Annotated in this window: 47 protein-coding genes and 3 pseudogenes (1 of these 50 running past the window's edge); 21 read left to right on the forward strand and 29 right to left on the reverse strand. The window is 40.5% G+C overall.

The genetic code is table 11. The annotated features are described in order from the left end of the window. From secA2 to ADH90_RS02735, 12 genes and pseudogenes are all read right to left on the reverse strand, one after another. A protein-coding gene (gene secA2 / locus ADH90_RS02675; protein WP_049529847.1) for an accessory Sec system translocase SecA2 crosses the window boundary here: on the reverse strand, positions 1 to 61 show its 5' portion. The gene continues 2,318 nt to the left of window position 1, outside the view; 61 of the gene's 2,379 nt are visible here — the first part of the coding sequence; the start codon lies at positions 59 to 61; the stop codon falls past the left edge of the window. Then, positions 51 to 530 carry an accessory Sec system protein Asp3 gene (gene asp3 / locus ADH90_RS02680; protein ID WP_049529848.1) on the reverse strand — a complete coding sequence of 160 codons (480 nt, stop codon included), beginning with the start codon at positions 528 to 530 and terminating at the stop codon, positions 51 to 53. Before asp3 ends, secA2 begins: the two co-directional genes overlap by 11 nt. Continuing rightward, positions 530 to 2,062, reverse strand: a complete 1,533-nt coding sequence (gene asp2 / locus ADH90_RS02685; RefSeq protein ID WP_049529849.1) for an accessory Sec system protein Asp2 — start codon at positions 2,060 to 2,062, stop codon at positions 530 to 532. The genes asp3 and asp2 overlap by 1 nt, the downstream gene beginning before the upstream one ends. Then, the gene (gene asp1 / locus ADH90_RS02690) at positions 2,052 to 3,626 is read right to left on the reverse strand and encodes an accessory Sec system protein Asp1 (RefSeq protein WP_049529850.1); all 1,575 of its coding nucleotides are present in this window, start codon (positions 3,624 to 3,626) and stop codon (positions 2,052 to 2,054) included. Before asp1 ends, asp2 begins: the two co-directional genes overlap by 11 nt. Before the next feature lie 15 nt (positions 3,627 to 3,641). Continuing rightward, on the reverse strand, positions 3,642 to 4,871 hold the full coding sequence (gene secY2 / locus ADH90_RS02695) for an accessory Sec system protein translocase subunit SecY2 (protein WP_080982609.1): 1,230 nt from the start codon (positions 4,869 to 4,871) through the stop codon (positions 3,642 to 3,644). A gap of 128 nt (positions 4,872 to 4,999) precedes the next feature. Then, entirely contained in the window at positions 5,000 to 6,007 is a 1,008-nt protein-coding gene (locus ADH90_RS02700; protein WP_049529851.1) for a sugar transferase, read from the reverse strand. Between the two features lie 26 nt (positions 6,008 to 6,033). Then, positions 6,034 to 6,510 (reverse strand): annotated as a pseudogene (locus ADH90_RS02705) (GT-D fold domain-containing glycosyltransferase); the annotation flags it as partial. A 40-nt stretch (positions 6,511 to 6,550) separates the two neighbouring features. After that, positions 6,551 to 7,680 (reverse strand): annotated as a pseudogene (locus tag ADH90_RS10745) (IS3 family transposase). A 557-nt stretch (positions 7,681 to 8,237) separates the two neighbouring features. Next, positions 8,238 to 8,810: a nucleotidyltransferase family protein gene (locus ADH90_RS02720; RefSeq protein WP_049529852.1), complete on the reverse strand. Its 573-nt coding sequence runs from the start codon at positions 8,808 to 8,810 to the stop codon at positions 8,238 to 8,240. Beyond that, positions 8,791 to 9,789: a Holliday junction branch migration DNA helicase RuvB gene (gene ruvB / locus ADH90_RS02725; protein ID WP_000086807.1), complete on the reverse strand. Its 999-nt coding sequence runs from the start codon at positions 9,787 to 9,789 to the stop codon at positions 8,791 to 8,793. Before ruvB ends, ADH90_RS02720 begins: the two co-directional genes overlap by 20 nt. A 186-nt stretch (positions 9,790 to 9,975) precedes the next feature. Next, complete coding sequence (locus ADH90_RS02730) at positions 9,976 to 12,387, reverse strand: flavocytochrome c (RefSeq protein WP_049529853.1); 2,412 nt, start codon at positions 12,385 to 12,387, stop codon at positions 9,976 to 9,978. Between the two features lie 25 nt (positions 12,388 to 12,412). Next, the gene (locus tag ADH90_RS02735; RefSeq protein WP_049529854.1) at positions 12,413 to 13,021 is read right to left on the reverse strand and encodes an NADPH-dependent FMN reductase; all 609 of its coding nucleotides are present in this window, start codon (positions 13,019 to 13,021) and stop codon (positions 12,413 to 12,415) included. 219 nt (positions 13,022 to 13,240) lie between these two features. Here ADH90_RS02735 and ADH90_RS02740 point away from each other — a divergent pair, with 219 nt between their 5' ends. Then, entirely contained in the window at positions 13,241 to 14,440 is a 1,200-nt protein-coding gene (locus tag ADH90_RS02740; RefSeq protein ID WP_049529855.1) for an L-lactate MFS transporter, read from the forward strand. 113 nt (positions 14,441 to 14,553) lie between these two features. Further along, a complete protein-coding gene (locus tag ADH90_RS02745; RefSeq protein WP_049529856.1) occupies positions 14,554 to 15,432 on the forward strand; it encodes an AraC family transcriptional regulator in 879 nt (292 codons plus the stop codon). 585 nt (positions 15,433 to 16,017) lie between these two features. Here the strand turns inward: ADH90_RS02745 and ADH90_RS02750 are convergent. The 4 genes from ADH90_RS02750 to leuS all read right to left on the reverse strand — a co-directional run bounded on the left by ADH90_RS02750 (position 16,018) and on the right by leuS (position 20,440). After that, a complete protein-coding gene (locus tag ADH90_RS02750) occupies positions 16,018 to 16,440 on the reverse strand; it encodes a GNAT family N-acetyltransferase (RefSeq protein WP_049529857.1) in 423 nt (140 codons plus the stop codon). A gap of 11 nt (positions 16,441 to 16,451) precedes the next feature. Further along, positions 16,452 to 17,144 (reverse strand): GNAT family N-acetyltransferase, encoded by a 693-nt coding sequence (locus ADH90_RS02755; protein ID WP_049529858.1) that lies wholly within the window; start codon positions 17,142 to 17,144, stop codon positions 16,452 to 16,454. A 121-nt stretch (positions 17,145 to 17,265) separates the two neighbouring features. Then, positions 17,266 to 17,679: a YjdF family protein gene (locus tag ADH90_RS02760; protein WP_049529859.1), complete on the reverse strand. Its 414-nt coding sequence runs from the start codon at positions 17,677 to 17,679 to the stop codon at positions 17,266 to 17,268. Between the two features lie 259 nt (positions 17,680 to 17,938). Beyond that, positions 17,939 to 20,440: a leucine--tRNA ligase gene (gene leuS, locus ADH90_RS02765; RefSeq protein ID WP_049529860.1), complete on the reverse strand. Its 2,502-nt coding sequence runs from the start codon at positions 20,438 to 20,440 to the stop codon at positions 17,939 to 17,941. A gap of 321 nt (positions 20,441 to 20,761) precedes the next feature. Here leuS and ADH90_RS02770 point away from each other — a divergent pair, with 321 nt between their 5' ends. The 11 genes from ADH90_RS02770 to ADH90_RS02820 all read left to right on the forward strand — a co-directional run bounded on the left by ADH90_RS02770 (position 20,762) and on the right by ADH90_RS02820 (position 33,475). Continuing rightward, the gene (locus tag ADH90_RS02770) at positions 20,762 to 21,802 is read left to right on the forward strand and encodes an ABC transporter substrate-binding protein (protein WP_049529861.1); all 1,041 of its coding nucleotides are present in this window, start codon (positions 20,762 to 20,764) and stop codon (positions 21,800 to 21,802) included. Positions 21,803 to 21,814: 12 nt separating this feature from the next. After that, positions 21,815 to 22,906 (forward strand): ABC transporter ATP-binding protein, encoded by a 1,092-nt coding sequence (locus tag ADH90_RS02775; protein WP_049529862.1) that lies wholly within the window; start codon positions 21,815 to 21,817, stop codon positions 22,904 to 22,906. After that, positions 22,896 to 24,554, forward strand: a complete 1,659-nt coding sequence (locus tag ADH90_RS02780) for an ABC transporter permease (protein WP_049529863.1) — start codon at positions 22,896 to 22,898, stop codon at positions 24,552 to 24,554. Before ADH90_RS02775 ends, ADH90_RS02780 begins: the two co-directional genes overlap by 11 nt. Positions 24,555 to 24,702: 148 nt before the next feature. Further along, on the forward strand, positions 24,703 to 25,719 hold the full coding sequence (locus ADH90_RS02785; RefSeq protein ID WP_049529864.1) for an NAD(P)H-dependent glycerol-3-phosphate dehydrogenase: 1,017 nt from the start codon (positions 24,703 to 24,705) through the stop codon (positions 25,717 to 25,719). Positions 25,720 to 25,740: 21 nt separating this feature from the next. Then, positions 25,741 to 26,640: a UTP--glucose-1-phosphate uridylyltransferase GalU gene (gene galU, locus ADH90_RS02790; RefSeq protein WP_049529865.1), complete on the forward strand. Its 900-nt coding sequence runs from the start codon at positions 25,741 to 25,743 to the stop codon at positions 26,638 to 26,640. A 148-nt stretch (positions 26,641 to 26,788) separates the two neighbouring features. Beyond that, positions 26,789 to 29,287: a penicillin-binding protein PBP1B gene (gene pbp1b / locus ADH90_RS02795; RefSeq protein WP_080982610.1), complete on the forward strand. Its 2,499-nt coding sequence runs from the start codon at positions 26,789 to 26,791 to the stop codon at positions 29,285 to 29,287. A 100-nt stretch (positions 29,288 to 29,387) separates the two neighbouring features. Continuing rightward, a complete protein-coding gene (locus tag ADH90_RS02800; protein ID WP_049529902.1) occupies positions 29,388 to 30,320 on the forward strand; it encodes a DMT family transporter in 933 nt (310 codons plus the stop codon). 63 nt (positions 30,321 to 30,383) lie between these two features. After that, entirely contained in the window at positions 30,384 to 31,082 is a 699-nt protein-coding gene (gene dapD, locus ADH90_RS02805) for a 2,3,4,5-tetrahydropyridine-2,6-dicarboxylate N-acetyltransferase (RefSeq protein ID WP_000127452.1), read from the forward strand. A gap of 61 nt (positions 31,083 to 31,143) precedes the next feature. Next, positions 31,144 to 32,274: an N-acetyldiaminopimelate deacetylase gene (locus ADH90_RS02810; protein WP_049529866.1), complete on the forward strand. Its 1,131-nt coding sequence runs from the start codon at positions 31,144 to 31,146 to the stop codon at positions 32,272 to 32,274. Positions 32,275 to 32,277: 3 nt separating this feature from the next. Beyond that, positions 32,278 to 32,817 (forward strand): 5-formyltetrahydrofolate cyclo-ligase, encoded by a 540-nt coding sequence (locus ADH90_RS02815; RefSeq protein ID WP_049529867.1) that lies wholly within the window; start codon positions 32,278 to 32,280, stop codon positions 32,815 to 32,817. Then, on the forward strand, positions 32,801 to 33,475 hold the full coding sequence (locus ADH90_RS02820; protein WP_049529868.1) for a rhomboid family intramembrane serine protease: 675 nt from the start codon (positions 32,801 to 32,803) through the stop codon (positions 33,473 to 33,475). The genes ADH90_RS02815 and ADH90_RS02820 overlap by 17 nt, the downstream gene beginning before the upstream one ends. A gap of 76 nt (positions 33,476 to 33,551) precedes the next feature. On the opposite strand, the gene ADH90_RS02825 is transcribed toward ADH90_RS02820, so the two are convergent. From ADH90_RS02825 to ADH90_RS02845, 5 genes are all read right to left on the reverse strand, one after another. Next, entirely contained in the window at positions 33,552 to 34,931 is a 1,380-nt protein-coding gene (locus ADH90_RS02825; RefSeq protein WP_049529869.1) for a glycoside hydrolase family 1 protein, read from the reverse strand. Between the two features lie 214 nt (positions 34,932 to 35,145). Further along, positions 35,146 to 36,999, reverse strand: a complete 1,854-nt coding sequence (locus tag ADH90_RS02830) for a proline--tRNA ligase (RefSeq protein ID WP_049529870.1) — start codon at positions 36,997 to 36,999, stop codon at positions 35,146 to 35,148. A 17-nt stretch (positions 37,000 to 37,016) separates the two neighbouring features. Next, positions 37,017 to 38,273, reverse strand: a complete 1,257-nt coding sequence (rseP, locus tag ADH90_RS02835) for an RIP metalloprotease RseP (protein WP_049529871.1) — start codon at positions 38,271 to 38,273, stop codon at positions 37,017 to 37,019. Positions 38,274 to 38,294: 21 nt separating this feature from the next. After that, on the reverse strand, positions 38,295 to 39,098 hold the full coding sequence (locus ADH90_RS02840) for a phosphatidate cytidylyltransferase (RefSeq protein WP_049529872.1): 804 nt from the start codon (positions 39,096 to 39,098) through the stop codon (positions 38,295 to 38,297). A gap of 8 nt (positions 39,099 to 39,106) precedes the next feature. Next, entirely contained in the window at positions 39,107 to 39,859 is a 753-nt protein-coding gene (locus ADH90_RS02845) for an isoprenyl transferase (protein WP_049529873.1), read from the reverse strand. 215 nt (positions 39,860 to 40,074) lie between these two features. Between ADH90_RS02845 and ADH90_RS02850 the strand changes: the two genes are divergently transcribed. The 7 genes from ADH90_RS02850 (at position 40,075) to ADH90_RS02880 (ending at position 48,105) form a co-directional block, all read left to right on the forward strand. Further along, a complete protein-coding gene (locus tag ADH90_RS02850) occupies positions 40,075 to 40,470 on the forward strand; it encodes a helix-hairpin-helix domain-containing protein (protein WP_045762766.1) in 396 nt (131 codons plus the stop codon). A gap of 370 nt (positions 40,471 to 40,840) precedes the next feature. Next, entirely contained in the window at positions 40,841 to 41,419 is a 579-nt protein-coding gene (locus tag ADH90_RS02855) for a flavin reductase family protein (RefSeq protein ID WP_049529874.1), read from the forward strand. Beyond that, positions 41,406 to 41,972, forward strand: a complete 567-nt coding sequence (locus ADH90_RS02860) for a GNAT family N-acetyltransferase (RefSeq protein ID WP_049529875.1) — start codon at positions 41,406 to 41,408, stop codon at positions 41,970 to 41,972. The genes ADH90_RS02855 and ADH90_RS02860 overlap by 14 nt, the downstream gene beginning before the upstream one ends. A gap of 60 nt (positions 41,973 to 42,032) precedes the next feature. Next, positions 42,033 to 42,917: a hypothetical protein gene (locus tag ADH90_RS02865; protein ID WP_049529876.1), complete on the forward strand. Its 885-nt coding sequence runs from the start codon at positions 42,033 to 42,035 to the stop codon at positions 42,915 to 42,917. A 138-nt stretch (positions 42,918 to 43,055) separates the two neighbouring features. After that, a complete protein-coding gene (locus ADH90_RS02870; protein ID WP_049529877.1) occupies positions 43,056 to 44,297 on the forward strand; it encodes a hypothetical protein in 1,242 nt (413 codons plus the stop codon). Between the two features lie 31 nt (positions 44,298 to 44,328). After that, entirely contained in the window at positions 44,329 to 45,330 is a 1,002-nt protein-coding gene (locus ADH90_RS02875; RefSeq protein WP_049529903.1) for a virulence RhuM family protein, read from the forward strand. A gap of 123 nt (positions 45,331 to 45,453) precedes the next feature. Continuing rightward, a complete protein-coding gene (locus tag ADH90_RS02880; protein WP_049529878.1) occupies positions 45,454 to 48,105 on the forward strand; it encodes a valine--tRNA ligase in 2,652 nt (883 codons plus the stop codon). Between the two features lie 65 nt (positions 48,106 to 48,170). Here ADH90_RS02880 and ADH90_RS10595 read toward each other — a convergent pair. The 3 genes and pseudogenes from ADH90_RS10595 to ADH90_RS02895 all read right to left on the reverse strand — a co-directional run. Then, positions 48,171 to 49,079: pseudogene (locus ADH90_RS10595) on the reverse strand (reverse transcriptase domain-containing protein); the annotation flags it as partial. A 331-nt stretch (positions 49,080 to 49,410) separates the two neighbouring features. Next, a complete protein-coding gene (locus ADH90_RS02890) occupies positions 49,411 to 50,097 on the reverse strand; it encodes a DUF1275 family protein (RefSeq protein ID WP_049529879.1) in 687 nt (228 codons plus the stop codon). Positions 50,098 to 50,308: 211 nt separating this feature from the next. Then, a complete protein-coding gene (locus ADH90_RS02895; RefSeq protein WP_049529880.1) occupies positions 50,309 to 50,998 on the reverse strand; it encodes a hypothetical protein in 690 nt (229 codons plus the stop codon). Between the two features lie 282 nt (positions 50,999 to 51,280). Here ADH90_RS02895 and ADH90_RS02900 point away from each other — a divergent pair, with 282 nt between their 5' ends. Then, entirely contained in the window at positions 51,281 to 51,511 is a 231-nt protein-coding gene (locus tag ADH90_RS02900) for a hypothetical protein (protein WP_049529881.1), read from the forward strand. Between the two features lie 356 nt (positions 51,512 to 51,867). Here the strand turns inward: ADH90_RS02900 and ADH90_RS02905 are convergent, their stop codons facing one another. The 5 genes from ADH90_RS02905 to ADH90_RS02925 form a co-directional block, all read right to left on the reverse strand. Beyond that, positions 51,868 to 52,641, reverse strand: coding sequence for an NUDIX domain-containing protein (locus tag ADH90_RS02905; protein WP_049529882.1), 774 nt, complete (start codon positions 52,639 to 52,641; stop codon positions 51,868 to 51,870). A gap of 1 nt (position 52,642) precedes the next feature. Further along, a complete protein-coding gene (pnuC, locus tag ADH90_RS02910) occupies positions 52,643 to 53,419 on the reverse strand; it encodes a nicotinamide riboside transporter PnuC (RefSeq protein WP_049529883.1) in 777 nt (258 codons plus the stop codon). Between the two features lie 9 nt (positions 53,420 to 53,428). Next, positions 53,429 to 54,487 carry an AAA family ATPase gene (locus tag ADH90_RS02915; protein WP_049529884.1) on the reverse strand — a complete coding sequence of 353 codons (1,059 nt, stop codon included), beginning with the start codon at positions 54,485 to 54,487 and terminating at the stop codon, positions 53,429 to 53,431. Positions 54,488 to 54,734: 247 nt separating this feature from the next. Beyond that, the gene (locus ADH90_RS02920) at positions 54,735 to 57,167 is read right to left on the reverse strand and encodes an ATP-dependent Clp protease ATP-binding subunit (RefSeq protein WP_049529885.1); all 2,433 of its coding nucleotides are present in this window, start codon (positions 57,165 to 57,167) and stop codon (positions 54,735 to 54,737) included. Positions 57,168 to 57,173: 6 nt separating this feature from the next. Next, a complete protein-coding gene (locus tag ADH90_RS02925; RefSeq protein ID WP_049529886.1) occupies positions 57,174 to 57,632 on the reverse strand; it encodes a CtsR family transcriptional regulator in 459 nt (152 codons plus the stop codon). Positions 57,633 to 57,671: the final 39 nt, after the last annotated feature.

A 57,671-nucleotide genomic window follows, 5' to 3' on the forward strand; every position in this document is an offset into this window, starting at 1 on the left:
TTAGATTGATTTGATGCAAGATTTTTTTCACCTTGCTCAATTGTCTGTTGTTATTCCACATCTTGTTTAGAATAATCCTCTTCTATTGAAAATGAATGAAAATCAACTGATTGAAAACCTGCGCTCAACAGCTGTACTTTGTAATGATAGGCCTCTTCTGGATAGGTAAAGGTGAAATCAAAATCTTTTTCAATCACTTGATCGACCTGCTTATTATAACGATCCATAAAAATGAGTCTAAAATATAAACCATTTTGAGGTTGAACAGTCATCTGACTAACCAAACGGTAACGATGGCCCCTTTTTAAAAGAGGTAAGGTTGGGGTTAAGCGATTTCCCTGAAAATTAAAACTTGAGGTCCACTCATGAATCATAGTACCAGAATTCACCATACTATTTTCAAAATAAACATGATCACGTGAATGGTAGATAACGACTGAGCCATATAAAAAGCTATTCTCTGCTAAAACTCCAAAGCTGGCCCCTCTAAATTCTCCCCAATAAATTTCTTTATTCCGTTTGATAATCATTAAAACTTTCTCCCAAAATTTTGCTCTAATACTATCTTATAAAAATTCATAAACCATGTTGTACTTGTAGCACTATCATCGTTATGGCGACCCGAAGTACCTTTTACCATGATGTGAGCCCCCGAATGATAAAGGGCCTCTACTAATCCCTCAAAAGCGCGTGGATCATAATCTTCCTCTTTCATATATGAGAGTCCAAAAATTGTTTGGCTAAAATCTGCTTTTTTAAAGGCAGTCCAAAAGCGGTCATCCAGTGCTCTCATGGCATCTATGCTAGCATCCCCCTTAGAATGATGACGTAAGATATCAAAAGCAGTCGGGAAAAGTCCAGGTGCTTCGAGTCTACCTCTTTCAGCTATCAAGCCAAGATTGGTTAAGGGTTTAGCAACTATAACTGCTCGGGGTTCAAAAAAAGAGCTATAATACATAGAACCATAGGTCCCCATAGACATCCCTGAAAGGATTAATTCCTTATTTGAAAATCCTAACAAATCTAAATACTCTTGGATCACATTTCGAATCCCATTTTCAAGGTATTCATCGCCTAAATAGAAGGCTCCACCATCTATCCGAGGATCAGAAAATAAGATAAAAGGGGCTCCCAAATATTTCATAATACCGAAACCTTCAAACCCTTCTGCTCGTCGATAACCAGAAAAGTAGATATTTAAAGGTGGCTTAAAGTCTCCTGGATAGAAGAAGTAATTGATTTCCTCACGCTTATCATTATGAATAATGCCACCACCAAGAACATACTTACCAAATTGGTAGCGCGTTAAACGCTGGTGAAGAGCTCCTATTTTCAGACGTCCTGCACCTCTAGCTTCTAAAGAAACGCTGATAAATGAAGAAAAATCATCATCCAGTACTAGGGCAGACTTCATATCTTCAACTGTGAAAACTCGTTCTTTGACAAAATTAGCAGTAGAGGCATCTTGAATATTTCTAACAATGAGGCGAATGTCACAAGTTAAATCTTTCTCATATTCTAGCCAGAGCTCAACTGGATTGAAATCACTAGCTCGGATATTATACTTCCAGCTGATTAAGGGGCGGAAGTCATCACCGTACTTCCCTAATAGTTCTAAATTTTCATAACCATTATAACGAACCTGCCCCGTAAAAGCAGGATTGACAATCATATCAATCGCAACTAGCTTATCCCCGTATTGCCCTCTAAACAGAGCCTTAGATAAGAGTCGTAACAGTTCTGCTGGGTTTGAAAAATCTGTTGATTGAGCACAGGTTTTTTTCAAGAATTCTTGAACATCTTCTGATTGAGGTTCAGCTGTATCGGGATAGAAAATAGTATAAGGAGTCACCATTCTCATCAAAGGAAGCAAATCAGATAGATGCTCAGGATTTTCAACTAAAACAGCTGAAAATGTCTTTAATCCTTCCATTTTCATGACCTTCCTTATGGCAGTCGTTGATCCTGGACAAAAGAAATACCAGTCCATATTCTCAGGAAGTTCATAGTCATGGCTCCAATTTTTAGTTCCTATCTGCAAAATCTGTAATTTATGACTCACTATTTGCCTCCTCTAACCATTTTTCCCACTTATCTATAAATTGATCACCTGTATTTTGTCGAATCTTATCAATTGAGTAAATTAAGGCTTGATTCCAATATTCCAAGGTATCTAAAAAGTAGTGTCCCGCTTTACTAAATTCTGATAAATCCGATAAGATATAACCATTTTGTAAATGGGTAACATATTCTGACTCTGAAAAATTGATTTGAGGAATTCCTGCGCTAATCCCTGCAATCTGAGTATAAATATTAGCGACTGGATTTAAATCAACAATTAAACGAGTGTACTCTAACTCTCGAATCAAGCCCATCTCATCATTTAGATTGATAATCTTAAAGCGATAATCATCTCTAGTATTTTCCTCTAATGTATTTTCTGCATCAGATAGCACAGAATCCTTTAATAGATCCCTCGGGTTAAGATGCTCCATAATCAGCACATCGAATTGATTTTGCAAAGCTTCAATTTGATAACCTTCTGCATTGAATAATGAAAAAACAACCTCCGTCAAAGGATTTTTCGAGACAAAATGTAAGATTTCATACAAAACTTTTGGATCTTGTTGCATCTGTACATCTAATTGGACATAAATTTTTGATTCCTTTAATCGTTGACTAACTCCTAATTTCAAACGCGTATCAAAAGAAGGTAAATGATGCATTTTTGAATCAAATTGGGGATAAGTCTCTTGTAATAGCTCAAGAAAATCTTTCCGATCACTAATCAAAAATCTGGACTTCTCCACTACCTGACGATGATCTTGTAAATTATCTGCTTGATTTCTTTCAATAAAGAAACTTATAATTTTAGGAGCCTCTTCTGGCAATCTTTCTAACAATTGGTTTTGAAACTTGGTATTAGCTGCCAAAACAAATGAATCTCCAACCTCATAGTCTTGATTTAAAAATTTTGTTAAGAACTCCCAAATAACTTCATCTATACTTTCATAAGTTAATTTTCCAAAACGGTAGCCTACTGCTGGATTTACCTTTACAATTGGATCTTCTCCCTGCAAATTTTCCCTTAATTGCCACTGACCTTTTGCATTGTAATAATAACGAGTAACTGGTTTTTGATCCCTATACTCTAGAATACTAGACAAAAAACCACGGTCATCAAAATAGCAAATAAAATCAACTTGGTTATCTTTAAAATACGTGATGTAGCTGATAAATCCTTCTGAACCATATTCAATTTCAGCATAGAGTGCTCCCTTTTGCTTGACTACAATTAAGAAAGGGGTGTAGATAAAGTCACAGTCTTCATCCCATGCTAAATCCTTTAATTGTAAAGGATGCATCTCCTCATGTTCAATATTTTGCATAGCATCAAAAACAGAGAAAACATCAGACTCCAACAGATCTTGTCGATGCAGTAGATATCGTAAATGTGGATGATAGGTCAACCATAGTATCTTAGATTCTATTTTTTGGTTTTTAAAAATACGAATTTGGTGCAACACATCATCAAATTCTAAGCGATAAGGAGTCCTATACCAAGGTACAATACTTGCCTGCCAAGATTGATTGTTATTTTCTAAAAAAGGGATGAAATAATACATATATTCTCCTCACAATTATGAATCGATTTCTAAGAGTGGTCTATAGTTCTCATTTAATGTCAAAGCACCAATTTCTTCCTTGATATTAAACACCATGCCATTAAAAATAAAGAATAATCCTGGAAGCATCGTTAGTTGCATATAGCGCGGATCATATAATACAATCAACATTGGTAATCCTGCCATCAGAACAGTATAGGTAGAACCAATGACTGCAAAACGCAAGATCAACCAATTGATATACCGGCTTGTTTCTTCTCCTGGATATATATTATAGATATACTCCCCAGATTTTTTCATCTTCTCAGCAATTTCTTCTCCATTCATATTAATAAAAGAGAAAGCAAGTCCCAATATAAACAGTACCACAATATATGTATACAGCCAGACCGGTCGTCCAATTGCAAATTGACCTATCCAATCCTGTATCCAGGAAGCATTTGGAAAAATAACTTGGAGTAACATTAGAAAATACTGCGGGATAGATACCAAGGACATGGCGTACATAAAAGGCATCCCTCCTGCAGGATTTAACTGAATATCCAAATAAGAATAGCGTTTAAAACGATTGTGAATCGTAATCTTATTCACTAAAATACGGTAGCGTGCCCTTTGCATGATGACAGAAATATATAAAAAAGCAAGAGAAATTATAAGCAATAGTCCAACAAATAAAAGTCCAACCTGTAATTCTTTAATGCTATTGAGTATATTTTGTGGCATACTAGCTACCATACTAGACATCAAGATAACTAGAGAGCCCCCTACACCAAACAAAGAATTCAGATCCGATAACCAGACTAAGAAAAAAGTTCCTGAAATTAAGAGTAAAACGTTCAAAATCAATACTAACCCATGATTCACCCCTGACTGAATTGGGAGATTTAGGGTAATGGCTAACGATTGAATCAAAGCTATTACAAAAGTTAATATCATTTTTCTTCGATCTTGAACTTCAATTGGCAAACTTCCCAATCCAAGTTTTTTAGACATACTAAACATTTGCCATAAAATCATAGCCGACATCCATGGAGACAGTCCAACTGAAAATAGGGAAAGACTCCGAAGATTACCACCTGTTATAGCAGTTGAAAAGGCTAAGAAAGCTGTAGTTCCACCCAAAAAATTCGTGTCATTTACGTTTACAAAGGGAAGGGTCAATCTACTTCCTAAAACGTAAATAAATAAGAAGGAAATCGTCCACATGACTCTTTTAACGACAACCGATGTCAATTTTTTCTTCAAATTTTTCTCCTACTTTATTTAACCAATGAAATGTTCTAATAAAAATGGCTAAATCTATCAATAAATCTTTTGCCAATAATGGTATTCCCTCATCCTAATGGATGAGGGCAATCCATAACGATCATGCTCTAGATATCCAAAACTTGCATCACTGCATCAATCAATAGTTTTTTTGTAAAGTAGCCTTGTTTCAAGGCATAACTAACTTTATATACATTTTCAACCATGTATTGATAAGCTTCTGCTGTTGTTTCCTCTACTAGACGATTGGCCTCTTCCAAACTATCCACTACATAACCTAAGCCTTTTTCCCTTATGAAACTGGCATTTGAGAGATAGGATGGCACTACTACTGGAATTCCAGCAGCAAGATAGGTGCTAACTTTATGAGAGATATTCAAGCGATAGTAGTCTGCCTCATCCACTGGATTTTCACTGGTTCCCCATACTAAGCCAAAGCCTCCCTCTGACAAAGCAAGAAGCAACTCTGTATCGGTTTTCCAACCTTTAAAGGAAACTGTTGGGTTACGATTCTCTTGATTAGATTCTGAGAAAATATCGAGAGGGGTTGAGTAAGCCCAGTTGGATAAGTGCTCAAAACGCTCCACACTACCCGCAAAAGATAGTTTTTTCTGAAAGGCAGGTTGTCTCAAAGGATAGTCATGAACATGGTCCCACATACCTTGGATAATAATTTTTTGAACTGTCAATCCTTCCTGAATGAGCCGTTCCTTCATTTGTTCTGATGGAACAACTACTAGATCCGATTGGTTGTACATTTCAATGTACTCAGGCATCAAGTAATAATTCGATGGGAACATAAGGGGTGGAACATCATGAATGAAGGTAATAATTTTCGTATTTAAAATCTTACATTTCCTAATGAAATTTTGATCGTACTCCCTACCATTCCATGATGGAGATTGATAAACGACAATATCACCGTAACCCACTCGAGCCATGACACCATCTAAACGACTATTCAACTCACCTTGACTATCACTATAAATATCGTAAAAGTAAAAGCCAAGCTCGTGAAAGTCTAACTTTCTTGCAATTTTAACGGTTTCATTCTGGGCGATCAAAGCTGTACTCTGACCAGACATACCGTAAATATTTGTAATATTTATCTTCATAATCCTATTTAAATCCTTACGACAACTTACTTATTATAAATTTCATCCTCAACTAGCTGAATTTCTTGATCAAAATTATGCTCTGCGGTATGCTTGTGTGAGAATTTTACTTTTGAAGTTGCTCCCATCTTAAACCACTCATATTCGGAATCAATATGACCTAAATCAATCGCTTGTATACCTTTTTTGCTTAAATGATAAGCTAAAACTTTAGCTGTAGGACCAAGCATCAAGAATACTAATTTACCATCGGCCTGTTTCTCTATCGCTTCTTGAATTGACTGAACTTTACTGTGGGCATTTCTAGAAGGGCAGATGATACGCTCAACAGACTGAGCATTGTCAAAAAGATCGTTCCCAACTCCAGAACGTGAGTTTTCACCTTCGACGATCAAGATATCTCGTTTATCCCAAAGTTTCTTTAATTTTTCAAAGTGAGCCACTGAAGCAGACTTATCTTTGAGGTCCATATAAGGACGAGATATAAAAGTCGAACCATAGAAAGGCACTGCACCTCAATAATGGGACAAGAGAAAACCCCTCTTATGCGGCCAGTTTTCTGTACTCTACAGGAGACTGGTCATTTAATTTCTGTTGAATTCTAGTTTCATTATAAAATATGATGTAATTTTTGACAATATCTGTTATACTATCTTTGGTTAAGTTTCTCCACTTATGGAGATAGAAGGTTTCATACTTGAGAACAGAGTGGAACCATTCGATACAGGCATTATCTGCTGGTGTTCCTTTTCGGGACATGGAGCGGGTGATGCCTTTTGCTGTACAAGACTGATAGTAGGCTTTTGAGGTGTAGACAGATCCCTGGTCGCTGTGTAAAAGTGTTCCTTGAGGTAGCTCAAGTTGATGAAGTGTGTCGAGCACAAAGTCCGTATCTTGGCATTCGGAGATGGTATAAGCTACAATTTCACGATTATAGAGATCTATGAATGAAGATAGATAAAGTCTACAGTTCCCAAAGTAGAGGTAGGTGATGTCTGTGACAAGCTTCTCCATAGGCTTGTCTGCCTGGAAATCACGATCCAGCTTATTGTCTGTTACATGGTAAGGCTTCCCTAATTTAGGTCCCTTCTTGGGACGGACACGGCAAAGGCAGCCCTTTTCCTTCATAATACGATAGACATTCTTGTGATTAACGACGAGGTTATAAACTTTCTTGAGCAAGCGAGTGATGGTTCGATAGCCGTAAATAAAGTGATTCTCCCTACAGAGTTGTTCGATTTTATCCGCTATTTCGTCTCTCTTCTTAACCACCTTGCTTTCTGCTTTCCAACGGTAAAAGGTGGAACGTTTGACTCCGAAGCACTCTAAAATAAGAGATACAGGGTAGGTTTTCTGATACTCTTCCACTAGCTTGATAAGACTTACTTTGTCGATTTTCTTATCAAGCTCTGATACTTTTTTAGTAATTCTACCTGCAAACGTAACTGTTCCACTTCAGATAACTGCTTCATCCCTTTACCATAAGTATATTGTTTCCCCACAGGTTGGTGGGAACGGAACAATTCATCATTCTAATACCATTGCCATCAGGTCTTGACCTGACTAACATTTTTAATACCGAGGGTATCCATGATAACCTTATTTGATTGACCTGTCTTTTTCATTTCGAAACAGGCTAGCTTAGTTTCTAGTGAATATGCTTTTTTGGCCATAACAAAACACTCCTGTTTCTAGTTTACCAGATTTCAACAGGAGTGTTTTTCTTGTGTCTCATTTTATGGGGGCAGTGCCTTTTCTCCTTGAGATCTTTTTTATAAAAAATAAAAATATCAAAATGTTTTTCAAGATAAACTAGCCTTATATTGGAAAATCAGATCATCCCCAACATATAAATTAGTGTTAAAGTTTAAACTATTCTGATATAGATTATTCTCTAAAACACTTCATTATATCACATTTTATTTCTTATTGTCCAAATATTTGAGTAGATATCTATATTAATACAAATCTCCATACCTTTTGTAGAGTTCATGTGTATTTAAAGTTTGTTTTTTGTACAATAATCATTTATCTTCCTTTTTAAAAACACAAATCGTACAATTGGGATGCCACACGGAGATATAGAAAATTATCAATCCATCAAAAAAAGCCGCCTGATTGGGCGACTTAATTTTTTTATAGGGAGATTATTATGAAAAAGTTTTAGGAGTTAAAGTTAAGGTCTTCTCAACTTCTGAGATAAGTATACAGCTCCTATCTTAAAGTTTCCTTAAGTATTTTTAACTGTAAGATTTTTCCATTTTTCTCGCCAGTTTTTCTTAGATAAACGCTTTTGATAGAGCTTCATTCGGTCTTCATTTTCTAAAAAATGAGGGGTCGGACAAACCTGAAAGTTCAAAATATCCTCCAAACCATAAGGCGCAAAGAGTTCTAAAGTTGCGTCAGCTTGCAGGCGAAGTCCAACTGCCGTACACCGTTCTGGATACTTACTCATGGCATCGCAGGAATTTCTATACGGAGGTGTATGGGGACTATGCTGATGCATATAGACTTGATTTTTCAGCTCCCATTGATACTGGGGAAAGTCCTCTCTCAGCTTGTTCTCTATAACCAGCGTTTCTTCATAACTCACATCTGGATCAAAGAAAATCACATCCACATCCGTTTCACGGTCAAAGGATGGCTTATCTGACAAGAGATTCCAGATAAAATTTCGAACCGAACCAGCCGCCAACCAGGAATCTTTCAACTCCAAGTCACGGATGATAGTCAAAATAGCCATCATATCAGGATTTTCTCTAAAAGAGTCTAAGATTTCAGACTTATTTTTCAATGTATTCATACCCTAAATGTTCATAAGCCTTAGCTGTCGCCACCCGTCCTGAACGAGTTCGCATGATAAAACCTTTCTGGATCAGGTAAGGTTCATACATATCCTCTACCGTCTCACGCTCTTCGGCGATATTAACCGAAAGAGTGCCTAGACCGACAGGACCACCACCGTACATCTCAATCATGGTGCGAAGGATTTTCTGGTCCACATAGTCCAAGCCTTCATGGTCTACATCCAGCATGGTCAAAGCCTTATCCGTAATTACATCGTCAATCAAGCCATCGCCCATAATCTGGGCAAAGTCGCGCACGCGCTTGAGGAGACGATTGGCGATACGAGGAGTCCCACGACTACGGAGGGCCAACTCAGCAGCAGCTTCATGTGTAATTTCCATCTCAAAGATATCTGCCGTCCGCTCGACAATCTCTGTCAAGTCATCATGGGCATAATACTCCATGTGACCAGTAATTCCAAAACGGGCACGAAGAGGATTTGAAAGCATACCAGCCCGAGTCGTCGCACCAATCAAGGTAAAAGGTGGCAATTCCAAATGAACACTGCGACTGCCTTCACCAGCACCAATCATGATGTCGATGTAGAAATCTTCCATGGCACTGTAAAGCACCTCTTCTACCGACATGGGCAAGCGATGAATCTCGTCAATAAAAAGCACATCTCCTGGCTCCAAGTCATTCAAAATCGCAACTAAATCACCGGCTTTTTCGATAACAGGACCAGACGTTTGTTTGAGATTGACTCCCAGTTCATTGGCAATGACAAAAGCCATGGTTGTTTTCCCGAGACCTGGAGGACCAAACAAAAGAACATGGTCCAGCGCCTCATCACGCATTTTTGCTGCTTCGATAAAGATTTGAAGCTGATCTTTGACCTTGTCCTGACCGATATATTCACGTAAATATTGGGGACGGAGGGTACGCTCTACCAACTCCTCATCACCCATGATTTCATTATCTAAAATTCTACTCATGTTTCTATTATAGCAAAAATCCCGCCCACAAACAAAAAAGCCACCTGATTTGGTGGCCTCTTTAGGGAGATTATTATGAAAAAGAAAAGTTTAGGATTTCTATTAAATAAAGTTAGGAGGTCTTTATTTAATGATTACATAATACACAAGCAAACTTAAAGTTAGCTTAAGATTTTAAATCCATTATTAACAATTTTCTTGAACAGCTGTTTGACCTGCAATACGTCCAAAAGTAAAGATATCCGTAAGCGAATTTCCTCCTAGACGGTTACCTGCATGGAGTCCTCCTGCGACTTCTCCGGCAGCATACAAACCAGGGATTATCTGAGCTTTTTCATTTAAAACATGTGTTGAAGTATCAATCTTGAGTCCACCCATTGTATGGTGAACAGCAGGTTTTCTTGGTGTTGCGTAGAACGGTGCGACCTCACACTTGAGATCGAAACTACCCTTGTTAAATTCAGGGTCAAATCCTGCATCAACATAAGAGTTGTACTTCTTGATTGTATCTGCTAAAACTTGTGGATCAATACCAATCTGAACTGCCAATTCTTCTATCGTATCTGCACGATAGAGAGTACCTGCTTTGACTTGAGCATCGATTTTTTCTTGGCTAGTGTTATAGGCTGTTGCCTTGATACGATCATCTGCAATCAAGTAGAACAAGCCCCCATTGTCAATCGCTGCTTGAGATAGCTTGTCTCGACTACCGTACTCATCCACAAATCGCTTCCCTTCAGTATTTACCATGATGAAGTTAGCTGGAGGAACTTGAAGTCCTGAGAAGAGGGCTCCTGTCACTGGATCGGATACTGGCATCATTTGGCTAAAGCCCATACCCACTAGATCTGCACCTACACTTTGACCCAAGACGATTCCATCCCCTGTTACGGCTGGTGTATTAGATGTGGCAATATCATCCGCGATTTCAGTCCAGTAGGTATTGTATTTTTGTAACATCTTGGTATTGGCGCCAAATCCTCCAGAAGCTAGAACAACGGCATCTGCATGAACGATGATGGTTTGACCGTTTCGACCTTCTGCTCTGACACCCTTGACAGCTCCCTCTTCTACAAGCAATTCTTTGACTGGAGAGTCAGTCAAAATTATGCCTCCATTCTCTAGAACATATTTTTGTAGAACTGAGATAAAGGCATAACCCATTGGTTGAACTGGTTTATGACCCCGACGCCAAAGGGCTCCAACTGGCATTGTGACTTCACTACGAACGAATTCAACACCGATGTCTTCTAACCAGCGAACAGACTCTAGGGCACGTTCGGTTAGTACAGAAACCAAATCATATTGACCATGAATTTCATGTCCTTGTAAATCTTTTCGTTTCCCTCCGATATAAGTTTGGATACGGTAAAGCAAGGTAGAATCAAACAAATAACTAGGGTCCTGCAAATACTGCTCAACCTCAACTTTCAAGGCTTTAAAGTCTTCCAAATATTCTGGATCAATCGTTGATTCATCTGTCGCAATCAATTCTTGAAGCGTATGTGCCTCACCTGGATGAACTGCGAAGGTTCCTTGCCATGCTGGATCTGGTGCATTCATTGGACCACCTGCACGAACAGTATTTCCTCCAATTGCTGGGAATTTCTCTACGACAATTGGCTTCTTACCAGCTTGTAAGACTGCTGCAGCTGCAGCTAAACCAGCTCCTCCACCTCCGACGATGACCACGTCTGCCTGATAAGTTTTATCTTCTTTATCCAAGGCAGATGGAGCTTTGGAACGTTTGCGTAAAACATCTGGATTTGCACCCGCTTGTTTGACCGCACGCGCAACCCCATCCAAGACACCATTTGAAGTCACAGAAGCTCCTGACACTGCATCAACATTTAAAGTTTGCCCCTCAATGATTTCTGCTGGAATACGGGTAAATACGACATCTGCGATCCCTGAAGATTCTCCAGAAGAATCGATTTCAATTTTTTCAATACGGTCTTCAGAAACTGTGACGTCCATCGGTAATTTACCATTATGACCTTCAGTTGTAACATGGTAAGTTCCTGGTTCAAAGCGAATTTCTTCAGGAAGATTTAGTTGATTTGCAACAGATACAAAGCGAAGGAAACGATAGAAACAGCTATCTAAGAAATCGACGGTTCGCTCATCAATCAAATCTCCATTTGCATCAAATGCTCGATGAGCTCGGCCAAGTAAAAATTCACTTCCTGGCATAACTGTTGCGTTTACCCCAGGTGCATCAAGAATCTGACGAAGATGAAGCTGGGCACGCGAAGAACCTTGAACATCATAGGACGCTCCTACAATCATGGTTGGCTTCCCATCTAGTGGATGAATGTTAAAAGACAACCACTCGAGCAAACTATTTAAACTTGATGGAATTGTATGATTGTGCTCAGGTGTCGAAATAATCACACCGTCTGCTTCCGAAATCGCTTGGTTAAACTTCTGAATAACAGGTGTATCTGTTTGATCATCGGTTTCATTGAACATCGGTACATCGGTAATTTCTAAAATCTCAATATCCGCTTTGGTTGCAAAATGTCTTTGCATAAATTGCAACAAACTACGGTTATAAGATTGTTTGGCATTGGTACCAACAATAGCTACTAATTTCATAGATTGTTCTCCTTTCTTGAAATGCTTATGCTTTCAACCATTCTTCCCAAATGAAAGATTTCTTACGGTTCGTATCTTCTGGTTTAACTAAAGCCTTTGTTAGTTCAACAAAATTTTGGAATTCTGCAAAATGTTCTTCCAACTCTGCGACTTTTTCAGGGTTATTCAAATTACAATCATCATCCAACACCTGTTCAGAATGACCTAGGAAAAATTCAGTCCCCGGCATGACTCTTGCTTTCAGTTCAGGCGCATCAAGAATCTGACGCAAGTGTGCTTGGGCTCTAGATGTTCCAAGTAATCCAAGAGAAGCTCCGACAATCATCGTTGGTTTGTTAATCAAAGCACGACTGGTATAGGCAATCCATTCCAAGGCTGAAGCCAAGGGTGCTGGTATCGTATGATCATACTCAGGCGTTGATATAATCACACCATCTGCCTCAAGGATTTTTTCTGAAAAAGCTTGAACTTCGGCTGGTGCCAGCTTGTCCTCAGGTTCGTTAAATGCTGGCAATTGTTTGATTTCCAATACCTCAATGTCGGCTTTATCTGAAAAATGCTTTTGCATAAATTTCAAGAGTTTCCGATTGGTTGAGCGGTCAGAATTTGTTCCAACGATAGCAACTAATTTCATCTTGCTACCCCCTTTTTGTTTTATTCACTTTCATTATACTACTTTAAATTATCTTCGACATTCATGACACTAAAATATTGTGTTATTCTATCAGTTTATCTTACCTTAGTATAACTTAGTGAAAAAATTAACAATATTTTGCGAGAAAGTATTGACCCTCATTTTTAACTATGTTATAGTCTTTGTGAAAAATGTATTAAGTTAAAGGAGGGTCTTCTTATGAAAGAGACATTCAATCGTTGGCAAGTCTTAGCGGCATCAACTGCTATTCTTCTCTGTACAGGTGCTGTCTATTCTTTTTCCGTTTTCGCTGGACCTCTAAGTTCTTCAACAGGTTGGACAATGTCCGAAATCATGCTTGCATTTGCCATCAACTCAGCAATCGGACCTATCCCTATGATTCTCGGAGGATATCTGGTAGACAAGGGATATGTAAAATGGACAATTGCCCTTGGTGCTCTTCTATTTGCTAGTGGCTTTTTCCTAACTGGTTATGCTAGTTCACCAGCCATGCTCTATCTTACCTATGGTTTGATGGCAGGTCTTGGTCAAGGATTTGCTTATTCAGGAGCCCTCTCAAATTCTCTTCGCCTCTTTCCAGATAAACGTGGTTTAGCTTCTGGGATTCTAACAGGAGGTATGGGATTTGCCGCAGTTATCGCGTCACCAGTTGCAAGTAGTCTTATTCAAAAGCAAGATGCCTTCTTTGCTTTTCGAACCATTGGACTTGTCTATATTGTTGTTATTATCTGTGCCATTTTCTTCATCAAGGCAGCCCCAAGCGGCTACCAACCAGCAGGTTGGAAAGCTCCCGTACAAACTAAACAAGGACCTGCTAATAAAAACTGGAAAGAAATGCTACAAAGTCCGCTATTTTACATTATTATCAGCATGTTCTTTGTCGGCGCTTTCTCTGGTTTGATGATTGCCTCTCAAGCATCACCAATTGGTCAATCCATGTTTGGACTCTCTGCGGGAACAGCAGCACTCTATGTCTCTCTTTATTCAATCGCGAACTCAAGTGGGCGCTTTATCTGGGGATCCCTCTCTGATAAAATTGGGCGTTCAAAAACCTTATTGATTATCTATTCAGTCATCGTTTTGGCACTCTTCTCCCTAACAATCGTCCCTGGACAATTTGGTTTTACGCTAGGAATCATCGGTCTTGGCATCTGCTTCGGTGGTGTTATGGGAGTATTCCCATCTATTGTCATGGAGAACTACGGACCTGCAAATCAGGGGGTCAACTACGGTATCGTCTTCACAGGTTATTCTTTAGCTGCATTTTTTGCACCTAAGGTTGCGGTTCAAATGGCAACAGCCAACAATGGAAATTACAGCGCTGCATTCTACGTCGCTATCGCTTTAGCAGTTGTCGGACTTCTCCTCAACTTCCTTTATATGAAGAAGAAAGGTTAGAGAAAGACGTTCTCGTCAAATGCTCATTGCTAGTCTAAAGCAGGGTCGGGATTTTTTGTCCCGGCCTTTTTTGGTATAATTAAACTAGAAATAGCTTATCAGGAGGTTTTATCATGGCTCAGCAATCAAGACTTTTACGAGATAACCCATCTGGTTTCCCCTATGATTTTGAAAAGCAAATTCTATCTAAGCAATCTGCTGATACAATTTATCATTGGCATCCTGAACTCGAGATTATCTATGTCAAAAAAGGAACTGCTACCTTCTATATCAATTCTGAGCGCTTTGAAAGTCATGAAGGCGATATTTTTCTAATTCAGCCAACTTCTCCTCACGCTATCTACCCTATTGAAAATCAAGAACAAATTTCAACAGTTTTTCGTATCCATCTAGATTTTCTAGGTAGGAATCAAATAGACAGCTTTAGCCAACGCTATATTCAACCAATATACTCTGGGCATTTTTATCTCACTCCTAGGATTTCGCCAGATGATCATGCTTATGAACCGATTCGCGATTGTCTTTTATCTCTTTTTTCTATCCTTGAAGAGCAGAGTATTTATTATGATCTTCTCTTAAAGGCAAAACTCTATGAATTTCTCTATCTTCTCTTTAAGTACAGGTATGTCAATCGACACTATACAGATGATACCTATCAAAAATATCAGAAATTAAAAGAAATGATTAGCTATCTTGAGCAACACTATGCAGAGCCCATTCAAATTGACCAGCTTGCTGCTACGTTTGGATATAGCAAAAATCACTTTATGAATATTTTCAAACAACACACTGGGACAAGCTGTATGGAGTATCTCATACGATTGCGTTTGGAAAAAGCTTGCGAAAAACTCATTCAGACCAATCAAAGCGTCCAAGAAATAGCAAGCCAGGTCGGCTTTACTAACCTCTCAAATTTTAATCGACAATTCAAACAACACTTCCAGTTAACTCCCAGACAGTATCGAAATCAACAACTTAAAAAAGAATCCTAACTACATGTCTCCTTAGTGACTCACTAGGGAGACTTTTCTTTATCAAACAAAAAAGCCACCAAATTGGGTGACTTCATTAGGAGATTATGATGAAAAAAGTTTTAGGATTTCTATTAAATAAAGGTTACTCAATGAAAATCGAAATCAAACTAGGCAGAGCGACGCAAGCATAACTAAAGTTAGGTAAGTCGACTCTAACGAAGTATGGTGAGATTTTCGAAGAGTATTAGGAGGTCTTTATTTAATGGTTACATGATACACAAGCAGACTTAAAGTTAGCTTAACTATTTTTAGTTTTTTTCAAATGACTAAAGTTAATGAATATTACCAAGATCCAACCCAAAAAGTCCCCGCCAATTCCCCGACCAAAATCCGAAAATACCGGAAAATATCGGAAAATTATTTTTAGGAAATTCCCAAAAAGCCTGAAATAGAGCCAAAAAACTCCACCTGATTGGGTGGAGTTAAGGGAGATTATTATGAAAAAGAAAAGTTTAGGATTTTTTATTAAATAAAGTTAGGAGGTCTTTACTTAATAACTATATGATACAAGAGAAGACTTAAAATTAACTTAAGATAAAAGAATTATTGTAATTTTTTTCTGTCCACCAAAATCATGCCCGTACACTGGAAACTAGATAAAGCTTCAAACCCCAGAGAACGATAGAATCCAAGAGTCTTTTCAGACTCTTCTGTCGCTAGTTGGATTTGGTAGGCATCCTTATAGTCAGCTAAGGCTTCTTTCATCAAGTCGCTGCCAATTCCTTGGCGCTGATAGCTAGGCAAAACAATCAAATCCTGGACAAAAACGGATGAAAAACCGTCTCCAACCAGACGCACTAAACCAACGATTTCCTCACCATCACGCGCTACATAAATGGCCAATGAATGAGCCAAAGATTGCTCCAGCATCTGTGGTTGATTGGTATAGTTTGTCCAACCAACTGCCTGGTAGAGGGGCAAAACGTCCTCTAGCTTGACAATTTCTTGCTTTTTAATAGTAATCATCTCAACACCTCTTAAATCTCTCTCAAGCTCTTATACTGCCGTCCATTTTTATCAAAGTTTTCAGGAGCCAACCATGTTTCCAAATGGGCTTTGACTTTTGGCCAGTCCTTATCAATCATAGACAGCCAATCTGTATCCCTCGTACGCCCCTTATAAATAACAGCTTGACGGAAGGTTCCCTCATAGACAAAGCCCAAACGTTCTGCTGCTTTTCTAGATGGAAGATTGAGGGCGTCACATTTCCACTCATAGCGACGATAGTTGAGTTCTTCAAAGACATAACGAGCTAGCAAATAGTGGGCCTCTGTTCCCATCCTTGTCTGTTTGAGAGCCGGAGAAAAGGTCACCGCGCCAACTTCAATCACGCGATTAGCTTGGTCAATACGCATAAGAGAAAATGTTCCCAGCGCCTTTCCAGTTGCTTTATCGATAATCGCATAATAGAAACGATCCTTACGCTCAAGCATTTGCTTCAAAGCTACGATTAATTCTTCGAGATTTTCTACTGGTGGTTGAAAGAGATAGGTCCACATCTCACGAGGGGTATCTGGACCATAAACAGCCAGCAAATCCTTCGCGTGCTTTTCTACTGACAGAGCCTCAATAATCGTATACTGCCCCTCTATCCGTAGAAGAGACGGTAAAACTCCAGGTGTATCGTCTACAGGTTCACCAATCATCTGACCATATTCATTTACAGGCATAGTTTTCTCCTTGTCTCACACTTATAAGTTTAAAGATGTGAATAGTATATCACATATCGCAGGTAATCTACAAAAAATCCTCCAGATTATGGAGGATTGATCAAATATGGAAACGAGTGAGTTAATGCCCCTTGTGCTTCTCTCTACGTTTTTGCTGTTTGCGTTCGAATTTCTCTTGTTTGAGCAATTGTTTTTGGACACTAGATTGATGTTTTGAAATCTTTTTCCTTTTCTCATACTGCAACTGCAATAGTTCTTTCGACTTGGAAGAAACTTTCTGCTTTACTTGTTTCTTCACAGCTCGCTGTAATCGTTTAGGATTCTTGATTTTTACATGTTGCTTAACTGTAGCTTCTGGACTAAAAGATAATTGAGTAAACTGAGTCTGTAAAATCTTCAGAATTTCATCATCTTTTGGCTCCTGACCAAATGTCACGCGACAAACTTGATAAGATTCTCGATACGCTTGTTCGAACAAACCATGCCAAAATCCATCTTCAAAATAAACTGTCAATCCAATTGAAATTATTTCCACGACAGCACCTCCTTAAATCTATCCCTAAGAATGGACAACCAAGGAGGAAGGTTACTGATAGGCTTGCCTATGTCTGGACTACCAACCAGAACTGTGTTTTTATCTTAGTTGGAACTATTATAGCATATAGCAATACAAAAAATCCTCCAGAACTTAGCTCTGAAGGATTCATTTTTATTTAACAACGATGTTAACAAGTTTATTAGGCTCAAACAGTTTGGGAAACTTGTTTGAGGTTGCAATTGAGCAAATAAATTGGTTATTTCACAACAATATTAACCAATTTATTTGGTACACTAATCACTTTCACGATTTCTTTGCCATCAATCTCTGCTTTGACTTTTTCGTTAGCAAGAGCTACTTCTTGCAACTCTTCGCGTGAAAGATCTTTAGCAACCATGAGTTTGGCACGGACTTTACCTTTGATTTGGACGACGATTTCGACTTCGTCTTCAACCAATTTGCTTTCATCCCATGTTGGCCAAGATACGTAAGAGATAGATTCTCCTGTTGCTGCGACTGTTTGCCAGAGTTCTTCTGCCAAGTGAGGTGCAAATGGGGCTATCAATTGGATAAAGCCTTTGGCGTAGTCCACATAGAGTTTGTCTTCCTTATTAGCAGCGTTGACAAAGACCATGAGTTGGGCAATGGCTGTGTTGAACTTCATAGACTCGATTTGCTCAGTAACAGATTTAACGGTTTCGTTGTAAACCTTGTCTAGAGCATCATTGTTTTCCGCAACGATTTCTTTACTTGTGATCAAACGGTAAACACGGTCAAGGAACTTACGGCTTCCTTCCAAACCTTCTTCAGACCAAGCAATAGAAGCGTCGAGTGGTCCCATAAACATTTCATAGACACGAAGGGTATCGGCACCGTATTGTTCCACCACGTCGTCTGGGTTGACCACGTTCTTGAGGGATTTAGACATCTTAGCTGGTGCTTGCTCCAATTCTTCCCCTGTTTCCACATGGAAGAAGGAACCGTCACGTTTTTCAACCTTGTCAGTCGCTACAAGAGCACCACGGTGGTCACGGTAGCTTGTTCCCAAAATCATTCCTTGGTTAAAGAGTTTTTGGAATGGTTCCTTAGTTGGAACGACACCGATATCATAGAGGAATTTGTGCCAGAAACGAGCGTAGAGCAAGTGAAGCACCGCGTGCTCTGCACCACCAACATAAATATCTACTGGCAACCATTGTTTGAGGAGGTCCTCATCGGCCAATTTCTCAGTATTATGTGGGTCAATATAGCGCAGGTAGTACCAGCTTGAACCTGCCCATTGTGGCATGGTGTTGGTTTCACGACGACCCTTGACACCATCTTCACGAGTCACTTCAAGCCAGTCTGTCAAGTTAGCCAATGGGCTTTCACCAGTACCTGAAGGGCGGATATCCTTGGTTACCGGCAAGACAAGTGGCAAGTCACTTTCTGGAACGGCTGTTGAAGTCCCATCTTCCCAATGAATAATTGGGATTGGTTCACCCCAGTAACGTTGACGGCTAAAGAGCCAGTCACGGAGACGGTAGGTAACTTTCTCTTGACCACAGCCTTTTTCTTCCAACCAAGCCACAATCTTGGCAATAGCGTCTTCTTTGTTGAGTCCATCTAGGAAGTCTGAATTAACGTGAAGGCCATCCTCTGTGTAGGCAGCTTCTGCTACGTTTCCACCTTCAAGTACTTCGACGATTGGAAGGCCAAATTGTTTGGCAAATTCCCAGTCACGTTGATCGTGGGCAGGCACAGCCATAACGGCACCTGTTCCGTAACTAGCAAGAACATAGTCGGCAATCCAGATTGGAATTTCCTTACCATTGACAGGGTTGATCGCATAAGCACCAGTCCATACACCTGTTTTTTCCTTGGCAAGGTCTGTACGAGCCAGGTCTGATTTCAGACTAGCTTGGTGTTTGTAGTCTGCTACTGCATCTGCTTGCTCTGGACTTGTGATAGCGTCAACCAAGTCATGCTCAGGAGCCAAGACTGTGAAAGTCGCACCGAAAAGGGTATCAGGACGAGTGGTAAAGACGGTGAATTCCTTGTCTGTTCCCTTAACTTTAAAGGTTACATTGGCACCAGTTGATTTCCCAATCCAGTTGCGTTGCATGTCCTTGATAGACTCTGACCAATCTAGTTCATCTAAGTCATTGAGCAAACGCTCCGCATAGGCCGTGATTTTGAGCATCCATTGGCGCATTGGTTTGCGGACAACTGGATAGCCTCCACGCTCAGAAGTTCCATCAGGAAGGACCTCTTCGTTGGCGATGGCTGTTCCCAATTCTTCAACCCAGTTTACTGGCACTTCAGCTTCATAGGCCAAGCCTTTTTCATAAAGCTTGGTGAAAATCCATTGCGTCCATTTGTAGTAGTTTGGATCTGTCGTGTTGACTTCACGGTCCCAGTCGTAAGAGAATCCAAGCGCATTGATTTGGCGTTTGAAGTTAGCAATGTTTTCCGCTGTGAATTCCGCTGGGTCATTCCCTGTATCCATAGCGTATTGCTCTGCAGGCAAACCAAAAGCATCCCAGCCCATTGGGTGAAGGACGTTGTAGCCTTGTGCACGTTTGAAACGGCTGAGGATATCAGTCGCTGTGTATCCTTCTGGGTGTCCTACGTGCAGACCCGCTCCAGATGGGTAAGGGAACATGTCGAGTGCATAAAACTTAGGTTTTGAGGCGTCTGTTCCTGTCTTAAAAGTGTGATTGTCAGCCCAGTATTTTTGCCACTTAGGCTCGATTTCTTTATGATTGTAAAAACTCATGCTGTCTCTCCAATTTTCGTGATGCTCCTATTATACCATTTTTAGGGGGAATTTGAAAGTCGAGAAATGTTCTTTTGGGTTTGGATGGAAAGAAAGACTAAATCGCAAATCCAGCTTATTTAGCAGTATAAAAAATTAGCTAACACTTGAAATTAACTTATATCGATTATTTATCTCTTCCATCTTTTTCCCCTAACGCCTTTGACTCATATTCCTCGTTTTAGATTTCTTTAAGGTTTTTATTATATCCTATAGAACTCTGCAAATTATAAACATTAAGCAAGTCGTAGAGTAAAAACGTTCGTAAAAAAGGAGACTCTTATGAAAAAACTACTATTCTTTCTCTCTTGTGGATGGATATTTCTTACTTTATCAGGATGTTCTTCAACAACAGAAGCGGAAACTAGCTCTGAAAAAGATTCAGATAACACTTTGGTTATCTACTCGCCTAACCCTGAAGACCTTATCGAAGAAACAATCCCAGCCTTCGAAGAAAAATATGGTATTAAGGTTGACTTAGTACAAGCCAGCACTGGTGAATTGTTCAAAAAAGCTGAGGCTGAAAAAGAATCCCCTGTAGCCGATGTCATTTTCGGAGGCTCCTACGCCCTCTTCTCTTCTAACGAAAATCTTTTTGAACCTTATATTTCTCAAGAGAACGACCAGATAATCCCTGAATATCAAAATAAAACTGGATTCTACACGCCTTATACACTTGATGTCAGTGTCATCATTGCCAATTCAGCTCTTACAAAAGATACTAAAATTGAAGGCTACAATGATCTACTCAATCCTAAATTAAAAGGAAAAATCGCAACTGCTGATCCAAGTAATTCTTCTAGCGCCTTTGCTCAATTAACAAACATGCTCGTAGATCAGGGGGGATATGAAAATGAGCAAGCTTGGACCTATGTGAAAAATCTATTTAGCTTAGTAGATGGGAAAATTGCTTCTAGTTCTTCAAATGTCTACAAATCAGTCGCTGACGGAGAAATGGCTGTCGGACTCACCTATGAAGATCCTGCCTTGAAACTCTTAAACGATGGCGTTGATGTAAAAGTCATTTATCCAAAAGAAGGAACCGTCTTTTTGCCTGGTAACGCAGCTATTATCAAAAATGCCAAGCACATGGAAAACGCTAAAAAATTTATCGATTTCCTTCTTTCTCAAGACATTCAGGATAAACTAGGAACTGAAACAACCATTAGACCCATTCGAAAAAATGCTAAAACCAATAAAAATATGAAATCAATGACCGAAATCAATATCGCCACTGAAGATTCTGATTACGTCATCCAAAATAAATCAGCTATTCTTAAAAAGTACAATGATATTTTCACTAATATTCAATCGAAACAGTAAAAGAGGTTCACTATGAGTGAGATCAAAATTATTAACGCAAAAAAAATCTACCATGACATTCCTGTCATTGAGAATTTAAATGTTACGATCCCAAAAGGAAGTCTTTTCACCATTCTTGGACCTTCAGGTTGTGGAAAAACGACTCTTCTTCGAATGATTGCAGGCTTCAACAGTATTGAAGGCGGAGAATTTTACTTCGATGATACTAAAATCAATAACATAGAACCCAGCAAACGCAACATCGGTATGGTTTTCCAAAACTACGCTATTTTTCCACATTTGACTGTTCGAGATAATGTTGCTTTTGGTCTTAAACAAAAAAAGGTTCCAAAAGATGAATTAGTTCAACAAACTAATAAATATCTGGAACTAATGCAAATTGATCAATACGCAGATCGAAAGCCCGATAAACTCAGTGGTGGACAACAACAACGTGTCGCCTTGGCACGTGCCTTAGCTGTTAATCCAAGTGTTCTCCTCATGGACGAGCCTCTTAGTAACCTGGATGCGAAACTTCGCTTAGATATGCGCCAAGTTATTCGAGAAATTCAACACGAAGTGGGAATTACAACTGTATATGTGACCCACGACCAAGAAGAAGCGATGGCCATTTCTGACCAAATTGCTGTTATGAAAGACGGAGTCATCCAACAAGTCGGACGACCAAAGGAACTCTATCATAAACCAGCTAATGAGTTTGTGGCAACCTTTATTGGACGCACAAATCTCATCCCAGCCAAACTAACAAAACAGAGCGACGGTGCTTATATCGTCTTTTCAGATGGCTATGCCCTCCCTATGCCAACTCTTGATCAGGCTAAGGAACAGGCTATTCTTGTAAGTATCCGTCCCGAAGAGTTTATCAAAGATGAATCTGGAGATATTGAAGGAATCATTTCCGATAGTGTTTATCTTGGACTCACCACTGAATATTTTGTAGAGACTGCATTTTCTTCAAAAATACAGGTCAGCGAAGAATCAACTTTTGAAGAAGATCTTCAAAAAGGGGATCGGATTCGTCTACGAATCAATACTCAAAAGTTAAATGTCTTTTCTGCAGATGGTTCCCAAAATCTTATTACAGGAGTTGGCTATGAAAGGTAAAAAACTAAATATTTGGACAGCCTCCTCATTCTTCATCTTTCTTACCTATCTTATTTTTCTTGTTTATCCAATTATTATTGTACTCAAGCAGGCACTGATACATGAAGGTCAATTCTCACTAGCTAATTTTGAGGATTTCTTTAGTAAATCCTATTACTCTGAGACACTAGTAAACAGTTTTAACGTCTCCATTACTTCTACTGTAACTTCCCTAGTTTTAGGGACCTTATTGGCTTACCTCTTTTCTATATATGACTTCAAAGGAAAGAAATTTTTACAGATATTGATTATCATCGCTTCCATGTCAGCTCCTTTCGTAGGGGCATACTCTTGGATTCTCTTGTTGGGACGAAATGGTGTCATCACTAAATTTTTGACAAATGCCCTTCATCTTCCAGCTATTGATATTTATGGCTTCAAAGGAATTGTACTTGTGTTTACACTCCAGCTATTCCCATTAGTTTTTCTATACGTGGCTGGAGCCATGAAAAGAATTGACCATTCTCTTCTTGAAGCCGCTGAAAGCATGGGGGTATTTGGATTCAAACGTATGATAACAGTTATTTTGCCCCTTTTAGTTCCAACTTTACTTGCCGCTGCCCTACTCGTATTTATGAGAGCATTCTCCGACTTCGGAACTCCTATGTTAATTGGTGAAGGATATCGAACTTTCCCTGTTTTAATTTATAATCAATTCATTAGTGAGGTTGGCGGAAATTCTGCTTTTGCATCTGCTTTAGCAATCATGGCGATTATCATTGCTTTAACAATCTTTCTTATTCAAAAATATATTTCCAATCGCTATAGTTTCAGTATGAATTCTCTCCATCCAATTGAGCCGAAAAAAACTACAAAAGGGAAAATGGCAGCAATTTATGCAACAGTTTACGGAATTGTCTTATTTTCTGTTCTACCTCAATTATTTTTGATTTATACCTCTTTCTTAAAAACATCAGGTATGGTATTTGTCAAAGGCTATTCTCTAAACAGTTACAAGATTGCCTTCAATCGCATGGGAGCTACTATTTTTAATACGATTCGCATTCCTTTGATTGCTTTGATTCTAGTTGTTTTATTTGCATCATTTATCTCCTACCTAGCTGTTAGAAAACGAAATTTGTTTACAAACTTAATTGATAGCCTTAGTATGGTACCTTATATCGTACCAGGAACAGTTCTCGGTATTGCCTTTATCTCTTCATTCAATACAGGTATCTTCGGAAGTGGCTTCCTTATGATTACAGGAACAGCCTTCATCTTGATTATCTCCTTATCTTTAAGAAGACTCCCTTATACAATCCGCTCATCTGTTGCTAGCTTACAACAAATAGCACCTAGTATTGAAGAAGCAGCTGAGAGTTTAGGAAGTAGCCGTCTCAATACTTTCAGTAACATCACTGTTCCAATGATGTTACCCGGTATTATTTCTGGATCTATTCTATCATGGGTAACAATGATTTCAGAACTATCTACTTCTATTCTGCTATATAACGCCAAAACAAAAACTATGACCGTAGCAATCTATACAGAGGTTCTCAGAGGAAATTATGGTGTGGCAGCTGCTTTGTCAACTATCCTCACTGTCTTGACAGTTACTTCATTATTACTATTTATGAAAATTTCTAAAAACAATAGCATTACCCTCTAGTTTTTCTCCTAAAGACAGCCAAATTTCTCATTGGCTGTTTTTTTATTTATACTCTATCATTCAATTAATTCTTCATAAATAATATAGATGCAAGATAGGGCTTTTTATGGTAGAATATAGGAAAGTGCTTTCTCAGAAGGAGGAAAATATGGACAAACAAACCATCGCTGTTTTAGGGCCTGGTTCTTGGGGTACTGCCTTGTCACAAGTTCTAAATGACAACGGACACCAAGTGCGTATCTGGGGAAATATTCCTGATCAAATTGATGAAATTAATACACAACATACTAACAAACGCTATTTTAAGGATACTGTATTAGACGAAAAAATTATTGCCTATCATGATTTGGCAGAAACCTTAAAGGGGGTTGATGCTGTCTTGTTTGTGGTGCCAACCAAGGTGACCAGATTGGTAGCTCAACAAGTGGCTGCTGTTTTGGATCATAAAGTGGTTGTCATGCATGCTTCAAAAGGCCTCGAGCCAAATAGTCACAAACGCCTTTCAACCATCCTAGAAGAAGAAATCCCTGAAGAGTTGCGTAGTGAAATTGTGGTTGTATCTGGTCCTAGCCATGCAGAAGAAACGATTGTACGTGACATCACTTTGATTACGGCTGCTTCTAAAGATTTACAGACTGCTCAATATGTTCAAAAACTCTTTAGCAACCACTACTTCCGACTTTATACCAATACAGATGTGATCGGAGTGGAAACAGCTGGTGCTCTTAAAAATATCATCGCTGTTGGTGCAGGTGCCCTCCATGGACTTGGATTTGGTGATAATGCAAAAGCTGCTATTATCACGCGCGGGCTGGCAGAAATTACCCGTCTGGGAGTTAAACTTGGAGCAAATCCATTAACATACAGTGGTCTTTCTGGAGTTGGGGATTTAATCGTTACAGGAACTTCTGTCCACTCACGTAACTGGCGTGCTGGAGATGCTCTTGGGCGTGGCGAAGCCTTGGCAGATATCGAAGCAAATATGGGAATGGTCATTGAAGGTATTTCAACAACCAAAGCTGCTTACGAATTGGCGCAAGAACTCGGAGTTTATATGCCTATCACCCAAGCCATCTACCAAGTTATTTATGAAAATGTTAATATTAAGGATGCCGTTTCTGAACTCATGAGCAATGAGTTCAAGGCAGAGAACGAGTGGTCTTAGTCACCGTTAGAAAGGAAGCTCATGAAGCAAAAAGTTAGAAAAGCTGTTATCCCTGCAGCAGGGCTTGGAACTCGTTTCCTTCCAGCAACAAAAGCCTTGGCTAAAGAAATGTTGCCAATCGTGGATAAACCAACCATCCAGTTCATCGTCGAAGAAGCTCTCAAGTCTGGAATTGAGGACATTCTTGTGGTAACAGGAAAGTCAAAACGTTCTATCGAAGATCACTTTGACTCAAACTTTGAACTAGAATACAACCTCAAGGAAAAAGGAAAAACCGACCTTTTGAAACTAGTTGATGAAACAACTGGTATGCGTCTTCACTTCATCCGTCAAACACACCCTCGTGGACTCGGAGATGCCGTCTTACAAGCCAAAGCTTTCGTCGGAAACGAACCCTTTGTGGTTATGCTTGGAGATGACCTCATGGATATCACTGATGACAAAGCTGTGCCATTGACCAAGCAGCTCATGAATGATTATGAGAAGACTCATGCTTCTACTATTGCCGTAATGCCTGTCCCACACGAAGAAGTTTCTTCATACGGTGTTATCGCTCCTCAGGGAGAAGGAAATGACGGCCTTTACAGTGTTGAAACCTTCGTTGAAAAGCCAGCACCTGAAGACGCACCAAGTGATCTAGCCATCATCGGTCGTTACCTCCTCACACCTGAGATTTTCGGTATTCTTGAAAATCAAACACCAGGAGCAGGAAATGAAATCCAGCTAACAGACGCTATCGATACCCTCAACAAAACCCAACGAGTATTTGCTCGTGAGTTTAAAGGTGCACGTTACGATGTCGGAGACAAGTTTGGGTTTATGAAGACTTCCATCGAATACGCCCTTAAACATCCACAAGTCAAAGACCACTTGAAGGACTACTTGATTGATCTTGGAAAAGAACTTTCAGGAGAAAAATAAACAATTTGTCAAACAGTCAGATTTAACTTAAATCTGGCTTTTTTGATGTCTAAATTTCGAACTCCAATCCCTATCCAAAGCCCTGTTTTAAGCCTAATTTCTTGTAAGAGATGCTTTTATGGTATAATAATAAAGAGTGAGGAATTCTATGAACAAACATGTAACAAGAATCAAACAAAAAGGACTGGCCTTACTTGGGTCTCTACAATTAACGATTTCTAAAATGAATACAAAGAAAAAGAGTGGGAAAAACTCCAAGAAGAAAAAGCAAACGCAAACACCATTCGATATCTGGACTTTATTTGCAAAAATTTTACTTGGAATAAAGGCAACTTTTAACACACTTTTCTTCCTAGCTTTTATTGGCGGTCTCCTTGGAACAGGGGTTGCCTTGGGGTATGCTGTTTCTCTCTTTGATCAGGTTAGTGTCCCTCAAACAGAAGATTTGATCAAGCAGGTCAATAATATTTCATCCATCTCTGAAATCCGCTATGCAGATGGTTCCATGATTAGCGCTATCGAAAGCGATCTACTTCGCACATCTGTATCATCAGATGCCATTTCAGATAACCTCAAGCAAGCTATCGTTGCAACCGAGGATGAACACTTTGCAGAGCACAACGGTGTCGTTCCTAAAGCTGTCATTCGTGCCAGTCTAGGAAAATTCATCGGACTTGGTTCTTCCAGTGGGGGATCTACCCTAACACAACAGCTCATCAAACAACAAGTAGTTGGTGATGCTCCTACGCTTGCCCGTAAAGCCAGTGAAATCGTTGATGCCTTGGCCTTAGAAAGAGCTATGAGCAAGGACGAAATCCTAACCACCTATCTCAACGTTGCACCTTTTGGGCGTAATAACAAGGGACAAAATATCGCAGGGGCTCAACAGGCTGCCAAAGGGATTTTTGGAGTGGATGCAAGCAAACTAACCATCCCTCAAGCGGCTTTCCTAGCAGGTTTACCACAAAGCCCTATTTCCTACTCACCTTACGAGTCTACTGGTGAGATGAAGAGCGATGAAGATATTGAACTCGGTATTAAGCGCTCAAAAGATGTTCTCTACAATATGTATCGAACAGGAGTCCTCAGCCAGGAAGACTATGAAACCTACAAGGCTTATGACATTAAGCAAGACTTCTTGCCAGCAGAAAATGCTAGCGTTACCTCTAAAGGCTTCCTCTACTTCACTGCGCTCGATGAGGCTACCAAGATTATGTATGATTATCTGGTGCAAAAGGACAATGTTTCTGACCAAGAACTACAGAACGAATCGATCCGAAAATCTTATCAAGAATTGGCCGAAAAAGAAATCCAAAACGGTGGTTACCGTATTACAACTACCATCGATAAAACGATTCATACTGCTATGCAAAATGCCGTAACAAACTACGGATACCTTCTAAATGATAGCTCGGGTCAACCTGAAGTTGGGAATGTCTTGATGGACAATCAAACTGGGGCGATTTTAGGGTTTGTAGGTGGACGAGATTATCAGACCAACCAAAACAATCATGCCTTTGATACCAAGCGTTCCCCTGCTTCTACTACCAAACCACTCTTGGCCTATGGTATCGCTATTGACCAAGGGCTCATGGGAAGTGCTAGTATCCTCTCTAACTATCCAACAAACTTCTCTAACGGAACTCCGATCATGCATGTCAACAGTCCTGGAACAGCCATGATAGACCTTAAAGAAGCTCTCAACTATTCTTGGAACATCCCAGCCTACTGGACCTACCGAATGCTCCGTGAAAAAGGGGTTGACGTCCGTTCTTACATGGAAAAAATGGGCTATGAAATCCCAGAATATGGCATTGAAAGTCTTCCAATGGGAGGAGGAATTGAAGTTACTGTAGCCCAACATACCAATGGCTACCAAACGCTAGCTAACAATGGTACCTATCATAAGAAATACATGATCTCAAAAATTGAGAAAACGAGCGGTGAGGTTCTCTATGAACATCAGGCTAAACCCATCCAAGTTTACTCTAAAGCTACTGCAACCATTATGCAGAGTTTGCTAAGAGATGTGCTTTCATCTCGAGTTACTACAAGCTTCCAAACGGATCTGACTTCCATCAATTCCAGTTTAGCAGGTGCTGACTGGATCGGAAAAACTGGTACAAGCAATGAAGAAGGAGATATGTGGCTAATGGTCTCTACTCCAAGATTAACTCTGGGAGGCTGGGTTGGACATGACGATAACAGTTCTCTAGCCCAGGGAGCTTACTACCGCAATGCAAAATATATGGCTCATCTGGTAAATGCCATTCAACAAGCATCCCCTTCTGCTTGGGGTTCAGAACGTTTCAAACTCGATTCAAGTGTCACTTCATCACAAGTCCTCAAATCAACTGGTCAAAAGCCAGGAAAGGTGACTATTAATGGAAAAGAAATTAATCTGAGCGGAGAAACGGTGACTAGCTACTGGGCAAACCAAGCTGGTGCTCCAACTACTAGCTACAAATTTGCTATTGGTGGAAGCGATTCTGACTACCAAAATGCTTGGAACACCATTTTAGGAAGTCTGCCTAAAGCATCTTCTTCCTCATCAAACAATAACAATCGTAATAATACTTCTAATAGTAACGGGAACAATAATAGTAGCTCTAGTTCCAATAACAGAAGTAGCAATCAGAGGCGCTAACTAAACAGCACAATCATTAAGAGTGGGAAAAAAATTTCTGAAAGAAATGATTTTTCTTCACTCTCTTTTTTCTTTCTTCCTTTCATGGTACAATAGCAACATGAATAACTATCAAAAGAATATTTTTAAGGGAACCATTTATTCTCTCCTATCTGGCTTGATCTGGGGGATCTGCGGAATTTTAGGAGAGTACTTTTTTTCACATTATCAAGTATCTTCAGGGTGGATTACTTCTATGCGTCTACTCGTCGCTGGTAGTTTCGTAATCGTCTTATCTAGTATAAAACTCCGGTCCCAGCTCTTCGAAATCTGGAAAAATCGAAACAACTACCTTCCTTTCCTTGCCTATGCTATCTTAGGGATCTTCTCCGTACAATTTTTCTTTTATCTCTGTGTGGAGTACTCCAACGCTACAACTGCAACCATCCTCCAATTTATCAGTCCTGTCTTCATTCTTATCTACAACCGTATTATCTACAAGAAAAAAGCTTCTAAAAAAGCGATCTTCTATGTTCTGACTGCTATGCTTGGAGTCTTTTTGATGGCTACCAAAGGCGATTTGTCTAAGCTATCCATCACTCCTCTTGCTTTACTGACTGGACTTCTCAGTGCCCTAGGCGTCATGTTCAATGTCATCTTACCCCAACGCTTTGCTAAAAAATACGGTTTTGTGCCAACTGTTGGCTGGGGAATGATTATCGCTGGACTTTTTAGTAATTTTCTCTACCCCGTTTATAAGATTAGCTTCCAGGTTGATGCCATCAGTATCTGTATTTGTTTGACCATTGCCTTTTTGGGAACGGCTTTTGCCTTTTTCCTATCGATGAAGGCTGTCTCTCTCGTTTCCCCATTGGTGGTGTCGGTCGTCAGTGCAAGCGAACCTTTATCATCTGCTATTCTAAGCGTTCTCTTTCTAGGTTTAGTCTTGGATGGGTATCTGCTACTGGCTATGATTTTGATTATCATTCCAATGATCTTTCTATCCATTGAAGAATCAAAAAACAAACTGAAAGAATCCTCTTTTAACACTTAAGGCTTCAAAATTGAAGCCTTTTTTGGTAGAATAGTAAGCATTACAAAGAGTGAGGAGACACCTATGACTGCTACAAAAATGAATGCACAAGAAATTATCCAATTTATCGCAAATGCTGAGAAAAAGACAAGTGTAAAAGTGACCTTTGAGGGGCAACTTGCTGGAGCTATCCCTGCTTCTGTTATAAAGCTCGGAAATGTTCTCTTTGGAGACTGGAAAGATATCGCTCCACTTCTTGATGGACTAACAGAAAACAAGGACTATGTTGTTGAACAAGATGCTCGTAACTCAGCTGTACCTCTCCTTGATAAACGTGATATCAATGCTCGTATCGAGCCAGGTGCTATCATCCGTGACCAGGTTGAGATTGGTGACAATGCTGTTATCATGATGGGAGCTGTTATCAACATCGGTGCTGAAATCGGTGCTGGCACTATGATTGATATGGGAGCTATTCTGGGCGGACGCGCTATTGTCGGTAAAAATAGCCACGTTGGTGCAGGTGCTGTTCTTGCAGGCGTTATCGAGCCAGCTAGTGCTGAACCTGTCCGTGTCGGTGACAATGTTCTCATCGGTGCTAACGCTGTAGTTATCGAAGGTGTTCAAATCGGTAGCGGTTCTGTTGTTGCAGCAGGAGCCATCGTCACTCAAGATGTTCCAGAAAATGTTGTGGTAGCTGGTGTCCCAGCTCGTGTTATCAAAGAAATCGATAGCCAAACCCAACAAAAAACAGCGCTAGAGGATGCGCTTCGCACCTTGTAATGAGTAACAGAGGCGGAAATATTTCCAGCCTCTTTATCGTATTAATAGAAGGAAATTAGATATGTTAGATTTAATTCAAACTCGACGCGATCTTCACCAAATTCCGGAGATTGGTTTAGAAGAATTCAAGACTCACGCTTATTTACTCAATGTTATTGAGAAATTAACAGCTAGTAAGGATTTTGTTCAGATTCGTACTTGGCGAACAGGTATTTTAGTTTACTTGCAGGGAAGTCAGCCAGAACGTACCATTGGTTGGCGGACAGACATTGATGGCCTCCCAATCGTTGAACAAACAGGCCTTCCTTTTGCCTCTCAACATCCAGACCGCATGCATGCTTGTGGGCATGATTTTCACATGACTATTGCACTTGGAAGTCTCGAACGTGCTTTAGAAAAACAACCAAAAAACAACCTCCTCTTTCTCTTTCAACCTGCGGAAGAAAATGAGGCAGGCGGTATGCTCATGTATGAAGATGATGCTTTTGGCGACTGGTTGCCTGACCAATTCTATGGACTTCATGTTCGCCCCGACTTAAAAGTTGGACAGATTGCGACCAATACCCATACACTCTTTGCTGGAACTTGCGAAGTCAAGATTCGCTTCAAGGGTAAAGGTGGTCACGCTGCCTTTCCACATGAAGCCAACGATGCTCTGGTTGCAGCTAGCTATTTTGTGACCCAAGTCCAGTCAGTTGTCAGCCGTAATGTCGACCCTATCGAGGGAGCTGTCGTCACTTTCGGTGTTTTTCAAGCTGGTACAACCAATAATGTCATCGCTGATACAGCCTTCTTACATGGAACCATTCGAGCTCTCACACACAGCATGAGCCTCTTGGTTCAAAAACGTGTCAAAGCTATCGCTGAAGGGGTCGCAGCTGCTTTTGATATGGAAGTGGAAGTTGAACTCAAACAGGGAGGATATTTACCAGTCGAAAACAATCCTGAATTAGCTCGGGAATTGATGACCTTCTTTGATGAAAAAGAGGGGATTGAACTTATTGATATTGAACCTGCTATGACAGGGGAAGACTTTGGTTATCTGCTTTCCAAGGTTCCTGGTGTCATGTTCTGGCTGGGCATTGACAGTCCCTATGCTCTTCACCATCCAAAGATGAGTCCTAAGGAAGAAGCTCTGGCAATTGGAGTTGAGGCTGTATCAAGCTTTTTAGCCAAGAAAGCTGCGGAGTAGACTATGAAAAAAGCCATACGCAAGCAGGTCTTGCAAGAACTCAAATCTATATCCAAAGAAGAAAAGGAAGTCATGGACGCTTGGTTGACTGAGCAACTCCTTCAACATCCTTTTTACAATGAAGCACAAACAATCGCTACTTATCTATCTTTTCCCCATGAATTTCAGACTCTTACATTCATCGAACAGGCTCAAAAAGATGGAAAGACTATTCTCATTCCAAAAACTTATCCTCATGGGAAAATGGACTTTGTTCTATATGAACCAGAGAAACTCGAAAGAAATTCTTTTGGACTTCTTGAACCACAGGGAGAGGCTATTATACTTGAACCCTCTCAGATTGACCTGATTCATGTTCCTGGTTTGGCTTTCAATACTTCTGGTTATCGAATTGGCTACGGTGGTGGCTATTACGATCGCTACTTGGAGCATTTTACTGGCCACACCATTAGTACACTCTATCCTTGTCAGATTCAGGATTTCCATCCTGATCCACACGATATTCCCGTTGAGGAGGTACTTATCTATGAAAGAGATTTTTGATCGTCGTTACCCTGTTACGAGCTTCTTTCTCCTTGTAACAACCCTGGTTTTTATACTCATGTTTTTAACTAGTGGTTTCAACTACACAAGCGCAGCTACCTTGTATAAATTCGGAGCTGTGTATCCCCCAGCAATCAAGGCCATGCCTGAACAAATCTGGCGCATATTCTCAGCAACCTTTGTTCACATTGGCTTGGAGCACTTTTTAGTCAATATGCTGTCCCTCTACTTTTTGGGACGTCAGATGGAGCAGATCTTTGGCTCCAAACAGTTTTTCTTTATCTACCTTCTATCAGGTATGATGGGAAATCTTTTTGTCCTCGTTTTTAGTCCCAATGCCATTACTGCTGGTGCTTCAACTGCCCTCTATGGGATGTTCGCTTCTATTGTCGTTCTTCGGTATGCTTCACGCAATCCCTATCTCCAACAGCTAGGTCAATCCTACCTTTCCCTCTTGGTCATCAACCTAGTAGGTAGCGTTTTAATGCCAGGAATCAGCCTTGCTGGACACGTAGGTGGAGCTGTCGGTGGCGCATTACTAGCTATCGTCTTCCCAGTTCGAGGAGAACGAAAGATTTACAGTCCAGGCCAACGTGGCCTAGCAACCCTAGTCTTTATTGCTTTGTCAGCCTTGATGCTTCTTGTCGGACTATTATAAAACAAGAAAAACCATTGGAAGCTCTCTCAGAGAGCTTTATTTCCAATGGTTTATTTGAATCTATTTGAAAAGTAGCTTAAAATCCATTATTGTCGCTGAGTTCTTTGAACCAGTGGCCTGATTTTTTCAGGCGACGTTCTTGTGTTTCCAAGTCAAGTTCAACCAAACCATAGCGGTTTTTATAGCTATTGAGCCATGACCAACAATCGATAAAGGTCCAAATCAAGTAACCTTTACAGTTGGCGCCGTCTTCAATAGCACGATGAAGCTCACGAAGATGACCTTTGACAAAGTCGATACGATAATCATCCTGAATCATGCCATTTTCACGGAATTTATCTTCACCTTCAACGCCCATTCCATTCTCTGTCAGCATCCACTCAATATTACCGTAGTTTTCCTTGATGTTTTGGGCAATGTCATAAATCCCTTGCTCGTAGATTTCCCAACCGCGGTGTGGATTGATCTTACGACCTGGCATGACGTAAGGTTCATAGAAATGCTCAGGCAAGAGTGGGCTGTCAGGATGCTTAGCAAAACGCGGCGCCATGACACGCAAAGGCTGATAATAGTTGACTCCTAGGAAGTCAACGGTGTTCTCACGAATGAGTTTCAACTCTTCGGCTGTGTATTCTGGTAACAAGTCATGCTCAGACAAAATTTCCACTAACTCTTCTGGATAAGCTCCTAAAACAGACGGATCTAGGAAAGATTGTGCCTGGAAAAGGTCAGCAATACGAGCAGCCTTCACGTCGGCAGGGTGCTGGCTACGTGGATAGGCTGGGGTCAAGTTGAGGACAATCCCAATCTTAGAGTCTGGTAAGATTTCATGACAAGCCTTAACTGCAAGAGTGCTGGCTAGCTGGGTATGATAGGCAACCCTAACTGCCGCTTTGGCATCCACCTTGTGAGGATAATGGGCATCATAGAAATAGCCAAACTCTACAGGAACGATAGGTTCATTGAAGGTAATCCATTGGTCCACAAGGTCGCCATAGGTTTCAAAACAGAAACGAGCATAGTCTTCATAGGCCTTAATAGTTGCCTTATTTTCCCAGCCATCGCCATCTTCTTGAAGGGCGAAAGGCAGGTCAAAGTGATAGAGATTGACTAAGAGGCGAATACCCTTGGCCTTGATGGCTTCAAATACCTGGCGGTAGAAAGCCACACCTTGAGGGTTGACTTCCCCACGGCCCTGTGGGAAAATACGAGACCACTGGATAGAAGTTCGAAAGGCTGTGTGGCCAGTTTCTAACAAAAGTTCGATATCCTTTTCCCAGTTTTCATAGAAGGTCGACGTTTTGTCTGGTCCAATACCATTGTAGTAACGATTTGGTTCTACTTGATACCAATAATCCCAGAGATTATCTCCCTTGCCATCACCAGGCACTCGTCCTTCTGTCTGCGGCCCAGAAGTTGAGGAACCCCAGACAAAATCCTTTGGAAATTTTAGCATAGTACTACCTCTTTTTACGCTTTTAATGTTTATACTCTTCGAAAATCAAATTCAAACCGCGTCAACGTCGCCTTGCCGTACTCAAGTACAGCCTGCGGCTAGTTTCCTAGTTTGCTCTTTGATTTTCATTGAGTCTTACTTTCTCTCATTATACAGAAAAAACAAGGCAAAAACTAGTTACATTTTTGTCTTGTTTTTCTTCTGATTATAGATTTTATTTGTTGGTTAAGATTTCAAGGGTTTCAAGCAAGTTATCTGCATGAACTTCGATTGTATCCCCTGTCGCCTTAATCTTGACTTCTACGATACCATCAGCTGCTTTCTTCCCAACAGTGATACGGATTGGAAGACCAATCAAGTCGCTATCGCTGAATTTAACACCGACACGTTCGTTACGGTCATCCGTCAAGACTTCGTAACCTTTGTTGACCAAGGCTTCTTCGATACGATTTGTCAATGCAAGACTTGCTTCATCCTTGACATTAACCGGAATCAAGTGCACATCAAATGGCGCCAATTCTTTAGGGAAGTTGATTCCCCAAGCGTAACGGTATTCACCTTTAGGCGTTTTGTTAACAAAGAGACGAGCGTGTTGCTCCATAACTGCTGAAAGGAGACGGCTGACACCGATACCGTAGCAACCCATGATGATCGGCACAGCACGGCCATTTTCATCCAAGACATCTGCACCCATACTTGCTGAGTAACGAGTACCCAATTTAAAGATGTGCCCAATCTCGATACCACGCGCAAAGTTGAGAACACCTTGTCCGTCTGGAGAAATCTCACCCTCACGGACTTCACGAATATCCACATACTCAGCAGTGAAGTCACGACCTGGATTCACACCAGTTAAATGGTAACCATCTTCATTGGCACCGACAACAGCATTGCGGCTATCTTGTACCTTGCGGTCAGCGATAATCTTAACATTTTCTGGAAGATTGACTGGGCCAAGGGAACCAAAGTCCGCTCCCAACGATTCTTTCACTTCTGCCTCAGTTGCAGGTTCCAAGAAATCTGCTCCAAGGTAGTTTTTCAATTTGACTTCATTGAGCTGGTCATTGCCAACGAGTAGGGCCACAACTGGCTCCTCATCTGCGATATAAACCAAGGTCTTGATTGTTTGCTCTTCAGAGACATTCAAGAAGGCAGCCACTTCATCAATTGATTTGACACCTGGTGTTTCCACGCGAGCCACTTCATCTTCAGTCACAACACGATTGCTTGGTTTGTACTCGTTGGTTGCCATTTCCAAGTTGGCTGCATAGCTTGATTCACTTGAGTAGGCAATGGTATCTTCACCAGAAACCATCCATTTGAGCAATTCAGCCTTGATTTCTTCTTGCACTTGATCAGGAATCTCGTCAAATGATGCGACAGACTTGTCTAATACCACCCAACGGTCAAGGTCTGTACGAGCAGGTGTGATGGCCATAAACTCTTGGCTATCCTTACCACCCATGGCTCCACCGTCACCGATGATGGCTTTAAAGTCCAAACCACTACGAGTGAAGATACGCTCATAGGCTGCCTTGTACTCATCATAAGTAACATCCAAACTATCGTAGTTAGCATGGAAGCTATAACCATCTTTCATGATGAATTCACGCGTACGAAGAAGTCCATTACGTGGACGTTTTTCATCACGATACTTAGGCTGGATTTGATACAAGTTCAAAGGTAATTGTTTGTAAGACTTGACAGAATCACGGACAATAGCTGTAAAAGTTTCTTCGTGAGTTGGCCCCAAGATGAAGTCTGACTTCTCACGGTTTTTCAATTTGTACAAGTCTTCCCCGTAGGTTTCATAACGACCAGATTCACGCCAAAGGTCAGCACTGAGAAGGGCTGGAGCCAACATCTCAACAGCACCCATCTTGTCAAACTCTTGACGCATGATCTTCTTAGCTTTTTCGATAACACGGTTAGCAAGCGGTAGGTAAGAGTAAACTCCTGCTGATACTTGGCGAACATAACCAGCACGCAACATAAGGGCGTGGCTGATAACTTGAGCATCGCTTGGCATTTCGCGAAGCGTTGGAATAAGCATTTTACTTTGTTTCATAATGACTCCTCTAATTCTTAAAAGAAGGTTCGCATGATGTCATTCCAAGTTACGGCGATCATCAAAACGACCATAATGACAACTCCGACCAGAGTGACATAGGTTTCAATTTCTTGTTTTAGTGGTTTGCGACGGATAGCTTCTAGGATATTGAGCACGATTTTTCCACCATCCAGCGCCGGTATCGGAATCAAGTTGAAGATACCGATATTGATGGAAATCATAGCCAAGAAGAACAAGACATTCTCAAGACCATTTTTAGCGGCGTCACTGCTTGCCTTAAAGATAGCAACGGGACCACCTAATTTATTCAAATCAGGTTGGAAGATCAAGCTTTTCAAAGCATTCAGGATGCGTAAAGCTGAATCAGCCGCAGTTGTAAATCCGCCCATAAACATAGACCAGATATCTGATTTGAGCCTTGGCTGAACACCCAATATATAACGACCTTGGCTTTCTTCAGGTGTCACACTGACTTGTTTTTCAGTGCCATTTTCAGAAACCGTCACATCCAAAACGGGCGCTGTTTTGTCCTTGGTTTCTGCATCGACCGCCTGAATCAAATCTGACCAGTTTGAAATCTCATAACTGCCGACTTTAGTGATTTGGGCCATATTTTCAACACCAACCTTAGCCAAAGCGCTATCTGGAATAATACTGAAGTTATTCGTTTGCGTATCACGAACACCGCCTTGCATGAAAATCAAAATCCAGAAAACGACGACTCCTAGGATAAAATTATTCATAGGACCAGCAAAGTTGGTAATCAATTTACCCCAGACAGTCGCATTCTGATATTGGACGTCTAAGGGAGCGATACGAACTTCCGTTCCATCAGCTTCCACAATGGTCGCATCATGGTCTACTGAGAAAGTCTTTTCCTCTTCTAAGACCAAGCCTCTAATAAAGAGTTTATCCTCAAAATCAAACTGAGTGACCTGCATAGGCAGAGCTGTCTGGTCAACCTTTTTACCAGAGAGATTGATACGTTTGACCTTACCATCCGCTGCCAATGTTAGGCTTGCAGGAGTTCCAGTCTTAATTTCTGTCGTATCTTCACCCCAACCTGCCATCCGAACGTAACCACCAAGTGGCAGGAGACGAATGGTATAAGCAGTTCCATCTTTTCCGATGTGGGCAAAGATTTTGGGGCCCATACCGATGGCAAACTCACGAACCAAAATTCCAGATTTCTTAGCAAAGTAAAAATGTCCGAATTCGTGAACCACTACGATAATCCCAAAGACCAGGATAAATGTTAGTAATCCTATCATTTAATTTCTATTTACCTTTCCTTAAAATAAGCCAAAGAGGTGCATAATAGGGAAGACAGCCAGCATGCAATCAAAACGATCCAATACCCCACCATGACCTGGGATAAACTTGCCTGAGTCTTTGACGCCAAAGTGACGTTTCATTGCACTTTCAATCAAATCTCCCAACTGACCAGCTATACTAAAGAAAATAGCAAAGACCATCATTTTGTAAATCCCATAAGGTAAAGCAACAGTACTATCAACTAGCATAAAAATCAAAGTCACTAGCATAGCAGCCACGATACCCCCCATAGCACCCTCTATGGTTTTGTTAGGGGAAACTCTCGGAGCTAGCTTTCTCTTACCAAACTTCATTCCTACTAGATAGGCTCCACTATCGGTTGCCCAGACCATACACAGTCCCAAAAGCGCCTTATCCAAACCTGCAATACGAGCATCGACCAAAGCATTAAAGCCAAAGCCAACATAAAAACTCATGGCAATCGGAAAAACAGCATCCTCAATAGTATAGTTCTTGCTGAAGACTGTTGCCCCTAGTAAAATCAGTATCACGACACTATAAGCTACAACATTCCCATCTACAGGTAAAAACTTCCAGTAGTTTTCCAAAGGTACGGTCAGAGCAAAGGTTGCTAGTAAAGTCAAGAGCCCTTCAGGCGTCATGGTATTTAAACCCTTCATGCGCAGTAACTCATGTACTCCCAACATCGCCACAATCCCCATGGCAATCTGGAGCCATAAGCCACCAATCGCCAAGATTGGGATAAAGATAGCCAAGGCCAAGATAGCAAAAAGGGTTCTCTTTTGTAAATCCTGTATCATAATATCTCCTAAACTCCTCCAAAACGACGGTTGCGACGATTGTACTCGATGATAGCTTCTTTCAAGGCTTCCTCATCAAAGTCAGGCCACAAGACATCCGTGAAATAGAGCTCGCTATAAGCAGCCTGCCATGGCAAGAAATTACTCAAACGAAGTTCACCGCTGGTCCGAATAATCAAGTCAGGATCACGCAAGACTTTTGGCAAATGTCCCGTAAAGAGATATTCCCCAATCAACTCCTCGGTGATATCACCAAGATTGATCTTAGCATCTAAAACATCCTGTGCAATCAACTTGACCGCTTGTGTAATCTCAGCTCGTCCACCATAATTAAGGGCAAAATTGAGAATCAATCCTGTATTTAACTTAGTCAGTTCTTCTGCCTTTTTCAAGGCATCAAAAGTCTGCTTCGGCAAACGATCAGTCTCCCCAATCATTTGAATCTTCATGTTCTTCTGATGCAATTCGGGAACAAACTTATCATAAAATTCAACAGGTAAGTTCATGATAAATTTGACTTCCTGATCTGGACGGGTCCAGTTTTCAGTCGAGAAGGCATAGACCGTCAAGGCTTTGACTCCCATATCACTAGCAGCAATGGCTACCGTTCTCAAAGCATCCATCCCAGCCTTATGCCCAAAGACACGTGGTTGCATCCGTTTTTTAGCCCAACGGCCATTCCCATCCATGATAACTCCGATATGTGCTGGCACCATTGTGGGGGTTTCTGTTGCTTTATCTTTTTTTAAAAATCCAAACATGATTGTATTCCTATTCAAAAATCTATCGTTTCATTATACCATATTTTTCACTTTTCTTCTATTATCGTCTATCATTCTACGGCGAAATTTCCCATATATCTCCTATATTTCCAGTATATCAAGCCTTGCAATTCCTAAAGAAAGTTGATACAATAAAATCATAGAGATTCGATCCTTGTTCAGCCACAGGGATTTTTTATTGAAAGGATTTTATCATGTCAAAGACACTCCAACGTAAAAAACAATTGAGAAACAGCCTACGTCGCTCAGGTGCATTTTCAAGCACTGTAAACAAGGTTGTCGAAGAAACAAAAAAAGTTGTAAAACATGCTGAAAAAGCAGCAAGCGATGCAGGTAAAGCTGTCTCTAAAAAGGTTGAAAAAACTGTAGAAGCAACCAAAGAGCAAGCTCAAAAAGTTGCTACTTCTGTAGAAGATTTCGCAGCTAACCTAGGGGGACTTTCAGTTGACCGCGCTAAAACTTTCTACGATGAAGGTATCAAGTCTGCTGCTGACTTCAAAAACTGGACAGAAAAAGAGCTCCTTGCCTTGAAAGGAATCGGTCCAGCTACGATCAAGAAATTAAAAGAAAACGGCATCAAGTTCAAGTAATCTTTCTTGTTCCTTGCTTTTCCGTCAAAAACTTGTTAAAATAAAGCCATTAGAGGTGTTTTGAGTCCCACATTTTACAGAAAGTGGCGGTGCTGAGAAGTCCACAAATGTGTCAAAACTGGTTGCTAATGGATGAAATTAAAAATTGAAATATAAATCTTTTTGTTTCCTTTTAGGACTAGACAGCGAGTTGCAGGCTGTACTCAAGTACGGCAAGACGAGCTAACGACGTCATAAAAGAGAAACAAGAAGATTAAAGTTGCGGGCATCTGCCCGAAATTGGGTGGTACCGCGGATTAACACATTCGTCCCTGTCAGATTGATGGCAGGGGCGATTTTTATTTTAGACCCCTAGCCAAAGGAGGTTGTCATGAAACAATCTTTTAACACCAGCAAGCTCTACTATGGTTTTCCTATCTTCATCTTGGGATATCAGGACAAGAACTTTGGGCACAATATCACGACCTGCAGTTCCTCTTATAGCCTGGGAGATTGGCTAGTCATCGGTGTTGGCGCTGAGGAAAATGCGGCTGACCAGATTAAGCATTATCAACAGTTTACCGTAAACATCCCTGATGAAAACTTCATGCTCGAAATGGAGCAGGCTGGTTTTATCAGCCATCGGGAAAAGTTAAAACACCTAGGGCTTGACTACGAAATTTCTGTACGGACTCAGGCCCCGATTTTAGAGGCATGTCCAGTCGTATTGGACTGTCAGGTGGATCGGATTATCGAGGAAGATGGCATCTGCCATATCTTTGCCAAGATTCTCGAGCGACTGGCTGATCCAGAGCTCTTGGACGATAAAGAGCATTTTAAAAATGACTGCTTTGCCCCAACTTACTTTATGGGGGACGGTCATCAACGCGTTTACCGTTATCTGGATGACCGAGTCGATCCCATGGGAAGCTTCATCAAGAAAGCGAGGAAGAAGAATGACAAGAGCTGAACTGCCAGAACAAATCGAAACGGAGCGTCTGGTCTTACGAGTCCGTACCGTGGCGGATGCCGAGGATATCTTTGACTATGCTAGTCGTCCAGAAGTCTCTTACCCAGCAGGCTTCCCACCCGTCAAGAGCTTGGAAGATGAGATTTATTACCTAGAACATATCCTTCCCGAGCGCAACGAAAAAGAAAATCTCCCAGCAGGCTACGGAATTATCGTTAAAGGAACCGATACAATCATTGGTTCTGTCGATTTCCCCCGTCGCTACGAAGACGATGTGCTGGAGATTGGCTATACCTTGCACCCGGATTATTGGGGTCGCGGTTATGTACCAGAAGCAGCGCGTGCCTTGATTGATTTAGCTTTTAAAGAACTAAACCTACACAAGATTGAACTATCTTGCTTTGGTTACAACCTTCAAAGTCAACGTGTCGCTGAGAAACTGGGCTTCACCCTCGAAGCTCGCATCCGAGACCGCAAAGATGCCCAAGGCAATCGCTGTGATGATTTGAGATACGGCTTACTGAAGAATGAGTGGGAGGAAACTGTTAGATGAATTGTTCAAAAATTTCGAACAGTTTGGAGATAATATTAGTAATTCAAAGAGAGGTGAAAAATGAATACAGATCAGATTATTATTCTGCTCAGTGGAGCAGGTCTAGGAGCTGTTTTAAGTGCATTTTTAGTTTTTATAAATAATAGCAAAAAGAATAAACTAGATTTTATAACTAAAGAACGTTCAGAGTGGAGAAAGGATATTCAAATTATTTTAGATGACTTGGGTAAAGTAGGTAAGCGTGCAGAAGCTATACAACGTTTAAAGTCACGAATTAATCCATACGGAAAGAGTTTGACAGTTAAGAATGGAGATAATTTTTATTTATATGAAGGTCATATCTGGAGTTTGATTAATACAATTGATATAACCAATACTAGTCAAATAGAAAAGTTATCCGATTATGTGCAACTACTCTGGAAATATGACTGGGAGAGATCCAAGCGGGAAATAAAATTTGATATTTTTAATAGTTTTATATACTTTATTCTTGTTATCGGATCCATATCTAATTCTTTATTAATCCTTTTTAAATTTGACGAATTTTGGTGGAAGGTTTTATTGTGCTCATCATCAATCATTATGATAATACATACATTCTACTTCGAAGAATTTACTAAAAAAATTAAAAAATGGACTGTACTTGATGTCCTATATCTTGTGTTATTAATTATGTCAATGTATGCTAGTATGTATGCTATGTTATTTTGGATAATTCCTACTAACACAACCACATTGGATATGATCATCTCCGCTTTATTGATATATATACCATTAATAGGTACGGAGCGAAATATTATTTTGAAAGCCAATAATGAAGAAAAAGAATATATAGACGCTTTAAAGGAAAAAGAGGAAAACGACAAACACATATCTAAACAACCTCAAGGAGTTCAAAAGTCTAAAACTTTTTCAATCACAATTTCTACCACCAAACGTAACTAGAAAACTCTACCTTAATTAAGCTTGAGGCACAACCTTCAAAGTCAACGAATCGCTGAGAAAGTGGTTTTCCCCATTAATGCTTGTATCTCTAAGGCAGTCGAGATAGGACCTATTGAAGAATGAGTTAGAGGAGAATAGATGCCTAAAAAGAAAAATAGAAAAAAAGAATTAAAACGACAGCAAAAGTTGGATATCAAAGTTATTTCTGAAGAAGAGGCTGCTTGGACAGAAATCATGGCCAAAAATCCAACTTTTGTAGAACGTCGGACCATTCAAAACTTCGATGAACTACATACAGCAGTGATGCAATATGCTGATGAACACGGAGAGTATCCAGATGTTCAGCTAATCAATTACCAACTGAAAAATGGAATTTTTGACTGGCATGAAGATCATGCTTTATTTAGAGAAGCTATGCATACTCCGAATACACAGAAGAGAAATAAACTGTTAAAGCAAGTTTTAAAAATCAATCCAAATTATTTTGCTGCTGATTTCCACCTATTCTTATCAGAAGTTGAAGATTTTGATTTGCCAACCTTTAAAAAAGTATTGGATTTTGAAATTCTAGTTTTAGAAAAATGGAAAATGAACGGATACAATAGTTGGAATTATTTTGAAGCACGCCCTATCCTGTCTGCTCTGATGTTCCTGATTGAATATTATATGACGGAGAACCTTAATTATAAGGCTTTAGAATTGATTAATCTATATTTGAGTAAGCGACCAGAACGGTTTCCTCCTAATTTTGTCTTCTGTATGCTTTCCTTGTATCATATTACTGGTCAGGAGCTAAAGGTTGAACGTTTCTATCATGAAGAATTAAATAAGGGCAAATGGGATGATACCATTCTTATTCATGCCATCATCTCTGCTTTTTCTCAAGGAAAAATTGAGGAAGCAAGTCAGCTATTTGCAAAATTAGTGGAAATCAATGATGAAGCTGTTGAATTCTTTATAGAGGAAGATTGGCAATCCAAAGTTATAGATATCGAAGACCAAGAATGCTATTGTCCAAATTCAGTTGAATCGCTACAAGCTAGTTTGTATCCTTTGTTTGATTATTTACTAGAAAATATTATTTTAACAAAATTTCTAACAAACGAAGCTAAGAAGTTCCATCGTAAACCAGTATTTTCGAAGCATTCCAGTATGATAAGAAATTTATCCAAGGTAAACGACTGGTACTCCTTTATGAGCGAGGAAAAAATGAAGGGAATCCGGATGGATCTTGTTCACATCTTTGTTGAAAATGGGATTCGTAGGTCTACAGATTTCAAAAAATGGACCGAAAAAGAAGTTCTCGCCTTGAAGGGAATTGGTCCCGCTACCGTTCAAAAACTGAAAGAAAACGGTATACAGTTTAAGAACGAGAAGTAATTGTTTATTGAAGGGAGGAGGTGGAATTGTCTTGAATGAAATTTCTAATTTCATCCTGTATACTACACCCAATGGCGACGTTCAGCTAGATATCCTTTTACAAGATGAAAATCTTTGGTTAACTCAAAAAGGTCTTGCGGAGCTCTTTGGAGTTGAACGAAGTGTCATTACAAAGCACTTGAAAAACATTTATGATAGTGGTGAGTTGGCTAAGGTATCAACTTGTGCAAAATTTGCACAGGTTCAACAAGAGGGAAATAGAACTGTCCGGCGTGAACTTGAGTATTACAATCTAGATACTATCATTTCAGTTGGCTATCGCGTAAATTCCAGCAAGGCTACTCAATTTAGAATTTGGGCAACCAATACCTTGAAAGAATTTATCATCAAAGGTTTTATTTTGGATGATGAACGCTTGAAACAAGGACAGACAGTTTTCGGACAAGATTATTTCCGTGAACTTTTAGAACGAATTCGCTCTATTCGTTCTAGCGAACGCCGAATCTATCAGCAAATTACGGATATCTTTGCCGAATGTGCCATAGATTATGATCGAAACTCAGATATTACTAAAAATTTCTATGCTATGGTGCAAAATAAATTTCATTATGCAATTACTGGAAGTACTGCTGCAGAAATTATCTATCAGCAAGCCGATGCTAGTAAAGAAAAAATGGGATTAACTACTTGGAAGAATGCACCTGATGGACGAGTGCTCAAATCAGATGTAACTGTAGCCAAAAATTATTTGCAAGAAAAAGAAATTCGACAACTAGAGCGAACTGTTACAGCCTACTTTGATTATATCGAGGGTTTGGTTGAGCGCCGTAATACTTTTACAATGCGAGGATTGGCAGATAGTATTGATCGCTTTCTATCTTTTAATGAATATGAAATCTTAGAAGGAAAAGGAAGTATTTCCAAGAGACAAGCAGACTCAAAAGCCATCCAAGAGTATGAAAAATTTAACCGAATTCAAAAAATCATGTCAGATTTTGATAAACATATTATGAAGATAATGAGAGAAAGTTAATGCAAAATTTTTCACCGTTTCTTTGCTTATAGAAGATAATGAGAAAAACAAGATGAGTTGAATCAAAGTTTATCTCCCACATACTAATTTTATTTAAAGATATTAACTAGAAAGGACACACACATGTCTAAAGAACTTTCACCTAAATACAATCCAGCTGAGGTTGAGGCTGGTCGTTACCAAAAATGGCTTGACGAAGATGTTTTCAAGCCTTCAGGCGATAAAAAGGCTAAGCCTTATTCAATCGTGATTCCACCACCAAACGTTACAGGTAAACTCCACCTTGGTCACGCTTGGGATACGACTCTTCAAGATATCATCATCCGTCAAAAACGCATGCAAGGCTTTGATACGCTTTGGCTTCCAGGGATGGATCACGCGGGGATTGCGACTCAGGCTAAGGTTGAGGAGCGCTTGCGTGGTGAGGGCATTTCCCGCTATGACCTTGGTCGTGAGAAATTCCTCGAGAAAGTCTGGGAATGGAAAGACGAATATGCCACTACCATCAAGGAACAATGGGGCAAGATGGGGCTCTCTGTAGACTACTCTCGTGAGCGTTTCACTCTTGATGAAGGTTTGTCAAAAGCTGTCCGCAAGGTCTTTGTGGACCTTTACAAGAAAGGTTGGATCTACCGTGGTGAGTTTATCATCAACTGGGACCCCGCTGCTCGCACAGCCCTTTCTGATATCGAAGTTATCCACAAGGACGTCGAAGGTGCCTTCTACCACATGAACTACATGCTGGAAGATGGTTCACGCGCCCTTGAAGTTGCGACAACTCGTCCTGAGACCATGTTTGGGGATGTTGCGGTTGCGGTCAATCCAGAAGACCTACGCTACAAGGACTTGATCGGTAAAAACGTCGTCCTTCCAATCGCTAATAAACTCATCCCAATCGTTGGAGATGAACACGCTGATCCTGAGTTTGGTACTGGTGTCGTGAAAATCACGCCTGCCCACGATCCAAACGACTTCTTGGTTGGTCAACGCCACAACTTGCCACAAGTCAACGTCATGAACGACAACGGAACCATGAACGACTTGGCCTTCGAATTTGCAGGCATGGACCGTTTTGAAGCTCGTAAGGCAGTCGTTGCTAAGTTAGAAGAAATCGGTGCCCTTGTTAAAATCGAAAAACGTGTCCACAGTGTTGGTCACTCAGAGCGTACAGGTGTTGTGGTTGAGCCACGCTTGTCTACTCAATGGTTCGTCAAGATGGATCAATTGGCGAAAAATGCTATTGCCAATCAAGACACAGATGATAAGGTAGAATTCTACCCACCTCGTTTCAACGATACCTTCCTCCAATGGATGGAAAATGTCCATGACTGGGTAATCTCTCGTCAGCTCTGGTGGGGTCACCAAATCCCTGCTTGGTACAATGCTGAGGGTGAAATGTACGTCGCTGAAGAAGCTCCTGAAGGTGACGGATGGACTCAGGACGAAGACGTCTTGGATACTTGGTTCAGTTCTGCCCTTTGGCCATTCTCTACTATGGGCTGGCCTGACGTGGACTCAGAAGACTTCAAACGTTACTTCCCAACTTCAACCTTGGTTACAGGTTACGACATCATCTTCTTCTGGGTGTCTCGTATGATCTTCCAATCATTGGAATTCACTGGCCGTCAGCCATTCCAAAACGTCCTTATCCACGGTCTTATCCGTGACGAGCAAGGACGCAAGATGTCTAAATCACTCGGAAACGGGATTGACCCAATGGATGTTATCGAGAAATACGGTGCCGATGCCCTTCGTTGGTTCCTTTCAAACGGTTCTGCACCAGGGCAAGACGTGCGCTTCTCTTACGAGAAAATGGATGCTTCATGGAACTTCATTAACAAGATTTGGAACATCTCTCGCTACATCCTCATGAACAATGAAGGCTTGACCCTTGAGCAGGCAACTGCCAATGTCGAAAAAGTTGCCAACAAGGAAGCTGGAAATGTTACAGACCGCTGGATTCTCCACAACCTCAATGAAACCATCGGAAAAGCTACTGCTAACTTTGACAAGTTTGAGTTTGGTGTAGCTGGGCACATTCTCTATAACTTCATCTGGGACGAGTTTGCGGACTGGTACGTTGAGTTGACCAAGGAAGTCCTTTATAGCGATAACGAAGAAGAGAAAGTCATCACACGTTCTGTTCTCCTTTACACTTTGGATAAGATCCTTCGTCTCCTTCACCCTATCATGCCGTTCGTTACAGAGGAAATCTTTGGACAAATCTCAGAAGGCTCTATCGTTACAGCAGAATACCCAACTGTCAACCCAGCCTTTGAAGACCTCGCTGCTCACACTGGTGTGGAAAGCCTCAAAGACTTGATCCGTGCTGTTCGTAATGCGCGTGCGGAAGTGAACGTAGCACCAAGCAAGCCTATCACGATTCTTGTTAAGACTAGCGACAGCAACTTGGAAGCCTTCTTTAACAGCAATGTCAACTACATCAAACGCTTCACAAATCCAGAACACCTGGAAATCGCATCAAACATCCCTGCGCCTGAACTCGCTATGTCAAGCGTCATCACAGGAGCAGAAATCTACTTGCCTCTCGCAGACCTCCTCAATGTCGAAGAAGAACTCGCTCGTCTCGACAAGGAACTAGCTAAATGGCAAAAAGAACTGGATATGGTCGGTAAGAAACTCTCTAACGAACGCTTCGTAGCCAATGCCAAACCAGAAGTCGTCCAAAAAGAACGCGACAAACAAGCCGACTACCAAGCTAAATACGATGCGACCATAGCACGTATTGATGAGATGAAGAAGTTGGTGAAATAAAATCGAGTAGCGACTAAGACTAACCCCACTCACACCACGGTACGTGCCATTCGGCATACGGTGGTTCAACTAACTTTTAAGGCATGCCGTTCAAGGTAGTAAAGCAAGTAAGAAACCAGTCCACGTTTTCGAGGACTGGTTTTGATATATCGCGTTTAAGTACCGACCTCTGAGCCCTGATTGATAGTGGTCACCCCAGACAGATACCTTATCTGCTATCCATTTAGGAACCTCTAACTTAAGTAGGCCCCTTAGTCGCCTAGATTTCTTCCTCCATTGCTTCCAGATAATCACGCGTAGGCAAGTACGCAAGCGCTCATCTATGCTGGTTACTATGCGCTTCATATTTCCCAATGAGAAATAGTTTCTCCATCCCCGAATGGACAAATTCAGTTGCTCAATACGTCTCGTTCAGTCTATACTCCACTTCTCAGTATTAGTTTCTTCAACTTACACTTAAATCTCTTAACACTATCTTGATGAGAACAACTTTCCCAACGAACTGATGATTTCTAAAACCCAAAACCTTAGTATTTCAACTCGCTTGGTCTGGTAATCTTAGTCTTGGTCATGTTTACTTTCAAACCTAGTCGTTTCTCAATAAAACGACTGACTGAATACATCACACGCTTAGCGGCTGCCTCGCTTCCGACCGTAATCACACAATCAATCATCTGCGTAGCATACAAATTAAAGCCCTCTCTTCTAATTCCTTGTCCAATTCATTAAGCATGACATTGGATAAGATAGGAGATAAATTTCTTCCCTGTGGCGTGCCAACTAGCGTTTTATTACGCTGACCATTAATAACCGCACCCGAATGAAGATACTTACGAATCAAGGATGCCGTACCCCCATCTTCAATAATGTTGTGCACTTAAGATGTCAATCTATCTTGAGGAACTGTATCGAAAAATTTCCCTAGGTCTATATCCATTTAGGTACTCTAAGAATTTCATGATGACTTTTTCACAAAAATCTTAGTCCGAATTCAATTACTCTCGTGATTTACATATATAGATTACATCTCCCTATTTGGACTTTAGAGTTTGCACCCCCTTATCCACTATACATGCCTTGTGTTCGTAGAGCCACGATTTCGCCATCCCTTCCTCTGACGATTCCTATTTCAAACATCAGACTTAAAACGCTCTATCACCAGACCGTTTTAATCCGCTACCTCACGATAGTCAGGCTTGGGAATCACTATTGAGTTCACTGGTAGCGAGGAACTTCCACCTCAGATGTACAACATGTCTATCGTACCAAAAACGGCAAATCCCTTAAATTGAGATCTGCCGTTTTTTATATATTTTCATCTTGCAAATCTAGCTGCTTCACTCTAGCAATATAGTAGGACATGATCAAAAACAGATTGAAGCTGACAATCCAAATAGAACATTCATGGAGAAAATGCATAGATACAGCCAAGCTAATGGCCCCAACTACGAAACTGCCTACTACAATGCCATAGTTCAAGGCTTGACGACGATATTCTTGAACATCTCCTTCTCCTCTAACGATGCGATACAAAGCAGTCAACATCTTTCGGTAATTTCCAGACGTCATAAAAATGACATAGGGATGATCTTCAATCAAGCTACCCGTAAATGTTAGCATCATCATACCTGTTCCAAAAGCAATAAAAGGAACTTCTAGTAAAGGAAATCGGGAAAAGAAGGGAAGAACAAGAGTCCCAATAAATAAGGGAAGCAGCATCTTAACCCGCCAATAGGCTGTTTTACGGTATTCTTTCATGTGTAAGGCAAAAAGAAATCCTAGGGAAAAGAATATAATAGAACAGAATCTCAACATGGTATTGATGACATGTGAATCGTGCCAATCTGATATCAGTAGGAGAATGTTCCCTGTCTGTGTCGCCACCAAACTATGGTACTGGATATGACAGAACACATCCAAAGAACCACCTATAAAGCCAAGAAATACTCCCATGAGTCGTGTATTTTGAGGTAAAATTAATTTATCCGCCATTTATTCTTCACTCGTTTCCCTTTGATTTTTTCATTATACCACTTTCTCTGAAAGAAACTAAGTGAAAACGGTCAATTCAGGTAGACATGATTACATATACTCCTCAGTTAGTCTCATCTCTGGAGTTCATTTATGACGTCTTATCAACTTCAAATGCTGTAGGTACTCATCAACTGAACTATTTTTAAACAAATTATTTCTGTACTGAAGTCTATGGCTTAATCAAAGTAACACTTGAAACAGTACCATCTGCACCTGTTGTAATTTGGATGACTTTTCCACCACCTACTTCCGCATTGTATTTCCCATCATCAAGGGTATAAGAATAGCTTTGGATAGAGTAGTTTTCTTTCTTACCATCAGCAGACTCTACTGTAAATTGACCAGCTGATGAAACAGTGATAGTTTCACCATTCGCACCCTTCCAATTCCCCGCTGCAGCTGAGAAATCTCTATCCACCATGGTTAGAACTCCCTTGTAACGTTTGTTGTGCTCTGCTTGCTTGTCTTGGAGTTTGCGATCAGTTGCTGGATCATAAGTTGACTGATTCGTTTTTGCTTGTGTTCCTTGTTGATTGGATGGGACCTGTGCAGGGGTTTGTTTAGCAGAAGATTCTTGGTTTTGTTTTGTTTCTGGTGCCGGTGTTGCTTGCGATTGGTTAGCAGTAGTCGCTGACTGATCAGAAGAAGACTTAGCTTTTTCTGATGAAGCTGAACTTGAGGACTTCTGAGTCTTGCTCTCTTTACTTGAAGAACTTGCCTTAGAACTAGAAGATGCTTGTGTTGTCTTGCTAGAACTATCACTTGTGGTATTTTCTTTCTTATTACCACAAGCCCCCAATAGTAATGTTGAAGCGAGTACAGTTGCAGCCATTAATTTGATAGAAGTTTTATTTTTCATTTTATGCTCCTTTGTAACATTTTTGAAATGTTAAGAAATATTTTTGTAACATTATTGTAATATTTGTTTTTGAATCTGTCAACTATTTATCTAAAATTTTTTAGAATTATTTTTTAGTACATTTATTTCCTTGCCCTCCCTATATCTTTTATTCGTAAAAGATTTTAAAAAACAGGAAAATTTTTCCTATTGAAGATGCTATATTTTAAAAGTGTAATCGCTTGCATTTTTTTCTTAAAGGACTATAATAAAATTGAAATAGGATATTGGAGGGGTAGGCATATGTTAAGAAACTATTACAAGTATCTTCCTTGGTTGATTTTAGCTGCTTTCTGTTCTTATGGGGGTGCTACTCATTACGCTCAAACAACATTTGATTTGTTCTACTTAACTGCCATTTTCATGATTGTCTATGTAGCTTTATTGTATTTACACGAAACCTATTTAAAATATAAATACAAAGATTTATTCATTCGAATCATGAGCAATTCTAATAAAGATAAACATCCTTAGTAGTCAAAAAGAGAGAGTGGGACAGAAATCGGTAATTCGTTAGAATTCGATTTCGTCGTCTCACCTCCGCACAGTTGAGTAGGGCTGTAAAAGCTGATGAAATCAGCGTAGTAGAGTCCACTCAACCACTGCGTCTTGCTCGACAATCCAAAGACAATTGAGAGGCTAGGACTTTTGTCCCAGCCTCTCGCTTTTTTATGACTAATAAGTCTTTGACACGATGGCTGAATTGACTTTTGACACAAACTGTATTTTCTCTATTCTCAAGCTCAACCAGCCATCGGACTTGTTGAAACTTCTCAGGACTGAAACTAGGAAACCAAGACTTGGTCTATCGATTTCGGTCCCCAATCTTTTTATTTTAATCGATAGGTTTTTCTTGGTTTCTTTTTAGGCACTCGTTTGAGCCCAACTTCTTCTACATATTCACCGTATTTAACTAGAAAGTTATTGCTGACGATTGGTCGTCCTGGGTTGATGAGATTGACTAATTCGGTTCCTTCATAGACAGTGAATTCCTCCTCTAGCAGATAGAGGAAGGTCGGATTCCAGTCAAGACGTCCTTGAATTCGTTTAATAGACTCTTGGATAATGGCATAGTGGTCAAAGGCGAAGGCTCGCTCCCCCAGCTCTAGTCCCTCTAGGAAGCACTTGCCCGTCTGAAAATCGACATCGACAAAAACCACATCCTTGGCATCATCTCCAGCTTGAACGAGATCAAGTGCGCGGCTAGGTAGATACACCAAATGGGCGATAGTAACCGTCCAGCCCCGTGGATCACGACCTGGAGTAGATACTGTCATCAACTGCTCGATTTTTTCCAAAGGAAGGTCGAGGTTAACCTCCTCTCTCACTTCACGCTGACAAGCATGCCTTGCATCTTCGCTCTTATCCATAAAACCACCGACCAAAGCCAAACAGTTTTGATAAGGATGGGCCTTGCGACGAATTAGCAAAAGTTTGATTTTCCCTTCCACAAAGCAATAAGCTACCATATCCACCGTCACGCTTGGTTTTTCATACTGAGGAAGATCCTGTTTGCAGTACCAGTCTAAAAATTCCTTCTCAGTCGCATGAATCTCAAAATATTCTCTCTCTGTCATTCCAGCCGGGATTATCGTTTCAGTCATCTTATCCCTCCTTGACAGCCTTAGTCCATTGGTACCAACCGACTAGACTATTGAGGGTGTAGACCCAGTACATTCCTTGGATATGGATATTTTCACCCCACCAGAGGTAGATACTAAAGAGATTGGTTGCAATCCAGAAAATCCATTGCTCACGGTAAAGACGTGTCATCAAGAGCTGACCAACACCATTGGTCGCATCGGTAACACTGTCACGGAAAGGACGAGCACTGCTGATACTTTGGTAGGCTAATCCCATGCCAATCCAGATGATAGCAGTCAAAGCCAAATATTTGAGCCAATCAATCAGGCCAAGTTTCTTAGCTTCAAAGTGGGATTCTTCTGGTTTTCCTTGCTCATTGATACGATTAGACAACCAAGTATAGAGACCAATAGGCTGCATCACAAAGAAATAAACTGTAGTCAATACTTCACCATAGAAAGTGGCATCCATGGCTAATACCAAGTAGATAGCAGAGTTAATAGCACCAAAAAGGTAGTTACTAGCTCGACCTTCTGCAACCAATATAACGCAGACAATCCCTGTCCAAGAGGCTAAGAGACCAACCCAGTCATGACTTTCCGTGTTTTGTGTAAACTCCAGAATAAGAGGAACACTTGATAAAACAATCAAATAGAGCCATTGGAAAAGACTGCGTCCCACAAAGAGGTCATTCCAAAGCAAACGCATAACTCCTGCAAAACCAATTTTACGAGCTTCTGCATGAACATTTTTAAAGTTTGCGATAAATCTAGTGATTTTTTCAGTTATTTTTTTCATTTTCTTCTCCTAATCTGCTTGGTAAATAGCATCGATAGCTACTTTTGCTGCTTCATAATTTCCTAGATAATCATCCGCTAGATAAACATGAGGAATATTAGCTAGATATTGCTCCCTCATCATATCCAAATGCTGAGAAAAACTATGACGGATATGGTCTTCTGCCATGGTCATGTCTCGAAAACCATCATTGACATAAGAGCCGACAGGTTGCACAAAAAGAATTAAATCCCACTTTTCCTTGGCTAAGATGGAAACAAAGAGATTATCAAAGGTCTCTACGGACAAATCCCCCTGCTCTTCAGTTTCCATGTAGTAATCGTAGTAGCCCTTGGTTACCAATGAGTTGGTGTCTGCAATGACCAAGCCTCGATTGGCATTACTATCGATTAACTTGGAAGTTTGATCATATTGGCCCAAAAGAAGGTAATAATAATCTTTGGGGGTAAGCTCATCATCTCTGACATTATTTTTTATCTGATACTCACGAGCATACTCCAGACTGACTGGCGCATCATAGAAGCGAGCTAAATCCTTGGCTAGAGTTGTTTTACCATTACTAGCACTTCCCATAATCAACACTTTTTTCGTAAACTGACGGCGGAAAGGTTGAGCGATATATTTCCAATATTTACTTGGATTTTCTCGAATCATGGTAGCCGAAATTCCAAAGTTTCTTTCCTGTAGAACAGTCTCAAAACCACGTTCTGACAATTCTTGTTGGTATTCAGACTCTCCTACAAAAAAGATAAGCTCCTCACTAGTCTGGTCATAGGAAATGGCCTGCAACATCTGATCCAACCACTCCTGCCAGCCCATTGGATAGCGTGGAATATTGCTTTCGTCAAGTTTACAAACAGAGGTCAACTCATCATCTCGAAAAGCTTCACGAATATAGCGAAATCTCTTTTGTAGTGTAAGCCCCACCTGTTCACCACGATCTCCCTTATAACCTGAAACCACCACCCATACAGCATCACATTGACGTTTTGCTCTTTGGATTAAATCAATATGCCCCTGATGCAAGGGAGCAAAGGTTCCAAAAACCAATGCTATCTTTTTTTTCATGTCTTTTCAACCTTTTTATAATTTTTTATATTTTATATCGTACTATTCCTTCTATTGTTTGTCAACACTTTTTTATTATTTTTTATAAAAACATTGCTACATGATAAGAATTTTTTACTTGATATGCAAAACCTGATCAGGAGAATTCTGTTTTAAAATCCTTAAAATAAATGCACAATCCAAGTAGCTATTTGGGCAATAACTTTTCAAAAAAGAGGCTGAAACAATCTGTTCCAACCTCACAATTTTAAACAATCTCAAATTTTAATTGACCAGCTTTGACACCAATCTTCAGAGCCTTACCAGCTTCCAATTCACCTTTTAGGAGAAGTTCTGCTAGTTTGTCTTCTACTTCTGTTTGCAAAGTTCTGCGTAGTGGGCGAGCCCCCATCTCTGGATCATAGCCTTGCTGAGCTAGAAGTTTTAGGGCAGATGCTTGGAGTTTCAAGTCAATTCCTTTTTCTGCCAGGCTTGCAATCAATGGTTTGACCATAATCTTAACTACTTCCTGCATATCTTGACTTGACAAGCTATGGAAGACTACCTTCTCATCAATACGGTTGATAAACTCTGGACGATAAGCCTTTTTCAGCTCCTCAAACATCCGTTTTTCCATATTTTCTTGGTCAAAACGAATATCCTTAGCTCCAAATCCAACTGTTTTATCATCACGAAGAGCTGTCGCACCAAGGTTTGATGTCATGATAATGATGGTGTTTGAGAAGTCAACCTTGCGACCTTTACTATCTGTCAAGACACCATCATCCAAGACTTGCAAGAGCACATTAAAGATGTCTGGGTGCGCCTTTTCAACCTCGTCAAAGAGCAGAACTGAGTAAGGTTTGTTTCGGACCTTCTCGGTCAACTCTCCACCTTCTTCGTAACCTACATAACCTGGAGGAGCTCCGTTGAGACGGCTAGCTGCAAATTTCTCCATATACTCACTCATGTCAAAACGGATAAGGGCTGATTCGTCATCAAAGAGGACTTCTGCTAAGGCTTTGGCCAATTCGGTCTTACCAACACCTGTTGGTCCTAGAAACATAAAGGATCCGATTGGACGTTTATGACTACGAATACCAGATTGATTACGGCGAATAGCACGACTGATACTAGATACAGCCTGTTCCTGTCCGATCACACGTTTATGCAGTTCAGCTTCAAGGTTGAGATACTTCTTGGCATCTGTTTGTGTCAATTTTTGAACAGGAATTCCTGATAAGCGACTCAAGGTGGTCAAAATATCAGATTCTTCTACTACATCTTTATAAACAGGTACTTCCTGTTCTTTTGCAATGAGTTGAGCTGCTTGCTTCCATTTTCCATCCATCAAGGCCTTATCAGCTGGTGTTAAACCTGACTCTTCTTGTTTAGCGTGTTTCGATTTATTTTGCACTGTTGCTGCCGCTTCATCCAAAAGATCGATTGCTGAGTCTGGCAAGTGACGACTCGTCAAATAACGATGTGCCATTTTGACAGCTGTTTCGACTGCATCGTCTGTAATTTGGACATGGTGGTGTTTCTCATAGGTTGCTTTCAAGCCCTGCAAAATAGCCATACTATCTGCTAAACTTGGCTCCTCAATCATCACCTTTGCAAAGCGACGAGAAAGAGCTGCGTCTTTTTCGATGTGCTTTTGATACTCTTCCTGAGTAGTCGCACCGACAGTTCTCAGAGTTCCACGCGCCAAGGCAGGTTTTAGGATATTGGCCGCATCCAAGGTCGAATCAATCCCACTTCCTGAACCCATAATGGTATGAAGCTCATCGATAAAGAGGATGACCTTGCCATCTTCCTCAATATCTTTGATGATATTGTTCATACGTTCTTCAAAATCACCACGGAAACGAGTCCCCGCAACCACATTCATCAAATCAAGCTCTAAAACTCGCATCTTAGCCATTTCAACTGGCACATCCCCGTTGGCAATACGTTGTGCAAGGCCAAGTGCCAGTGCTGTTTTACCCACACCCGCATCTCCAACTAGAACTGGATTATTTTTGGTCTTACGACTCAAGATTTGAATCATACGAGAGATTTCTTGATCACGTCCGATGACTGGTTCCAATTTACCTGAGCGAGCTTGCTCTGTAAGATCATGCGTATAATCTTCCAAACCTCCACTTGGTGTCTGAGGCATACCCATCATATTAGCCATAGAATTTTGCTTGTCCGCTACCGTACGATGGCGTTGACGAAGGGCCTTCAAGTCATCTCTAGTCCAACCAGCACGCGCTTCAAGACTACGACGAAGTCCAGCAATCTTGACTTGATCCTTCTGATCTTCGTAAGAAAAGCCCGCTTTTTCCAGAATTCGAGTAGCTAAGGCATTGCCATCATGTAAGATAGCATAAAGAAGGTGCTCTGTTCCCAATACCTTGGCATGCACAACAGAAGCAACGTGCTCTGCTTCCAACAACAATACCTTCAAACGGTGGGAAAAAGGAAGCTCCTGATAATTTTCCTTATCGCTATACTTTGTTTCAGTCAGCTCTACAGCAACTTCCTCCAGACGATCAATCTCATATGGAAATTCGTTTAAAGTCGCCCCAGCTACACTGTAACTATGATTGGCCATAGCAATCAATAGGTGCCAAGACTCTAGGTATTCTGCCCCAAAATGACTGGCGACCAGAAAGGCACTTTCTATACATTCTTTCAATGCTTTTGAATATTTCATTTAGTTCTATTTTCCTTTTCTATCTACCTCTTGTAATAACTGCCGAAGCATATTGGCACGGATAAGATTGGCATCATCGCCTAAAACTCGGTCTGTCGCCATCGCTAATAATAGATTCATCTCCTGACGGGTCACCAAATCCTGCTCAAACAAGAGTCTTAAAACATCTTCAAAGATAGCTATGCTAACTTCTTCACCTACCGAATACAGTAAATCTCGAAGCATATCATGATGGTTGGAAAATTCAATTCGACCAATGCGAATATAACCTCCGCCACCTCGCTTACTTTCAACCAAGTAGCCTCTACTTTCCGTAAAGCGTGTCTTGATCACATAGTTAATCTGACTAGGAACAACCTGAAAAGTATCTGCTAACTGACTCCGTTGCAACTCCACAATACCAGATTGATCTAAAATTGCCTTGATGTAGGCCTCAATATGATCCGATGTATTTTTAAATCTCATTACAAACCCACCTCTTTCTTTAAACCTTGACTATCTTTG

This window comes from Streptococcus pseudopneumoniae (assembly GCF_001073085.1).
Taxonomy (GTDB): domain Bacteria; phylum Bacillota; class Bacilli; order Lactobacillales; family Streptococcaceae; genus Streptococcus; species Streptococcus pseudopneumoniae_M.

Coding starts and splice junctions, on each gene's coding strand:
- ADH90_RS02730 (WP_049529853.1), bottom strand. CDS start 12,387: ATGAAATTAGTAGCTATTGTTGGTACCAATGCCAAACAATCTTATAAC.
- ruvB (WP_000086807.1), bottom strand. CDS start 9,789: ATGAGTAGAATTTTAGATAATGAAATCATGGGTGATGAGGAGTTGGTA.
- ADH90_RS02780 (WP_049529863.1), top strand. CDS start 22,896: ATGAAAGGTAAAAAACTAAATATTTGGACAGCCTCCTCATTCTTCATC.
- pnuC (WP_049529883.1), bottom strand. CDS start 53,419: ATGAAAAAAATAACTGAAAAAATCACTAGATTTATCGCAAACTTTAAA.
- pbp1b (WP_080982610.1), top strand. CDS start 26,789: ATGAACAAACATGTAACAAGAATCAAACAAAAAGGACTGGCCTTACTT.
- ADH90_RS02915 (WP_049529884.1), bottom strand. CDS start 54,487: ATGAAAAAAAAGATAGCATTGGTTTTTGGAACCTTTGCTCCCTTGCAT.
- ADH90_RS02840 (WP_049529872.1), bottom strand. CDS start 39,098: ATGATACAGGATTTACAAAAGAGAACCCTTTTTGCTATCTTGGCCTTG.
- asp1 (WP_049529850.1), bottom strand. CDS start 3,626: ATGTATTATTTCATCCCTTTTTTAGAAAATAACAATCAATCTTGGCAG.
- ADH90_RS02845 (WP_049529873.1), bottom strand. CDS start 39,859: ATGTTTGGATTTTTAAAAAAAGATAAAGCAACAGAAACCCCCACAATG.
- ADH90_RS02750 (WP_049529857.1), bottom strand. CDS start 16,440: ATGATTACTATTAAAAAGCAAGAAATTGTCAAGCTAGAGGACGTTTTG.
- leuS (WP_049529860.1), bottom strand. CDS start 20,440: ATGAGTTTTTACAATCATAAAGAAATCGAGCCTAAGTGGCAAAAATAC.
- ADH90_RS02900 (WP_049529881.1), top strand. CDS start 51,281: ATGTTAAGAAACTATTACAAGTATCTTCCTTGGTTGATTTTAGCTGCT.
- ADH90_RS02855 (WP_049529874.1), top strand. CDS start 40,841: ATGAAACAATCTTTTAACACCAGCAAGCTCTACTATGGTTTTCCTATC.
- ADH90_RS02775 (WP_049529862.1), top strand. CDS start 21,815: ATGAGTGAGATCAAAATTATTAACGCAAAAAAAATCTACCATGACATT.
- asp3 (WP_049529848.1), bottom strand. CDS start 530: ATGATTATCAAACGGAATAAAGAAATTTATTGGGGAGAATTTAGAGGG.
- ADH90_RS02800 (WP_049529902.1), top strand. CDS start 29,388: ATGAATAACTATCAAAAGAATATTTTTAAGGGAACCATTTATTCTCTC.
- ADH90_RS02700 (WP_049529851.1), bottom strand. CDS start 6,007: ATGAAGATAAATATTACAAATATTTACGGTATGTCTGGTCAGAGTACA.
- ADH90_RS02850 (WP_045762766.1), top strand. CDS start 40,075: ATGTCAAAGACACTCCAACGTAAAAAACAATTGAGAAACAGCCTACGT.
- ADH90_RS02720 (WP_049529852.1), bottom strand. CDS start 8,810: ATGAATACATTGAAAAATAAGTCTGAAATCTTAGACTCTTTTAGAGAA.
- ADH90_RS02810 (WP_049529866.1), top strand. CDS start 31,144: ATGTTAGATTTAATTCAAACTCGACGCGATCTTCACCAAATTCCGGAG.
- ADH90_RS02735 (WP_049529854.1), bottom strand. CDS start 13,021: ATGAAATTAGTTGCTATCGTTGGAACAAATTCTGACCGCTCAACCAAT.
- ADH90_RS02865 (WP_049529876.1), top strand. CDS start 42,033: ATGAATACAGATCAGATTATTATTCTGCTCAGTGGAGCAGGTCTAGGA.
- ADH90_RS02745 (WP_049529856.1), top strand. CDS start 14,554: ATGGCTCAGCAATCAAGACTTTTACGAGATAACCCATCTGGTTTCCCC.
- ADH90_RS02880 (WP_049529878.1), top strand. CDS start 45,454: ATGTCTAAAGAACTTTCACCTAAATACAATCCAGCTGAGGTTGAGGCT.
- ADH90_RS02905 (WP_049529882.1), bottom strand. CDS start 52,641: ATGACTGAAACGATAATCCCGGCTGGAATGACAGAGAGAGAATATTTT.
- ADH90_RS02755 (WP_049529858.1), bottom strand. CDS start 17,144: ATGCCTGTAAATGAATATGGTCAGATGATTGGTGAACCTGTAGACGAT.
- ADH90_RS02785 (WP_049529864.1), top strand. CDS start 24,703: ATGGACAAACAAACCATCGCTGTTTTAGGGCCTGGTTCTTGGGGTACT.
- rseP (WP_049529871.1), bottom strand. CDS start 38,273: ATGATAGGATTACTAACATTTATCCTGGTCTTTGGGATTATCGTAGTG.
- galU (WP_049529865.1), top strand. CDS start 25,741: ATGAAGCAAAAAGTTAGAAAAGCTGTTATCCCTGCAGCAGGGCTTGGA.
- dapD (WP_000127452.1), top strand. CDS start 30,384: ATGACTGCTACAAAAATGAATGCACAAGAAATTATCCAATTTATCGCA.
- ADH90_RS02825 (WP_049529869.1), bottom strand. CDS start 34,931: ATGCTAAAATTTCCAAAGGATTTTGTCTGGGGTTCCTCAACTTCTGGG.
- ADH90_RS02920 (WP_049529885.1), bottom strand. CDS start 57,167: ATGAAATATTCAAAAGCATTGAAAGAATGTATAGAAAGTGCCTTTCTG.
- ADH90_RS02870 (WP_049529877.1), top strand. CDS start 43,056: ATGCCTAAAAAGAAAAATAGAAAAAAAGAATTAAAACGACAGCAAAAG.
- ADH90_RS02925 (WP_049529886.1), bottom strand. CDS start 57,632: ATGAGATTTAAAAATACATCGGATCATATTGAGGCCTACATCAAGGCA.
- ADH90_RS02815 (WP_049529867.1), top strand. CDS start 32,278: ATGAAAAAAGCCATACGCAAGCAGGTCTTGCAAGAACTCAAATCTATA.
- ADH90_RS02890 (WP_049529879.1), bottom strand. CDS start 50,097: ATGGCGGATAAATTAATTTTACCTCAAAATACACGACTCATGGGAGTA.
- ADH90_RS02860 (WP_049529875.1), top strand. CDS start 41,406: ATGACAAGAGCTGAACTGCCAGAACAAATCGAAACGGAGCGTCTGGTC.
- ADH90_RS02820 (WP_049529868.1), top strand. CDS start 32,801: ATGAAAGAGATTTTTGATCGTCGTTACCCTGTTACGAGCTTCTTTCTC.
- ADH90_RS02830 (WP_049529870.1), bottom strand. CDS start 36,999: ATGAAACAAAGTAAAATGCTTATTCCAACGCTTCGCGAAATGCCAAGC.
- ADH90_RS02740 (WP_049529855.1), top strand. CDS start 13,241: ATGAAAGAGACATTCAATCGTTGGCAAGTCTTAGCGGCATCAACTGCT.
- ADH90_RS02770 (WP_049529861.1), top strand. CDS start 20,762: ATGAAAAAACTACTATTCTTTCTCTCTTGTGGATGGATATTTCTTACT.
- ADH90_RS02895 (WP_049529880.1), bottom strand. CDS start 50,998: ATGAAAAATAAAACTTCTATCAAATTAATGGCTGCAACTGTACTCGCT.